Below are 57306 nucleotides of genomic sequence, written 5' to 3'. Positions count from 1 at the left end.
GGGGCTCTACCTTGTTCTGGTGGCCATGACGGCGGTGCTGTTCCGCGCCGTGCCGCCCGGCTTCGTGCCCGGACAGGACAAGCAGTATCTCGTTGGTTTCGCTCAACTTCCCGACGGCGCTACGCTGGACCGGACGGAAGAGGTGATCCGCCACATGAGCGACATCGCCCTCAAGCAGGAGGGCGTGAAGTCAGCCATCGCCTTCCCCGGCCTCTCCATCAACGGGTTCACGAACTCCTCCAACTCCGGCATTGTTTTTGTCGGTTTGGACGAGTTCGAGGCGCGCAAGTCCCCGGCCCTGTCCGGAAACGCCATCGCCTTGGCACTGAACCAGAAATTCGCATCCATCCCGGATGCGATGATCGCCATGTTCCCCCCACCCCCGGTCCAGGGGCTCGGCACCATCGGCGGGTTCAAGTTCCAGATCGAGGATCGCGCCGGCCGCGGCTACGAGGCGCTCGACGCGGCCACCAAGGCCTTCCTCGCCAAGGCCGCCACCGCGCCGGAGCTGGCCGGCCTGTTCTCCTCCTACCAGGTGAACGTGCCGCAGCTTTTCGCCGACATCGACCGGGTGAAGGCGCGCCAGCTGAACGTGGCGGTCACCGACGTGTTCGAGACCATGCAGATCTATCTGGGCTCGGCCTATGTGAACGACTTCAACACCTTCGGCCGCACCTACACGGTGCGGGTGCAGGCCGACGCCCCGTTCCGCGCCCGGCCCGAGGATGTGGGCACCCTGAAGGTGCGCTCGGCCAGCGGCGAGATGATCCCGCTCTCGGCGCTGCTCAAGGTGCGCTCGGCGGCGGGGCCGGAGCGGGCCATGCGCTACAACGGCTTCCTCTCGGCGGATGTGAACGGCGGCGCCGCCCCCGGCTTCTCCTCCGGCGAGGCTCAGGCGGCGGTGGAGCGCATCGCGGCCGAGACGCTGCCCAAGGGCTTCTCCTTCGAATGGACCGAGCTGACCTATCAGGACATCCTGGCCGGCAATTCGGCGGTGTGGGTGTTTCCGCTGGCCATCTTCCTCGTGTTCCTGGTGCTGGCGGCCCAGTATGAAAGCCTGGTGCTGCCGCTCGCCATCATCATGATCGTGCCCACGGGGCTGTTCGCGGCCATGACCGGGGTGTGGCTCGCCGGCGGGGACAACAACGTCTTCACCCAGATCGGCCTCGTGGTGCTGGTGGGACTGTCCGCCAAGAACGCCATCCTGATCGTGGAGTTCGCCCGCGAGCTGGAATTCGCCGGCCGCACCCCGGTTCAGGCGGCACTGGAGGCGAGCCGGCTCAGGCTGCGGCCGATCCTGATGACCTCGCTGGCCTTCATCATGGGCGTGGTGCCGCTGGTCACCTCCATCGGCGCCGGGGCGGAGATGCGCAATGCCATGGGCACGGCGGTGTTCGCCGGCATGATCGGCGTGACCGCCTTCGGCATCTTCCTGACGCCGGTGTTCTACGTGATGCTGCGGGCGCTTGCGGGCAACCGCCCCCTCACCCAGCACGGCCACGGCACGTTGGCGCCGGACGCGCATCACGGAGCACCCCAAGGTGCGGGCCACGGAACCGCGACTCCTCCGGCACTTCAGCCGGGGGAGTGAGCGGGCCGCTGGTCCGTTCCCGGAACGATGGCCCCTCGCAACGTCATGCCCGGCCTCGTGCCGGGCATCCACGCCCGGGGGGCCGGACGCGATGTTGGACGTATTGCGCCGGCGGAGCACCGTCATGGCCGGGACAAGCCCGGCCATGACGGTGGTGAAACTGGCAAGTCGGCCAAGCAATCCGAAGGGCATGTACCCCGGCGCGGACAGCCCCCCTCCCTCACCCCGAGTTGCGCAGGCCCGCCGAGATGCCGTTGATGGACAGCTGGATGCCGTGCAGCACCTTGTCGTCGCCGGAATTGGCGCGGTGCTGGCGCAACAGCTCGATCTGCAGATGGTTCAGCGGATCGAGATAGGGGAAGCGGTTGCGGATGGAGCGGTCGAGCAGCGGGTTGTCCTCGAGCAGCTTCTGCTGGCCCATGATGGCGAGGACGTACTTGATGGTACGCTCGTATTCGGCACGGATGCGGCCGAAGATCTGGGTGCGCAGCTCCACGTCCGGCACCAGTTCCGCATAGCGCGAGGCGATGGCGAGCGAGGACTTCGACAGCACCATGTCCATGTTGGAGAGCTGGGTGCGGAAGAAGGGCCATTCGCGATACATGGCCTGCAGGAACGACAGGCCATAGTCCGGCCGCCGCTCGGCGAAGGCTTCCACCGCCGAGCCGAAGCCGTACCAGGCCGGCAGCATCAGCCGGCACTGGGCCCAGGAGAACACCCACGGAATGGCCCGCAGCTTCTCGATGGAGCGCGTCTTCGCCCGCGAGGCCGGGCGCGAGCCGATGTTGAGTGTGGCGATCTCGCTGATGACGGTGGAGGACCAGAAATAATCCTCGAAGCCCTCGGTCTCGTAGACGAGGTTGCGGTAGGCGCCGAAGGCGGTATCCGAGATTTCCTCCATGGCGGTGAGGAATTCTGTGCGCGGGGCATTGAACTGGGGCTGGAGCAGGGAGGCTTCCAGCGTTGCCGAGACCAGGATCTCCAGGTTGCGCCGGCCCATGTCCGGGTTGGAATATTTGGAGGCGATGATCTCGCCCTGCTCGGTGATGCGGATCTGCCCGTTCACCGCCCCGCCCGGCTGGGCGAGGATGGCGTCATAGCTCGGCCCGCCGCCGCGGCCCACCGAGCCGCCACGGCCATGGAACAGGCGCAGGCGCACGTTGTGGGCGCGGAACACCTCGATGAGCCCGATCTCGGCCTTGTACAATTCCCAGCCGGAGGTGACGAAGCCGCCATCCTTGTTGCTGTCGGAATAGCCGAGCATCACTTCCTGCTCGTCGCCGCGGCTCGACACCAGCTTGCGATAGGCCGGGATGGACAGCACCCGGTCCATCACCTTGGCGCAGACCTGAAGGTCGCCGATGGTCTCGAACAGGGGGATGATGTTGAGCGCCGTGGTGCCGTCGGCGGTGACGAGGCCCACCTCCTTCAAGAGCAGCGCCACCTCCAGCAGGTCGGAGACGCCCTCGGCCTTGGAGATGATGCAGTTGGGGATGACCTCGCGCCCGAGCGCCCGATGCGCCTCGGCGGCCATGCGCAGGATGGCGAGTTCCGACTGGGTCTCGTCCTCGTAGGCGAGGAAGGGCGAGGCCAGCGGCCGGGCGGTGGCCAGTTCCTGCAGCAGGAGGGCGATGCGCGCCTCCTCGTCGAGGCCCACGTAATTGGTGCCGGGGGCCACCTTCTCGAACAGGTCCGCCACCACGCGCTCATGCACGTCGGAATTTTGCCTGAGGTCGATGCAGGCGAGGTGGAAGCCGAAGCAGTCCACCGCGCGCCGCAGCAGACGGAGCCGCCCGCGGGCCAGCACCTTCGATCCGTTGTCGCAGAGCGAAGCGTAGATGATGTCGAGGTCGGCCTTCAGCGCCGCCGCGTTCACGTAAGGCGCGAGGCTGCCGGCGTCCTCGGCTTCCGTGCCCTCCGGCGCCTCGCCCTTCAGGTGGCGGGCGGTGAGCCTGAGCCGCCCGAGCACATAGGCGAGCGCCAGGCGATAGGGCTCCTCGCGGTGCTCCTGGGAGCGGTCGGGGGAGCGGGCGGCCAGTTCCGCCAGCTCCGGCGAAACCTTGATGAGCCGCGCGCCGAGGGACAGTTCGGCGCCCAGCTCGGTCAGCTCCTGCTCATAATGGGCGAGGATGCGGTCGCGGTGGACGCGCACGGTCTCCTTCAGCACGTCGGCGGTGACGAAGGGATTGCCGTCGCGGTCGCCGCCGATCCAGCTGCCGATGCGCAGGAACGAAGGTAGCGCTACCTCGGAGCCGCCCTGCGAGACATGGTCCTCGATGGAGCAATAGAGGCGCGGCAGCTCGCTGAGGAAAGTGTAGTCGTAATAGGACAGGCCGTTGGCGACCTCGTCCAGCACGGTGAGCTTGATCCGGCGGAGCAGCGCGGTCTGCCACAGGGTCAGCACGGCGCGGCGCAGGGTTTCCTCGTCCTGCTCCTGCTCCGCCGGGGTCGGCACCACGCGCTCGCGGCGGTCCAGCAGGGCGGCGATTTCCATCTCCCGGTTGAGGGTGCTCTTGCGGCGCACCTCGGTGGGATGGGCGGTGAGCACCGGACTCATGTGCGCGCCGGAGAAGAACTCCGTGAGCTGCTGCGGCCCGATGCCCAGCGCCTCGGCGCGGGCGAGGGAATAGGCCAGGCTCCCGGCCCGCGGCGCCGAGCCGGCGATGGCATGGGCGCGGTTGCGGCGGATGTGGTGCTCGTCCTCGGCGATGTTGGCGAGGTGGGAGAAATAGCTGAAGGCGCGGATGATATCGACGGCGCGCTGGGAGGAGAGCTGCTCCAAAAGCGCGCCCAGCTCCTCGCGGGCCGTCTCGTCGTCGTCGCGGTGGAAGCGGATGGAGGTCTGGCGGATGCGCTCCACCAGCTCGAACACCTCCTCGCCCTCCTGCTCGCGCACCGTATCGCCGAGGATGCGCCCCAGCAGGCGAATATCCTCGCGCAGGGGCCGATCCTTCACTTCCTCGTCGCCCGGCGCCTCAATGGACCAAACCGCACTCGTCATCTGGCAACCCTTCCCCCGGAGCGGATCGCAGCCGCTTTTCGACGTTAGTCTTACGGAATTTGTGCAGGAGCGAAAGAGCAACGCGACGGCACAACACTGTTGCTTCTGCACGCTTGAGAGGCAGGCCCGGGTGCTGCCCTTGCGCCAGCGCGGCCGCTCCGGCATGGCTGGCCCGCGGCTCCCGCGCTTGCGCGCCATGGCACGGCGGCGGTACAGCCGGGGACCGGCCGGCGGCATGGCCCTGCGATACCGCCTGACGGATCGCGCGCCCGCGATTCGCGCGGGCGGCGCAGGTGACCCCTCCTCCCACGCCAGACAGCCCCGATGCCACTGACCCCCGACGCGCTCCTCGACCTGCTTGCCGCAAACGGCATCGCCGCCACCACCCATGCCCATCCGCCGGTGCACACGGTGGCCGAATCCCAGGCCCTGCGCGGCGACATTCCCGGCGCCCACACCAAGAACCTGTTCCTGCGCGACGGGAAGAAGACCTATTTCCTGGTGGCCATCGCCGAGGACACGCCGGTGAACCTCAAGGCGCTGAAGGGGCCGCTGGGGGCCAAGGGCTCGCTGTCCTTCGGCTCGGCGGAGGCGCTCTACGAGCTTCTGGGCGTGCTGCCGGGATCGGTGACCCTGCTCGCCGCCGCCAATGATGCGGCCGGCCTCGTGACCATCGCCATCGACGCCGCGCTGCTGAAGGCGGAGGCGGTGTGCTGCCACCCCCTCACCAACGAGCGCACCACCTCGCTCACCCCGCAGGCCCTCGACGCCTTCTTCCGCCTCACCGGCCATGAGCCGCTGGTGATCGAGATCCCGCCGGCGCTCGAGGCGTAAGGCTCCTCAGCCGGCACAGGCCTTCATTGCGGTTTCGTCGGAGCCGGCCTGGGCCAGGAGGCTGCGCAGATCCACGTCCCGGATCAGCGGCACGAAGTTTCCGCCCGGCTTCAGCCGCAGGTAGGTGCTGAGCAGCAGCGGGCCCGCGGGCAGCGCACCCCGGACGCAGCCCTCCGCGGACACGGCGAGGGAGCCGTGGAGGCGGCGCCCCTTGGCCAGCTCGTCGGACTTGAGCGCCAGCATCTCGCTGCGGGCGGCCTCAAGCTTGCGGCGCCCCTCGTCGGTCAGCCGGAACACGGTGATGCGCTGCCCCTCGCGCTCCTCCTCCTTCAGGGCGGCGAGCGCCCTCGGGTCGGCCTCCACCTCCAGCGACGCCTGGACGGTGGTCTTGCGACCCTCCTCGCCCTGGCGCCAATAGGACATGCTCACGAATGCGCCGCCGGGCACCGGCGCGATCTCCTTCGGCGCCCGCACGGCGGCGCGCAGCACCGAGAGATCCGCCGTATCAAGATCGAGGCTCGCCAGCTGCGGCAGGCTGCTGACGGGAACATGCGAGCAGGCGCCGACGGACAGGGCCAGCGACAGCAGGAGCAGGGAGCGGCGGACAAAGGCACGGCCGAGACGCATGTCATTTCTCATTAGCGATTGCATTATTATTGCTTTACGATAAATTTTGATTGCGTCAAGAAAAGGCTCCCCATGTCTTCCACGCCTCTCGACCCCCGCCTTCGTCGCCTCGTGCGGCTTGGCCGCACGCTCTCCCTGGTCACCCTCGTGGTGCTGTTGCTGCTGGTGGCATCGGGCCTCGGCATCTGGCTGCGCCCGGCCCTCGTGGAGCAGATGGTGGTGCCGCGCCTCGGCCTCGCCGGGCACCGGGTCTCGCTTGACGGCGCGAGCCTGTGCGCCGGCCTCGTCATCTCCGCGGTGCCGCTCGGCATCCTGGCCTATGGATTGCTGCAGGTCCGCCAGATCTTCCGCGACTTCGGACGCGGCGAACTCATCTCGCAGATGCTGGCGCACCGCCTCGAACGCTTCGGAGCGGCGGTTGCCGTTCAGGGACTGATCAGCCCGTTCGTCGGCGCTGCGCTGAGCGTCGCGCTCACCCTGGGCAATCCCCCTGGCGAACGCGCCCTCGCCGTGTCGCTGTCGAGCCACGACGTGGTGGCGGTGATCGTCGGGCTGTTGATCATCGGCGTCGGCGCGGTCATGCGCGAGGCGGCGCGAATCGCCGAAGAAAATGCAAGCTTCGTCTAGAGCACGATCCGATCAGATTCGTCACGCGAACCGGTATCCACCCCGCTCGAAAACGCTCTGATGCGAAGGGCTATGGGAGCAACATGCCCATCATCGTCAATCTCGACGTGATGCTGGCGCGCCGCAAGATGCGATCGCGCGAGCTTGCCGAGCGCATCGGCATCACCGAACAGAACGTCTCGCTGCTGAAGTCGGGCAAGGTGAAGGGCGTGCGCTTCGACACGCTGGCGCGCATCTGCGAGATCCTCGGCTGCCAGCCGGGGGACATCCTGGAATATGTGCCGGGGCCGGAAGAGGAGGCGGACTAGCGCCGTCCCGCTGTCCCCTCACCGCACGATGGAATCATAGGCCTTCTGGGCTGCGAGCACGGCATCCATGTTGGCCTCGGCCCAGTGGGCGAGCGCTGCGACGGTGTCGGTGAGGGTGCGGCCGAGGCCGGTGAGGGCGTATTCCACCGTCACCGGCACGGTGGGGAACACCTGCCGCGAGATGAGGCCGTCCCGCTCCAGCTTCTTCAAGGTCTGCGACAGCACCTTCTGCGAGATGCCGGCAATGTCGCGCCGCAGATGGTTGAACCGCACCGGGCCATCCCGCAGCCGGTCGAGGATCAGCAGCGCCCATTTGTCCGCCAGCCGGTCCAGAACCATGCGGGTGGGGCAGCGATCCTGATAGACATCATAGAGCTGATCCATGGTCCCTCCCACCCGGTGGCCGGTTTCCCGGCGGTGACCATGTGAGCTTCAGGTGCTCTCTTCCGGGCCGCCGGCAAGGCTTGTATGTATCTCCCCGACACATGGTTTCCAATAGAAACCTATCCGGCAGCATTTCGGGAGCAGGACATGAGCGACGCGATTCTGGTGATCGGGGCCACGGGCAATGTGGGCCGCCCTCTGGTTGAGGCGCTCAAGGCGCGGGGCGCCCGGGTCAGGGCCGCCTCGCGCTCCGGCAAGGCGGTGGACGGGGCCGAGGGAGTCGCCTTCGATATCGCCGATCCTGCTACCTTCGGCCCGGCCCTTGCCGGGGTAAAGAGCGCCTTCGTGATGCTGCCCACCGGCTCCATGGACCCCAAGGGCCAGCTTCTGCCGCTGATCGCGGCCGCTGCCGCCCGCAAGGTGAAGGTGGTGTTCCAGAGCGTGCTTGGCGCCGATGCGGATGAAGCCATCCCCTACCGGCAGGTGGAGCGGTCGCTAGAGGCGTCAGGCACGCCCTATGTGATCCTGCGGCCCAACTGGTTCGCGGACAATTTCCACACCTTCTGGAAGCCAAGCCTCGACCACGGCGTCATAGCCGTGCCGGCGGGCGCGGGCAAGTCCAGCTTCATCGACACCCGCGACATCGCCGAGAGCGCCGCGGCGGCGCTGACCTCCGACCGTTTCGACGGCCGCGCCTTCAACCTCACCGGCCCCGAGGCGCTGGGCTATGGGGACGCGGCGGCGATCCTCGCCACGGTCATCGGCAGGCCGGTCGCCTACACCCCCATCGACGACGACACCTTCGTCGGCATCCTCACCGGCGCCGGCGTGCCGCAGGACTATGCCCGCTTCCTCGCCTCCATCTTCGTGCCGGTGCGCGAGGGCTGGACCGCCGCCGTCACCACGGACGTGGAGACCTTGACCGGCCACGCTCCGAGGTCGCTGGAGACCTATGCGAAAGACAATGCCGACCGCCTGAAATAGGCGCCGGAAGCGCCGCCCGAGCCGTCACAGCTCCATGCGGTACCTGACGAAATCGTCGGCCTCGACAAAGCGGTCGTAGAGCGCGCGCGCCGGGTTATCCCGGCGGGTGTGCCAATAGAGGCGCGACCAGCCCCGCGCCTTGCCGAGGCTGACGAGATCGGCGATCAGGCTGCGGCCGATGCCGAGGCCACGGCAGGCGGGGTCCACGAACAGGTCTTCCAGATAGCAGACCGGGGCCACCACCCAGGTGCCCTCATGCAGGACGCTGATTGAAAATCCCGCCAGCCCCCCGCCGCGCCGGGCCACGCGGCCCAGCAGGGGAGAGGCGGGATCGAGCATGCGCTGCCACGTACGGTCGGTGACCTGCGGGGCGACGCTCGCCTCATAGAAGGCGTTGTAGCCCGCCCAGAGCCGGCGCCACTCGGCCTCGTCCGCCGGCCGGGCATCCTCGATCAGCACGGCCTCGCTCATGGTCCGCGTCCCGGCGACGGAACAGGCCTCAGTTGCCGCCGTCGAGCAGGCGGCGGGCAATCACCTGCGCCTGGATCTCGGCCGCGCCCTCGAAGATGTTGAGGATGCGCGCGTCGCACAGGATGCGCGACACCGGATATTCCAGCGCGAAGCCGTTGCCGCCGTGGATCTGCAGCGCATTGTCCGCCGCCGCCCAGGCGACGCGGGCGCCCAAGAGCTTGGCCATGCCGGCCTCAAGGTCGGTGCGGCGCCCCTCGTCCTTGGCGCGGGCGGCGAAGTAGGTGATCTGGCGGGCGATCATGGTCTCCACCGCCATCATCACGATCTTATCGGCGACGCGGGGGAAGTGAATGAGGGCCTTGCCGAACTGGATGCGCTCCTCGGCATACTTCAGGCCCACCTCCATGGCCGCCTGGGCCACGCCCACGGCGCGGGCGGCGGTCTGGATGCGGGCGCTCTCGAAGGTGGTCATGAGCTGCTTGAAGCCCTGCCCCTCCTCGCCGCCCAGCAGGTTGGCCGCCGGCACGGTGAAACCGTCGAAGCCGATCTCGTATTCCTTCATGCCGCGATAGCCGAGCACCTCGATCTCGCCGCCGGTCATGCCCTCGGCGGGGAACGGATTCTCATCCGAGCCGCGCGGCTTCTCGGCCAGCAGGATGGACAGGCCCTTGTAGCCCGGCTCGGCCGGATTGGTGCGCACCAGCAGCGTCATCACGTCGGCGCGGACGGGATGGGTGATCCAGGTCTTGTTGCCGGACACCTTGTAGACATCTCCCTCCTTCACCGCGCGGGTGCGGAGCGAAGCCAGGTCCGAGCCGGTGTTGGGCTCGGTGAACACCGCCGTGGGCAGGATCTCGCCGGCCGCGAGCTTGGGCAGGTAATGGGCCTTCTGGTCGTCGGTGCCGCCGGCGAGGATCAATTCCGCCGCGATTTCCGAGCGGGTACCCAGCGAGCCGACGCCGATATAGCCGCGCGACAGCTCCTCGGTGACCACGCACATGGCCTCCTTGGGCAGGCCGAGGCCCCCGAATTCCTCGGGAATCGTGAGGCCGAACACGCCCATCTCGGAGAGGTGGGTGATGATCTCCAGCGGGATATAGTCGTTCTTCAGGTGCCATTCGTGGGCGTGGGGAGCCACCTCCGCCTCCACGAAGCGGTGCATCTCGGTGCGCATGGCCTCGGTGGTCTCGTCGAGGCCGGCTTCGCCGATGGTGCCGGTGGGGTGGGCGCCGCGGATGATGTCCGCCAGCGCCGCGCGGCTCGCCGCCGTATTGCCCTTGGCGGCGAGGGTCGCGATGGCCGGGTCGGTGCGCAGGGCGGCCTCGGTGTCGTCCGAGACGTAGAGGTCGCCGAGGCGGACGATCTCGCCCTGGCTCATGGGAATGCCGCCGAGAATCTGGGCGACGTATTCGCCAAGGCCGATCTGCACGATCAGCTTTTCGGTGGCGCCGAACTTGCCCATCTCGGTGAGGCGATCGGCATAATGCACCAGCTCGCGCACCGAGAAGACATAAGTTGCGAGCCACGCAAGGCCATGGGTCGAGCGCTGCTCGCGCTCCAGCAGCGCCGGGGAGATGCGGCCACCCTCGGTCACCTGCGCCTTGACCAGGGAGGTGGCTTCCGCCAGCAGGGCTTCCAGCCGCGCCGTGGCCGTGCGGCCGAGCGCGACGGCATCCAGGGTGTCGGTGGCGACGGTCTGAAGGGCGGCGCTGGCGCTCATGAAGGCTTTCTCCCGGATTGTGCGTTGCAGAATTGGCTTATCCTTGCCTTGGAACCGGCCCAAAGCAACGCCTGATTACGGCGGCCGCGTGCGCCGCCACAGGCGACGCGGTGCCGGCGACTTAGAGAGGAATTCGCAGGACCGGTCGATCCGACCTTCTTCCCATGCGCTGTGCTGCGTGCGTGGCTTATTTTCCACTGGAAAATAAATTGTTTCCAGCCAGAAGAATCATGACTGCGGATCTTGCTACCGCTCCGCCTCGACCTCGTCGAAGCGGGCGGCGAGATCGTCCAGGTTCTCGCGCACATGGTTGCAGGCGGAGACCGCCGCAAACAGCGCGGTGAGCGTGTCGGCGCCCGCCGTCTCCAGCACACCCTCGCCGTTGAGGCGCTCGGCCTCGGCCTCCAGCGCCGCCACCGCCGCCCGCGCAGCCTGCGCCTTCTGCTCCAGGCCTTCCACCTTCTGGCCATCCAGGCGATCTGCGAGGGCGAGCATATGGCCGTTCAGCCCGGCCACCGCGGCATCGAGGCTCGGGGCGACGCGAGTGGCGACCTCCGTGTCCATGGGCCGGTCGGCGCCGCGCAGCAGGATGATCACCGAGTGCCAAAGCCGGCGGCAACACCGCACCACCGGCGCCGGATCCACCTGCCCGGTCCATCCACCCACCTGCTCGCGCAGCGCCTCGGCGATGCGCGCATCGGCAGCGCGCAGGGCCTGGCGCGCGCCGGAATTCAGCCGGTCGAGGGCGCTGGGGTCGAGGCCACGGCCCAGCAGACCATCGCGGCCCAGCTCCAGCAGCCCGGCATTGAGGCGCAGGGCCTTGGCGCAGAACGGAAACAGCCGCAGCAGCGCGCGCTCGGGCAGGATCAGGATGGACGAGGCCATGCCCACCACCCCGCCCACCGCGATCTCGAACACCCGGTGCAGGCCGGAAAGCCACGGCTCCAGATGGCTGGGGTCCGCCAGCAGCACGATCACCACCGTCACCGGCGCCAGCTTGAAGCTGGCGGAGCGGGCCGACAAGGTGGCGGTGAAGAACACGGCGATGCCCAGCGCCACATAGGTCAGCGTCGCCGAATTGCCCGCCAGCATGGCCGCCGCCACGCCCACCACGCCACCCACCACCGTGCCCAGCGCCCGGTCGATGGCGACCGTCAGGCTCGCACCGATGGTGGCCTGCACTACCAGTACCGCGGTGAGCACCGCCCAATAGCCGTTGGGCAGGGCAAGGCCGGTGGCCAGCCCGTAGGCCACGAGCCCGGCGACGGCCGCCCGCAGCCCGAGCTTGAAATGGCTGGGGCCCAAGAGGCTGGAGAGACGCTCCATGAGGCTGGAGAGACGCTCCATGAGGCTGGGCAAGGCGGGTCCCGGCTCGGGGCTCGGCATGGTCCTATCCGCAAACGCTCGGGCGCGGCAGCGCAGGTGCCGCCTGACCCCGTTCCTATCCCATGGCCCCAGCCTCCGCCAGCCGGCGCGGCGGGCGGGAGGCGCACGGCAGGTGTGCCTGCGCGCGCTTGCCAATCACCGAGGAAAGCCCGATGTGGGAGGAAACGGGAGTCCCCATGCTGCGGCGCATCATCCATATTCCGCTGGATGCGTTCTGGACCTTCGCCGCCGACGACGGCTGGGCGATCGCCAGCCATATCGCCCTCTCGGCGCTGATGTCGCTGTTCCCGTTCCTGATCTTCGTGACCGCGCTGGCTGGCTTCCTCAACCTCCAGCCTTTGGCCAACGAGACCATCCAGCTGATCCTGGAGACCTGGCCCCAGCAGGTGGCTGGCCCCATCTCCCGCGAGATCTACAATGTGGTGAACCAGGTGCGCACCGACGTGCTCACCTATGGCGTGGTGCTCGCCATCTACTTCTCCTCCAACGGCATCGAGAGCCTGCGCATCGGCCTCAACCGCGCCTATGGGGTGAAGGAGATGCGCTCCTGGTACTGGCTCAGGCTGGAATCCATCGGCTACGTGCTGCTCGCCGCCGTCTCCATGCTCGCCCTGTCGTTCCTGGTGGTGCTGGGGCCGCTGCTGTGGCAGGCGGCGGTGGCGCAGGTGCCGGCGCTGGCCCCCTTCTCGGGGGCCATCACCCTGATCCGCTTCGGCGCCACCGCCATCATCCTGGTGGTGTCGCTGGTGGTCGCCCATCTGTGGCTGCCGGCGGGGCGGCGCTCGCTCGCCGAGGTGGCGCCGGGGATCTTGGTGACATTGGTGCTGTGGCTGGTGGCGGCCACCGCCTTCGGCTTCTACCTCGCCGAATTTCCCGCCAATTACGTCAGCACCTATGCCGGCCTCGCCTCGGTGATGATCGCCCTCGTGTTCCTCTATCTGACCGCGTCCATCTTCGTGTTCGGCGGCGAGCTCAACGCCGCCATCAAGCGCGGCTTCGCCGCCACCCCCGCCGAGGCGGAAGCTGGCGTGACCCCGGTGGAAGCCAAGCGGTGAGGGAGCTTTTGCCCGAACTGCGGCCGGACGGGCGCCAGTCGGAGACGGCGCGGGCGGTGCAGCGCGGCGTGCTGCGGCATCTGGCGCTGGCAGGTCTGGCGGGTATTCCGGAATTCGCGCTGGTGTCGGGCCGCCGGGCGGACATTCTGGCGCTGGGGCCGAAGGGCGAGATCACCATCATCGAGATCAAGTCGTCGGTGACGGATTTCCGCACCGACGCCAAGTGGCCGGAGTATCGCGCCTTCTGCGACCGGCTCATGTTCGCCGTGCCGCTGGATTTCCCCGTGGAGATCCTGCCGCAGGAGACCGGGCTGCTGGTGGCGGACGCCTTCGGGGCGGAATGCCTGCGGGAACCGCCGGTGCATCCCCTGCCGCCGGCCACCCGCAAGGCCCTGACCCTGCGCTTCGCCCGCGCCGCGGCCACGCGGCTGGCCGTGCTCTACGACCCGGACCTGCTCCGGGGCTGATGTAGGGCGGCGGAGGGCATCTCGCGGCCTGAGGGAGCGCAGCGCTCCTCGCTCTCCACCCCCTCGCTCTCCGCCCTCTCCCGCACCAGTCAGCCCCCTCGCCCGCGTGCGGGGAGGGTTGGGGAGGGGGCAGAGCGCCGGGGCATGAACACCAGCGCCGGTTTAGCGGAGGGGTCGTCCCAGCCCCCACCCTGCCCTAACGCGGCGCGCGCTTGGCCAGGATGCGCTGGAGGGTGCGGCGGTGCATGGAGAGGCGGCGGGCGGTCTCGGAGACGTTGCGGCCGCACAATTCGTAGACGCGCTGGATATGCTCCCACCGCACCCGGTCGGCGGACATGGGATTTTCCGGCGGAATCGGCTTGTGGTCGGCGTTTGCGAGCAGCGCGGCCACCACGTCGTCGGCATCGGCGGGCTTGGCCAGATAGTCCACCGCCCCGAGCTTCACCGCCGTCACGGCGGTGGCGATGTTGCCGTAGCCGGTGAGCACGATGGCCCGCGCGCCGGGCCGGTGCCGCTTGAGCGCCGAGATCACGTCGAGCCCGGTGCCGTCGCCGAGGCGCATGTCCACCACCGCATAGGCGGGAGCCGAGGCCTCCACGCGGGCGAGGCCGTCGGCCACCGTCTCCGCCGTGGCAACCTCGAAGCCGCGCGCTTCCATGGCCCGCGCGAGGCGCTGCAGGAAGGAACGGTCGTCGTCCACGATCAGAACCGACCGGTCTTCCCCTACGTCGGGCGGCGTCGTCTCATTCATAACGTCTTCCTCAAATCCAGTTCCGGCAGGGCCGGTTACGAACAGAACTGGCTGCGGCTTTCTACGCCGCCTGCCCGGTAGATTAATCTGATCCGCGTCCCTTTGTCGCGTATTCATCCGTCTCTATGGCCAGCGCCTTGCGCGGCCAATGCATGCGGATGACGGCGCCGGTCTCGGGCGGGAAGCGGTTCTGGAAGCTCAGGGTCGCCCCGGTCCGCTCCAGCAGGGTCTTGGCAATGAAGAAGCCGAGACCGAGCCCGCTTTCGCCGTCCTCTTCCAAGCGGTCGCGGGCGCGGGATGTCACGTAGGGCTGGCCGATGCGCCCGCTCACCTCCGGCGAAAAGCCCGGCCCGTCGTCCGCCACCACGATGTCGAGGCCGGCGAAACTCCACTGGGCGCTGATATCCACCCGCGTGGCGGCGAAATCCACCGCATTCTCCACCAGGTTGCCCAGGCCGTAGAGCAGGCCGGGATTGCGGGCGATCACCGGGGCGTCCGGATCGTCCTTGACCTGGACGTTGATGGCGATGCCGAAATTGCGGTGTGGTTCCACCACCTCCTCCAGCAGATGCGCAAGCGGCATGCGGTCGAACGGCGCGTCGCCCGAGCTCAAGGAGGTGAGCTTCTGCAGGATGTCGCGGCAGCGGTTGGCCTGATCGCGCAGCAGCGCCACGTCCTCCGCGAGGGGATCATTCGCGGTCATGGCGCGCTGCATCTCCTTCACCACCAGGGCGATGGTGGACAGCGGCGTGCCCAGTTCGTGGGCGGCGGCGGCGGCAAGGCCGTCGATGGCGGACAGGTGCTGCTCGCGCGCCAGCACCAGCTCGGTGGCGGCGAGCGCGTCGGCCAGCTCCCGCGCCTCCTCGGCCACTCGCCAGGCGTGCAGGCCGATGAAGCCCACCGCCACCGACAGGGACACCCAGATGCCGGCGAGATAAAGGTCCGGCAGCACCGGCAGGTTGCCGCCCGCCCACGGCAGCGGCCGCGCCCACAGGCCCACCGTCCCGGCGCAGGTTACCGCGAGCACCCCCAGGAGCACCGTGGTGCTCCACGACAGGGCGGTGGAGGAGATCATGACCGGAGCGAGGTACAACAGTACGAACGGGTTCTTCAGTCCGCCCGTCAGATAGAGCAAAGCGGTGAGCTGGAGCACGTCGTAGGCCAGCAGGGGCCCTGCGGCGGCATCCCCGAGCCGGCGGGCCACCGGATATTTCACCCGCAGCAGCACGTTCACCAGTGCCGACAGGCCCACGACGGCGAGGCACGGGGTCAGCGGCAGCGGAAAGCCGAGCCCGAGGTTCACCACCACAAGGGCCAGGATCTGTCCGGACACCGCCAGCCAGCGCAGGCGAATCAGCGTGTCGAGGCGCAGCCCGAAGGAGCGGCCGTGGGGCGGCGTGACGAAGGCGGTGCTCATGAGAGAGCGCCTTTCCGATCAGCGGCTTGAAGGCAGTCCGCGCAGCATGGAACCCGCCCGCCCGCCAAAGTGACGTTAGGGAATAGTGGCCCAGATACCATAAGCTTGCGCGAAGCGGACTCTATGTCTTTTGTCGGCATTGACCAAACCTGCAAGTGCGCTCACGTTTTGGGGAAGGCGCCACCCGTAACGGAGCGCACTAATCGTGAGGAGCGCAGATGGCAATCGGTGAGTTCGCGAGCGCGCTGCGTTTACCCCGCCAGGGTGACGTCGGCCTGTCGACCCCGCTCTACTGGATGTATGAGATGGGTTACGCTGCGCTCAACCCGTCGCGGGCGGTGGCGGATGCCAGCCGGGCGGTCCTCAACAACCCCATCAATCCGGTTTCCCACACCACCCTCGGCAAGTCCATGGCTGCCGCCTGCGAGCTGTTCGAGCGCACCACGCGGCGCTATGGCAAGCCGGACTGGGGCATCACCCACACCACCGTGGGCGGGCAGAAGGTGCCGGTGCATATCAACACCGTGTGGCAGCGTCCGTTCTGCAACCTGCTGCATTTCGAGCGCGCGTTCGAATATCCGCCGCGCGGGCCGCAGCCGCGCCTGCTCATCGTGGCCCCGGTGTCCGGCCACCACGCCACCCTGCTGCGCGGCACGGTGGAAGCCATGCTGCCCACCCACGATGTCTATGTGACCGACTGGGTCGATGCCAAGCTCGTGCCCCTCACCGAGGGCCGCTTCAGCCTGTCGGATTATGTCGACTACCTCATCTCCATCTTCCATCGCATGGGCGGCGACTGCCATGTGATGGCGGTGTGCCAGCCGGCGGTGCCGGTGATGATGGCGGTGGCGCGCATGGAGGCGGAGGAAGACCCCTTCGTGCCCAAGTCCATGATTCTCATGGGCGGCCCCATCGACACCCGCGAGGCGCCGACGGCGGTGAACGCCCTGGCCAAGGATCGCGGCATCGACTGGTTCAAGCGCCACGTGCTCACCACCGTGCCGTGGCCCCATGCCGGTGCCATGCGGGAGGTCTATCCCGGCTTCCTGCAGCTCAACGGCTTCATGTCCATGAATCTGGACCGCCACCTGCAGGCCCATTGGGACCTGTTCCACCATCTGGTGCAGGGCGACGGCGATTCGGCCGAGAAGCACCGTGACTTCTACGACGAATACCTGGCGGTGATGGACCTGACGGCCGAGTTCTATATTGAAACGGTTGAGAACGTGTTCATCACCCACGCCCTTCCCAAGGGTGAGATCCTGCACCATTCCCAGCCGGTGAAGCCCGACGCCATCCACCGCGTCGCGCTGATGACGGTGGAGGGCGAGAAGGACGACATTTCGGGCATCGGCCAGACCAAGGCGGCGCACAAGATCTGCCCGCGCATTCCCGAGGACAAGCGCGCCCACTACGAGCAGCCGGGCGTCGGCCATTACGGCGTGTTCAACGGCTCGCGCTTCCGCTCGGAGATCGCCCCGCGCATCGCCGACTTCATCCTGTCCCAGGAACTGCCCCGCGGTGCCACCGACCATGTGACCAGCGCACGGCCGGCGCCCGAGGCGGTTGAGGACGGCCCGGACATGTTTGCCCTCAACAAGAATGTGACCGCCTTTTATCCCCGGGTTGCTCCGACTTAGCACTGGCAGGGAGAGCCATTTGAGGGGAAGATGCGGTGGTAACGTCGCCACGGTTGCCGCCATGCTGTTTCGCCGTCAGGACCCAAAGCCGCCCGCGCAGCGGGCGGCTGAATGGATTGAGCTGTTGCTCGATGACGGACCCCTGCGCGTGGCGGTACGTCGAAACCCCCAGGCGCGCCGGCTCACCCTCAGGGTCCGGGCCGCCGCGCGGGACGTGACACTCACCGCCCCGCCCCACGTGCCCCTCGCCTTCGCCCGCGATTTCGTGCAGCGCCATCGCGAATGGGTGCGCGTGCGCCTCGTGCGCCTGCCGGAGAAGGTGCTGTTCGAGCCCGGCGCGCTGATCCCGCTCCACGGCACACCCCATCGCATCGTCCATTGCCCCCAGGCGCGTGGCACGGTCTGGGTGGCGCCGGATGGCGATGGCCAGCCCGCCCTGCATGTGGCGGGAGAAGCTCCCCATCTCGCCCGGCGGGTGCAGGACTACCTCAAGCGGGAAGCACGACAGGCGCTGGCCACAGCGGTCAGGCATTATGCAGGCGCGCTGAAGGTGGAGGTGGGCCGCATCACCCTGCGCGATACCGCGAGCCGCTGGGGCTCATGCTCGGCGCAGGGCGACCTGTCGTTCTCGTGGCGGCTCGTGATGGCGCCGCGCTTCGTTCTCGACTACCTCGCGGCCCACGAAGTCGCCCACCGGCTGGAGATGAACCACGGCCCGCGCTTCTGGCGGCTGGTGGAGCAGGTGTGCCCGAACCGCCGGGAGGCCGAGGCCTGGCTGCGCCGCCACGGCTCCGACCTCCATCGCTACGGTGGGGACTAGGGCGTTTTCGAGCGAAGCGGACACCGGTTCGCGGGAGGAAAACGCTTCAACGCAAGGCATTAGAGCGGCTTCCGTAAGCCGGGGCGCGCGGAAATCCCTCTAGGTCCTGATCAAGCCCCGCTGGCCCTCAGTTCCATTCCTTGCGGCCGAGGGCGAAGCGGCCCGGGCCGGCGGCGAAGTAAACCAGCAGGCCGCCGATGATGGCCGCATTCTTGAAGAAATGGATCTGCTGGCCGGCGGCTGCGGCCGGGTCCGGGATCAGCCAGAAAATGTGCGAGGTGGCGGTGGCGATCACCACGAAGCCGGCCAGCACCACCGCCACGATGCGCGGGATGAAGCCGAGGATCAGCAGCAGCCCGCCGCCCACTTCCACCGCGATGGTCAGATAGGTCATCAGGGTCGGCATGGGCACGCCCTTGGCCGCCAGGCTCGCCGCGAAGCCAGCGACGTTGCCGATCTTGCCGATACCCGCAGGCAGGAACAGGGAGGCCATCAGCAGCCGGCCCGCCAGCAGCGCCAGATCATCCAGAATACGCAAACCCGTTCTCCTTACTTACCGCCATGATGGCAAAAGGTAAGTCCTGTTAGGAGCGGACGGCGCGCACGGGCAAGCGCCGGACTGACGCAGCGGAACACTATTTCGTGTGCTCACCCTCCGGCGGACCGGCGTGGTGCGTTACCTCCTCCACCTCCTCCACCGCCGCGAACAGCAGCCGCGCCGCCACCGGCAGGGCCACTGAAAGTCCGGCGAAGCGGAACAAATGGTGGGCGCTCATGAAGGCCGGGTCGTAGCCCAGCGCGAAGCCCAGCGCCGTCATGGCCTCCAGCGCGCCGGGGGCGAAGGCGGTCACGAGCTTGCCGAGGTCATCCCCCGTCAGCCAGGCCGCCAGCAGCGCAAACAGGGTGGAGATGCTCACCGCCACCAGGAAGGCCCCCAGCGAGGCGAAGAAATAGGCGCGGATGGTGCCGAGTGTGGTGCCCAGGAAGCGCACCCCCACGCTCGCCCCCAGCACCACGAAGGCGGGCACGATGAAGGCCTGCGGCAGCACGGCGCTGGAGAGGCTGGTGGCGTGCAGCGCCGCGCTGCCGGCAAGGGCCCCGAGGATGAGCCCGCCCGGCACCTTCAGCCAGGCCGCGCCGAGCCCGGTGGTGACGCACACGCCGAGAAGGATCGCCACCTCCACCGCCGTCGAGACATGGGGCGGCGGCGGCAGGCCGCCGGCCGTGAGCCCGGTGGCGCCCAGCACATTGGGCAGCGCCGCCACCAGCAGGAACAGGCGCAGGGCCTGGGCGAAGGCCACCTTGCGCAGGTCGGCGCTGGTGTCGGCAGCCATGGCCACCACGGTGCCGAAGGCGCCGGGGGCGGAGGCCCAGAACGCGGTCTCCCGGCTCCAGCCGGCGACGCGATTGAGGAACAGGGCGCCCCCCGCCATGGTGGCGAGCACGCTGGCCCCGAGGCACGCCATGCTGATGGGCCAGGTGGCGGCGCGGGCGAAGGTCTCGGGCGTCAGCGCCGTGCCCATGGAGGTGCCGAGCACGATGAAGGCGAGGAAGCGGATCCATTCGGGCACGGCGATCCGCACCCCGGCCACGGCGAGGGCGATGGACACCACCAGCGCGCCGGAGATCCAGGCTGCGGGCAGGCCGAGGGCGGCGAACACGCCGCCACCAAGCGCGCCCGCCCCCAAAGTTATTGCCGCCGCGACGGCCGACCGCAGGTGGGAGGCAAGAGGCCTCACGCCGCGCCTGCTCCCGTCTGCCCGTCTCCTGTGAGCCAGGCCACGAGGCGGCGGCTCGCCTCGGCGAGCTGGGCATCGCCGCGGGCAAAGCACAGGCGCATGAAGCCCTCCCCTCCGGGACCGAATGCGGTACCGGGGGCAAGGCCCACATTGGCCTCGTCCACCAGGGTCAGGCCGAGGCTGCGCACGTCGCTCCGGCCCGCGATGCCGAAGAACAGGTAGAAGGCCCCCGGCGGCTTCACCAGATCCACCTTTCCGGTGGCGATGAGCGCGTCAGCGACGAGGTCGCGGCCCTTGCGGGCGCGGGCGATCTGCTGGGCGACGAAATCCTCGCCCTGATCGAGCGCCGCCACCGCGCCGCGCTGCATGAAGGCGGCGACGCCGGAGGTGGAATACTGGATCAGGTTCTCGATCACCTGCCCCAGCCGCGGGTCGGCCTCGATCCAGCCCACGCGCCAGCCGGTCATGGCCCAGTTCTTGGAGAAGGTCTGCACAAACAGGATGTGGTCGCCCTCGTCCATCACGTCGTGGAAGGAGGGGGCGCGGGGCTCATCCCCATAATAGAAGCGGCCGTAGATCTCGTCGGCGATGATCCACAGGCCGTGCCGGCGGGCCAGCGCCAGCACCGCCCTGAGGTCGTCGTGTGTGGCCACGAATCCGGTGGGATTGGCCGGGGTGTTGAGGAAGATGGCGCGGGTGCGCGGCGTTATGGCCTGCGCCAGCCGCTCATGGTCGAGGCTGAAGCCGTCCTTGCCATAGGCGAAGGGCACGTACACCGGCCGCGCCCCGGCCTTCTGCGCCGCCGCGGCGGCATTGGGCCAGGACGGCGAGGGAATGATCACCTCGTCCCCCGCCCCCGCCGTCATGGCCAGTGCGATATGGATCGCCTGCATGCCCGAGCCGGTGACGAAATAGCGGTCCGGATTTTCCGGAATGCCATAGGTGCGCGCCATGTATCGGGCGATGGCGCCACGCAGCTCCGGCAGGCCGCGCTGCCAGGTGTAGAAGGTCTCGCCCGCGTGCAGCGCGGTGGCGGCGGCCTCGCAGATGAAGGGGGGTGTGGCCACATCCCCCTCCCCGGCCCACAGCGGGATCATGCCGGGCCGGTCGCGGCCGTAATTCATCACCTCGACGATGCCGCTCTCGGGCAGGGTACGGATATGGTCGCGCACCCGCTCCAGATAGGGGTCTTCCCCCGCGCCGACGGGCGTCAGCGGCAGGTGGGAAGACTCAGGGGTGGCGGACGGATTTTCAGGCGCAGGGAACGCACGCGAATTCATGGCAGGCTCGCGGAACGGGGCGATCGGGACAGGCCGCGACTTATAGAGGCTTCGGCGGCGGAGCACCCATCAATTGCAGTGGAGAACCGATCAGCAGCGCTGATGCCAGCCCGCGTGCACCACTGCAAGGACGTACTTGCAAGCCGGGCCATTGTACCCCCGCCCGCGCCGTCCTACGTCCAGGACGACACTCCCCGACCCGGGACGCGCGGCATCAGGTTCTCGGCGCGCCACGGCTGCCCCAAGGACATTTCAGCATGACCACCAAGATCGATCAGGCCGCCATCGACCGCCTGTTCCTCGAAGCCCGCTCGCAGAACGGCTGGACCGACCAGCCAGTGAGCGAGGCGGAGATCCGCGCGCTCTATGATCTGGTCAAATATGGCCCCACCTCGGCCAACACCCAGCCTGCCCGCTTCGTCTTCGTCACCAGCCCAGAGGCCAAGGAGCGCCTGCGCCCGGCCCTGTCGCCCGGCAATGTGAAGGCGCTGGCGGCGCCGGTGATCGTCCTCATCGGCTACGCCCTCGATTTTCACGACAAGATTCCCGAAGTGTTCCCGCACAATCCGGGCTTCCGCGACATGTTCGTGAACAATCCGGCGGCCATCGAGCCCCACGCCTTCCGCAATTCCTCGCTGCAGGGCGCCTATCTCATCCTCGCGGCGCGGGCGCTGGGGCTGGATGTGGGTCCCATGTCCGGCTTCGACGCGGCCAAGGTGGATGCTGAATTCTTCCCCGGCGGCACGGTGAAGACCAATTTCATCGCCGCCATCGGCCACGGCGATCCGGAGAAGGTGATGCCCCGCCTGCCGCGCCTCGCCTTCGCCGACGCCGCGCAGATCGTCTGATACCCACGCCGCCGAGATTGACCCATCAGCATGGGTATAAGCCCGCACGGCGTTTGAGCGACATCCTCTCGGCGCCGGTCAAGGACCGGGACCGTTGGTATGAATGAAAAGGCCCGGCGCATCATCGCGCCGGGCCTTTTTTTCCGTCCTCAGTTCTGGCTGGTCAGTCCTGGCCGGGGTCGCCCACGAGGCCGGCGGCGGTGATGCCGGCGAGGGCGCTCGCCTCGTCATTGTCCGAGGTATCGCCGGAAATCCCCACCACGCCGATGATGCTGCCCGCCGCCGAGCGGATCAGCACGCCGCCCGGCACCGGGACCAGCGAGCCGCCGATGGCCGAGGTGGCGGCAGAGATGAAGAAGGGCTGGTCCTTGGCCCGCTTGAACAGGGACCGCGAGCCCATGCCGAGGGCCAGCGCGCCATTGGCCTTGCCGCGGGCGATCTCGCCGCGGTTGAGGCTGGTGCCGTCCTCCGCCGCATAGGCCTTGAGCGCGCCGCGGGCGTCAAGCACGCACACCGCGAGCGGGTTCATGGCGCCGGCGCGGGCGTGGGCAAGCGCTGCGGTGACGATGGTCTGCGCCGCCTCCAGGCTGAGGTCGGTGGCTGTGCTGGTCGCCGTGTTGGTCATGGGCCTCTCCTTGCCGGCATGCCGGCCGCGCGGCCGGCGGTCTTGCGGGAACCGAGGGCCCGTCTTTAGAGCAGATTCGCACCGGGTTGAATCGCGAAGCGCCGCCGTGACGGGCAATGCAGTCTTGCCGCGCCGCTTTGCCGTGCCCCGGTGCCGCGCGCCGTTACGATCGGCCACGCCCGACATTTTCCTCCCCCTCCGCCATCCCGGCGTGGCACCATGGGCGGGTCTGCCGGTTCCTCGCGCCCAACGGCGCCCCATCTGGGCCTTATGAATGCGCCGTCCTTCCCATCCCCCGGTCCGCCCGGCGCCGCGCCGGCCCCTGCCATGACCACGAGCGCAACGCCGCGCCGCAGCCGGGAACCCGGCCACCGCCGCAAGTTCCTGGTGGTGGTGGACGACACCCCCGAATGCGACCGCGCCATCTATTTCGCCGCCCGCCGCGCCGCCGGCACGCAGGGCGGCATGGTCCTGCTCGGCGTGCTGGAGCTGGAGGGCGTGGCCCAGCAATGGCTCGGCGTCGCCGACCTCATGCGCGCGGAAGCCCATGAGGATATGGAGGCGCGGCTGCAGAAATTCGCTGCCCGCGCCCGCCAGGTGGCCGGCATCTCGCCCGAGCTGGTGATCAAGGAAGGGTCCCCGGCCGAGGCCATCGCCCGGACGATCGCGGAGGATCACGACATCGCCATCCTGGTGCTGGCGGCCGGTGTCGGCAAGGACGGCCCCGGCCCGCTGGTCACCGTGCTGGCGGCCGGGCACGCGGCGCGGTTTCCGGTGCCCATCACCATCGTGCCCGGCGCGCTCACCGACGCCGAGCTGGACGCCATCGCCTGAGCCCGGGGAGCCGGCGCCGCCCCGAACCTGGCTGGGAAACCTGAGCGCAACCGCGCGCAGGGAAACCCTGACGCTGCGCTTGCGCCTTTGGCATTTCCGTCTATATTAGCGCCGTCCCTGATGAGGGATGCCTCAGCGCCATCGCAGTCGAAGGTGATGAGAGTGGGTCCCCACCGGGACCCGCTCCGTTTCTGCTTATCCGGCCTCGTCGGAAAGTTCGCTGCCGGGCCGCAGGGGGAGAACTGAGAGACGGATCCGCCGGCCAGGTCCATTCCACCGGGTCGGCTTCGCCTCTCGCGCACTATCCGGGCGCCGGTGCCGAACCGCCGCGTGCCCACCGGCCGAGACCGGCCGCAGTTCAGCTGTCCTGGAGGGACATGACCGAGATCCAAGCCGTGCTCGACGATCCCAACGAGCCGCGCCTCATCACCGAAACCGGGGTGGCCGCCCGCGTGGCCGCCATCGCCTCCGGCGTGCTCGGCGCGCTCGGCTACCGGCTTGTCCGCGTGAAGGTGACGAACCGCGACGGCGGCACGCTGCAGATCATGGCCGAGCGTCCCGACGGCACCATGAGCATCGACGATTGCGAGGCCGCCTCGCGCGCCCTGTCTCCGGTGCTCGACGTGGAAGACCCCATCTCCAGCGCCTACCGCCTTGAGATGTCCTCCCCCGGCATCGACCGCCCGCTGGTGCGCCAGTCGGACTTCGTCCGCTGGGCCGGCCATGAGGTGAAGGTGGAGATGGCCCGTCCCGTGGACGGCCGCAAGCGCTTCCGCGGCATCCTGATCGGCGCCGAGGACGGCATCGCCGTGGTCCGCCGCCTCGATGCGCCGGCGACCGAGGAGCCCACCGTGCGCCTGCCGGTGGCCGACATCCACGACGCCAAGCTCATGCTCACCGACGCCCTCATCCGCGAGGCCCTGCGCGCCGCCAAGGCTGCCGGCCAGGCCATCGACGAGGAGGCGGAAGCCTTCCTCGACGGCGAGGACGGGGACGCCACCGGCGTGGACGCCGGTGATCCGGACCAGGATGACGCCGACGACGCCCTCGCCGAGGCCACCGCCCAGCCGGCGGCGCCCTACAAGGGCCCCTCGCGCAAGGACGGCGGCAACAAGCTCGTGGGCCGCAAGGCCAAGGGCAAGAAGGCTTCGCCCAAGAAATCCAACGCCAAGAAGAAGGCCGGCCTGGAAACGGCCGCGTCCTCGGCCAACGCCAGCACCGTGAAGGAGACGCACTGATGGTTGCCGTCAGCGCAAACCGGCTGGAACTGCTGCAGATCGCCGATGCGGTCGCGCGGGAAAAGTCCATCGACCGCAGCATCGTGATTGCCGCCATGGAGGACGCCATCGCCAAGGCCGCGCGCTCGCGCTACGGCCAGGAGACGGACATCCACGCCGACATCAACGCCAAGACCGGCGAGCTGCGTCTGGCCCGCCATCTGCTGGTGGTGGACGAGGTGGAGAACACGGCCACCGAGATCACCCTGGACGGCGCCCGGCGCCACAACCCGGCGGCGCAGGTGGGCGACACCATCGCCGACACCCTGCCCCCGTTCGATTTCGGCCGCATCGCGGCCCAGTCGGCCAAGCAGGTCATCGTGCAGAAGGTGCGCGAGGCCGAGCGCGACCGGCAGTATGACGAATACAAGGACCGCATCGGCGACGTGGTGAACGGCCTCGTCAAGCGGGTCGAATACGGCAACGTGGTGGTGGACCTCGGCCGTGGCGAAGGCATCCTGCGCCGCGACGAGCTTTTGCCGCGCGAGACGGTGAAGACCGGCGACCGCATCCGCGCCTATGTCTACGACGTGCGCCGCGAGCCGCGCGGGCCGCAGATCTTCCTGTCGCGCACCCATCCCCAGTTCATGGCCAAGCTGTTCGCGCAGGAAGTGCCCGAGATCTACGACGGCATCGTCGAGATCAAGGCGGTGGCGCGCGATCCCGGCTCCCGCGCCAAGATCGCGGTCATCTCCCGCGACCAGTCGGTGGACCCCGTCGGCGCCTGCGTCGGCATGCGCGGCTCGCGCGTGCAGGCGGTGGTGAACGAGCTGCAGGGCGAGAAGATCGACATCATCCCCTGGAACCCGGACATCGCCACCTTCATCGTCAACGCCCTCGCCCCCGCCGAGGTGGTGAAGGTGGTGCTCGACGAGGATCGCGAGCGCATCGAGGTGGTGGTGCCCGACGCCCAGCTGTCGCTGGCCATCGGCCGCCGCGGCCAGAACGTGCGCCTCGCCACCCAGCTCACCGGCTGGGACATCGACATCATGACCGAGCAGGAGGAAAGCGAGCGGCGCCAGAAGGAATTCGCCGAGCGCACCAAGATGTTCGCCGAGGCCCTCGATCTCGACGAGATGATGGGCCAGCTGCTGACCTCCGAGGGCTTCACCTCGGTGGAGGAGATCGCCTACGTCCAGCTCCAGGAGCTTGCCTCCATCGAGGGCTTCGACGAGGACACCGCCGCCGAGCTGCAGGCCCGTGCCCTGAAGCACCTCGCCGAGGTCGAAGAGGCGCTCGACGCCCGCCGCATCGAGCTGGGCGTGGACGACGACCTGAAGAGCGTGCCCGGCGTCACCTCCAAGATGCTGGTCGCGTTCGGCGAGAACGACATCAAGAGCGTCGAGGACCTGGCCGGCTGCGCCACCGATGACCTCATCGGCTGGACCGAGCGCAAGGACGGCGAGACCGTCCGCCACGCCGGCGCCCTCGATGGCTTCGAACTGTCCCGCGAGGACGCGGAGGCCCTGGTCATGCAGGCCCGCGTCGCCGCCGGCTGGATCGAGGCAGACGAACCCGCTGCGGATGGCGATGACGCCGCCGCCGGCGAAGCCTGAGACTGGGAGATGACACACGGTGCCCGCTATGGTGGACGAGGACGAGACGGACGAGGGACTGCGCAGCCTTGCGGCGGCGCGGGCGCCCCTGTCGCGCCTGTGCCTTGCCACCCGGCGGGTCACCCCGGTCGCGGACATGCTGCGCTTCGTGATGGGGCCGGACGGCGCGATCGTCCCGGACATCACCCGTAGGCTGCCCGGCCGTGGCGCCTGGATCAGCGCCACCCGCGCGGACCTCGAGACCGCGCTGAAGCGCAAGGTCTTCGGCCGCGCCTTCAAGGGCAAGGGCACCACGTCGCCCGACCTTGCCGATCTCGTGGATACATTGCTGGAAAAGGACGCTCGCAGCGCCCTCTCCCTGGCCAACAAGGCCGGGAAGGTGGTGACGGGCACGACGAAGGTGGAGGCGGCTCTCGCCTCCGGTGACGTGCGGGTCCTCCTGCACGCCCAGGACGCACGCCCGGACGGGGTGCGCAAGCTCAAGGCCCTCACGCGCCAGGTCGAAAATGCCGGCGCCCGCCAGGTGTCCAGTGTCGATTGCTTTACCGGCATCGAATTGGACTTGGCGTTGGGGCGGTCAAATGTGGTACATGCGGCGCTGCTCGCGCATCCGACGACGGAAGGGTTTCTCGAGCGCTGCCACAAGCTCCTGCGCTGGCGGACGGGTACGTCCGGCACCGAGGAGCATGGGCAGGGCGAGGGTCACGCGCATGTAACCGGTCGGATGCAAGGAACGGATACGGAATGAACGATACGAAGACCCCAGGCGACAAGACGCTGCATCCCGCCACCGGCAAGACGCTCACGCTGAAGCGCCCGGTGGAACAGGGCATGGTGCGCCAGAGCTTCAGCCACGGCCGCTCCAAGGCGGTTGTGGTGGAGAAGGTGAAGCGCCGCGTCATCGCCCCCGGCGAAGCAGCCGGCCAGGGTACCGGGCAGGCGGCACCGGCCGCTCCGGCAGCGGCACCGGCCGCGCCGCGCCCGGCTGCGCCCGCCGCTGCTCCGTCCGCAGCGTCTGCTCCCGCGCCTGTCGCGCCCGCCCCGGCCCCGGTTGAGGCGAAGGCCCCGGTCGCCCCGGCTCCGGTGAGCGCCCCCGTGGCCCCGGCCCCGGTTGCGGAAGCCCCCGCGCCCCAGGTTGCCGCGCCCGTCGAGGCGAAGGCCCCGGCCGCTCCGGTGGTCGAGGCGCCTGCGGCGTCCGCCCCCGTTGTCGCGACGCCCACTCCGGCGGCTGCCGAGCCTGCTCCGCCCGCCCCCACGGCGGCGGCGCCCGAGGCCGCTGCGCCCCAGGCGCCTGCACCCCAGACTCCTGCGCCTCAGGCTGCCGCGCCCAAGCCGGCTGCCCCCAGGGCTGCCGCTCCGGCTGCGTCCGAGACGAAGCCGGCTTCGGCGCGTCCCGGCCAGTCCACGGGCGGCCGCTCCGACGGTCCGCGGACCGCCGCCGGCGCCTCCAGCCGTCCCGGGTCCCATTCCAGCGCGCAGGGCTCCCAGCGCCCCGGCGCCGGTGGCCCTCCCGGCCGTCCCGGCCAGCCGCCGCGCTCCGGCGGCCCCGGTGCCGATCGCCGTCCCGGTGCCGGTGGCCCTCCCGGCCGTCCCGGCGCCCAGCAGCGTCCCGGCGGTTCCGGCGTGGTGCTGCGCACCCTGACCGAGGAAGAGCGCAACGCCCGCGCCAGCGCCCTCGCCGACGCCCGCGTCCGCGAAGTGGAAGAGCGGCGCATGGCGGAAGAGCGCCGCGCCGCCGAGGAAGAGGCCCGTCGCCGCGCCGAGCGCGAGCGTGTCGAGCGCGCCGAGCGCGAGGCCGCCGAAGCCCGCAAGCGCGAGGAAGAATCCCGCCGCGCCCAGGAAGACGAGAGCAAGCGCCGCGCCGAGCAGGAAGCGCGCAAGCGCTTTGGCGGCGAGGAGCAGGGCAACCGTCCGGCCGGCGCCGGCGCGAGCACCGGCGGCACCGCCGGAGCGGGCGCTGCCGCCACCACCGCGCGGCCGCTGACCCCGCGTCCGGCCGGCACCGCCGAATCTGAGGACGAGGAGCGCCGTGCCGCCCGTCGCGGCCCCGGCGCGCGCGTCGCCCCCCCGGTGAAGGTGCCTCGCGCCCCCGCCGGCCAGGAAAAGCAGCGTGGCCGCCTGACCCTCGTCACCGCTTTGTCCGGCGACGACGAGCGCCAGCGCTCGCTCGCCTCGTTCCGTCGCCGCACCCAGCGCATGACCGGACACCGGGCGCAGGAGAGCAAGGAAAAGATCCTCCGCGAGGTGATCCTGCCCGAGACCATCACCATCCAGGAGCTCGCCAACCGCATGTCGGAGCGGGCCGTGGACGTGATCCGCATGCTCATGAAGCAGGGCCAGATGGTGAAGATCACCGACGTGATCGACGCCGACACCGCCGAGCTGATCGCCGAGGAACTGGGCCACACCGTGCGCCGCGTCTCGGAATCCGACGTGGAAGAGGGCCTGTTCGACACGCCCGACGCCCCGGAAAGCCTGGTGCCGCGTCCGGCCGTCGTGACCATCATGGGCCACGTCGACCACGGCAAGACCTCGCTGCTGGATGCCATCCGCAAGGCCAACGTGGTCTCCGGCGAGGCCGGCGGCATCACCCAGCATATCGGCGCCTACCAGGTGACTTCACCCTCGGGCAGCAAGATCACCTTCATCGACACCCCCGGCCACGCCGCCTTCACCGCCATGCGCGCCCGCGGCGCCAAGGTGACGGACATCGTGGTGCTGGTGGTGGCGGCCGACGACGGCGTGATGCCCCAGACGGTGGAAGCCATCAATCACGCGCGCGCCGCCAAGGTGCCGCTGATCGTGGCCATCAACAAGATCGACAAGCCCGGCGCCAAGCCTGAGCGCGTGCGCTCCGAGCTGCTTCAGCATGAAGTGCAGGTGGAATCCATGGGCGGCGACACGCTCGAGGTGGAGGTCTCCGCCAAGGAGCAGCTCAACCTCGACAAGCTGCTCGAGGCCATCGCGCTCCAGTCGGAACTGCTCGACCTGCGCGCCAATCCGGACCGTGCGGCCGAAGGCACCGTGGTGGAAGCCAAGCTCGACCGCGGTCGCGGCCCGGTGGCCACCGTGCTGGTGCAGCGCGGCACCCTGAAGGTCGGCGACATCGTGGTGGCCGGCGCCGAATGGGGCCGCGTGCGCGCCCTCATCTCCGACACCGGGGCCAACGTGGAAACGGCCGGCCCGTCCCTGCCGGTGGAAGTGCTGGGCTTCAACGGCACCCCGGAGGCGGGCGACCGCCTCGCCGTGGTGGAGAACGAAGCCCGCGCCCGCGAGATCACCGACTACCGCCAGCGCCAGAAGCGCGAGAAGGCGGCGGCGCGGTCCGCCACCGTGCGCGGCTCGCTCGAGCAGATGATGAGCCAGGTGAAGGCCACGGGGCGGAAGGAATTCCCCCTCATCATCAAGGGTGACGTGTCCGGCTCCGTGGAAGCCATCATCGGCGCCCTGGAGAAGGTCGGCAACGACGAGGTGCAGGCCCGCATCATCCATTCGGGCGCGGGCGGCATCAACGAGAGTGACGTGACGCTGGCGGAAACCTCCGGCGCCGCGATCATCGCCTTCAACGTGCGCGCCAACAAGGAAGCGCGCGACGCGGCCGAGCGGGCGGGCATCGAGATCCGCTACTACAACATCATCTACGACCTCGTGGATGACGTGAAGAAGGCCATGAGCGGCCTGCTCGCGCCCATCAATCGCGAGACCATGCTGGGCAACGCCCTCATCAAGGAGATCTTCGCGGTCTCCAAGGTGGGCAAGGTGGCCGGCTGCACCGTCACCGACGGCAACGTGGAACGCGGCCAGCATGTCCGCCTCATCCGCGACAACGTGGTGATCCACGAAGGCAAGCTTGCAACGCTCAACCGCTTCAAGGATGCGGTGAGCGTGGTGCATGCGGGCCAGGATTGCGGCATGTCCTTCGAGAACTACCAGGACATGCGCGCCGGCGACGTGATCGAGTGCTATCGCGTCGAGGTGATCCAGCGCTCGCTGTGAGGCGGGCGACAGGTCGCCAAATCCCTCTCCCGTCAAGGGGTTGAGCCCTCTCCTGCCTGCGGGGGAGGGTTGGGAGGGGGAAGGCGCTTTCGCCGGCAGGACCGTCTGACGACGGTGCCGGCGGCACCACCGCAGCCCGCTCCCTTCTTCCGCGCGCGGGCTCCGCAAGCGAAAGAAGGCGCAAGGCGTCGAGGGTGAAGAGAACCAACCGGAGCGGCACGGTCCAAACCCGTCCGCTCCCTTTTGAAGGAGAAGGTGCCCCGGCCACGGTCCAGCCAAAGCCCGGCACCCGCAAAGGCATTCTAGACCCATGAAACCTGATACCCGCACGGGGGGCGGCCCCTCCCAGCGCATGCTGCGCGTGGGCGAGCTTGTCCGCCACGCGCTGGCCGACGTGCTCCAGCGCGGCTCCATCACCGATCCGGTGCTCGCCGCCCACATCATCACGGTGCCTGAGGTCCGCATGTCGCCGGACCTCAAGATCGCCACCTGCTACGTCATGCCCCTCGGCGGCAAGGACATCACCCCGGTGATCAAGGCGCTGGCGGCCAATGCCCGCTACCTGCGCCTGGAGGTCGGCCGCCGCATGGAGCTGAAATCCGTGCCCGAGCTGCGCTTCCGCGCGGACACCTCGTTCGACGAGGGTGCCCGCATGGACGCCCTGCTGCGCTCGCCCAAGGTGGTGCGCGACCTCGATGACACCTCCTCGGATGACACGTCCCCGGACGCCAACACCGACACCGACAAAGAGACCGACGCCGAATGACCGCCCCCTTTGCTGCCGACGCCGCCGCCCCGATCCTCGCCGCCGAGGCTGACGCCCCCGTCGCGGCCGATGCGACCGCCGCTCAGGCCCTGCCGGACGGTGCCGAAGCCCCCCGCGCTTCCCGCGAGCAGGACAACCGCCCGCGCGCGCCCAAGCGCGACCTGGACGGCTGGGTGCTGCTGGACAAGCCCACGGGCATGACCTCCACCCAGGCGGTGGCGGTGGTGAAGCGCATCTTCGGCGCCCGCAAGGCCGGCCACGCCGGCACCCTGGACCCGCTGGCCTCCGGCTGCCTGCCCATCGCCTTCGGCGAGGCCACCAAGACCGTCCCTTACGTGATGGACGGCCGCAAGACCTACCGCTTCACGGTGCGCTTCGGCGTCGAGACCGACACCGACGACAGCGAGGGCAAGGCCGTGGTCACCTCCGACCATCGCCCCACCGACGCGGACATCGTCGCCGCGCTCGCCGCCTTCCGGGGCGAGATCATGCAGGTGCCGCCGGCCTATTCGGCCCTCAAGATCGGCGGCGAGCGCGCCTATGACCTCGCCCGCGAGGGCGAGGAGGTGGTGCTCCAGCCCCGCCCGGTCACCATCTTCCGCATCGAGCTGGTGGAGCGGCCCGACGCCGACCATGCGGTGCTGGAAGCCGAATGCGGCAAGGGCACCTATGTGCGCGCCATCGCCCGCGACCTCGGCCGCATGCTGGACGCGCGCGGCCACGTCTCGGCCCTGCGCCGGGCCTGCGTTGGCCCGTTCTTGGAAGAGGACCTGGTGCCCCTCGACGAGATGCGCGAGCGCGCCGAGGCCGGCGAGGAAGCCCTGATGGACGCCCTCGACCCGGTGGCGCTGGCGCTGGAGGAGATCCCCCAGATCGCCGTCACCCCACCCGACGCCCATCGCCTGCGCTGCGGCCAGAGCGTGATCCTGCGCGGGCGCGACGCGCCCATCGTGCAGGGCCATGCGGCCATTACCTGCCAGGGCGCCCTCATCGCCATCGGCGACGTGGACGCAGGCGAGATCTTCCCCCACCGCGTCTTCAACTGGGGCCAGAAGGACAAGAAGCCCCCGCGCCGCGGCAAGCGCTGAAGCCTGTTTGGCAATTCAAAAAGGGGCATCCCTCACCCCTGTCATGCCCGGCCTTGTGCCGGGCATCCACGCCATGCCGCTGGTCGCTCCGTTCGGAGCCTTCCGCGCGGCCCAACCACATGGATGGCCGGGTCAAGCCCGGCCATGACGACCCGTAAACGTCGGACCGGACTGCGCGCACCAAAAGGGCGAACCTTGCTGAGCTGAGCGTATCTGGCGCATTGCATACAATGCGGCATGCGTCTTGCGTTGCTTCCGTGGGGGCACTCCACGGAAGGACGTTTTCATGGCGTTTAGACATTCCCTAGCCGCTGCTTTTTTCGCCGCCGTTGCACTGGCGGCCCCGGCCCGGGCTGAAAGCGTGGTCCGCTACGGCATCTCCATGGCTGACATTCCCCAGACCACGGGACAGCCTGATCGTGGGGCAGGTGCCTATCAATTCACCGGCTACACCCTCTACGACCCGCTGGTGGCGTGGGAGATGAACGTGGCCGACCGCCCCGGCAAGCTGGTGCCGGGCCTCGCCACCGAATGGAAAGTGGACCCCGCCGACCAGAAGAAGTGGATCTTCACCCTGCGCAAGGGCGTGAAATTCCACGACGGCAGCGATTTCAACGCCGATGCGGTGGTGTGGAACCTCGACAAGGTGCTGGACGAGAAGGCGCCCCACTACGACAAGCGCCAGGCCGCCCAGGTGAAGACCCGCCTGCCCGGCATCGCCTCCTGGAAGAAGATCGACGATAATACCGTCGAGATCACCACCAAGGACGTGGACTCGTTCTTCCCCTACCAGATGCTGTGGTTCCTGGTGTCCAGCCCCGCCCAGTATGAGAAGCTCGGCCGCGACTGGGACAAGTTCGCCCAGAGCCCGTCCGGCACCGGGCCGTTCAAGCAGGACAAGCTGGTGCCCCGCGAGCGGCTGGAGCTGGTCAAGAACCCCGACTATTGGGACAAGACCCGCCTGCCCAAGACCGACCGCATGATCCTCATCCCCATGCCGGAGGCGCTGACCCGCACCAATGCGCTGCTCGCCGGCCAGGTGGACCTGATCGAGACTCCGGCGCCGGACGCCGTGCCTCAGCTGAAGTCGGCGGGCATGAAGATCGTCACCAACGTCACCCCGCACGTCTGGAACTACCACCTCTCGGTGCTGCCCGGCTCGCCCTGGACCGACGTGCGCCTGCGCAAGGCGCTCAACCTTGCCGTGGATCGCGACGGCGTGGTGGAGCTGATGAACGGCCTCGCCAAGCCGGCCAAGGGTCAGGTCGACGTGTCCAGCCCCTGGTTCGGCAAGCCGGAGTTCGACCTCAAGTATGATCCCGAGGCCGCCAAGAAGCTGGTGAAGGAAGCCGGCTATTCCCCCGAGAAGCCGCTGAAGGCTACCTTCATCATCGCCGCGGGCGGTACCGGCCAGATGCTCTCCCTGCCCATGAACGAGTTCCTGCAGGCGAGCTTCAAGGAAATCGGCGTGGACGTGGAGTTCAAGGTGGTGGAGCTGGAGGCGCTCTATACCGCCTGGCGCAAGGGGGCGAAGGACCCCTCGAACGCGGGCATCACCGCCAACAACATCGCCTATGTGACCTCGGACCCGCTCTACGCCCTCATCCGCTTCTTCGACAGTCGGCAGGTGGCGCCGGTGGGCGTCAACTGGGGCTTTTATGCCAACCCCAAGGTGGACGCGCTGATCGACGAGGCCAAGCACACCTTCGACACCCAGAAGCAGGACGCGCTGCTGGCCCAGGTGCACCAGACGGTGGTGGATGACGCGGTGCTGGTGTGGGTGGTGCATGACACCAACCCGCATGCGCTCTCGCCCAAGGTGAAGAGCTTCGTGCAGGCCCAGCACTGGTTCCAGGACCTGACCACCATCGGGATGCAGTAGCACCTTCTCCCGTCGGACCCGGCAGCACGGCAAACGCCGAGGTCGCAGCATCTGCGTTCAGGTCTGCGGCCTCGACCGGCCCACCGTGGACCCCTCTCCCGCGCTGAAGCCGGATGTTTCCGGCTTCAGCTCCGGGGAACGATCTCGGCAACAGCCGAGTTCGGGCGGGGGGAGTTGGCCGGCGCTGGTGCCAAACCACCCCCACCAGCCAGCGTGAACATTCCTCTGGTTTCACGGGGAAAACTGGATATAGTCCGCCGCGCGGACGGTGCCGAAAGGCGCCGCCGTCCGCGTTTTGCCTCGACCGTGCTGGACGACATCCCGGCCCGGCCGAGCGGAAGCCTGAACGGCCATCCGGCAACCCGGTGGCTCATCCCAAGGGCTTCCACCCCACTCTCGTTGAAAGGATGGACCGATGTCGATCACAGCAGAGCGCAAGCAGGCGCTGATCAAGGATTTTGGCGCGAAGGACGGCGACACGGGTTCGCCGGAAGTGCAGGTGGCGATCCTCACCGAGCGGATCACCAACCTCACCGGTCACTTCAAGTCCCATCACAAGGACAACCATTCGCGCCGCGGGCTGCTGAAGCTCGTGTCCCAGCGCCGCAGCCTTCTCGACTATCTGAAGAAGAAGGACGAAGGGCGCTACAAGTCCCTCATCGAGCGTCTCGGCATCCGCCGCTGACGCGGTGAGAATGACCCGCCCGGCACCGGTCGAAGACCCGCGCCGGCGGGTTCAGCAGCGGCCCGGCCCATGGAGGGCCGGCGCCGTGCGCGCCTTGAAGAGGCGTGCTTTACGCAGCGGGCATGGGGCCGGCTGCGGGTCCGCGCACGAAGGACAGGTCATGGCAGGATCGCCGGACGCAACCGTCGGAGCCTCCTCTTGAGGGAGCAGCTTCGCGCGGCGCGTCCGGCCGTCTTGCTCATGGCTTGCCTGCGTCGCGCCTGAATCAAGAAAGAACACTCATGTTCGACATCCATCGCGAAGAGCTGGACTGGGGTGGCCGCACCCTCACCCTCGAGACCGGCAAGATGGCCCGCCAGGCCGACGGCTCGGTGCTCGCCACCTACGGCGACACCAAGGTGCTCGCCACCGTGGTTTCCGCCCGCGAGCCCAAGCCCGGCCAGGACTTCTTCCCCCTGACCGTGAACTACCAGGAAAAGACCTACGCCGCCGGCCGCATCCCCGGCGGCTATTTCAAGCGCGAGGGCCGTCCCTCCGAGAAGGAGACCCTGGTCTCCCGCCTCATCGACCGCCCGATCCGCCCGCTGTTCCCCGAAGGCTACAAGTGCGACACCCAGGTGGTCATCACCGTGCTGGCGCATGACCTGGAGAACGACCCCGACGTGGTCGCCATGGTCGCCGCCTCGGCCGCGCTCACCCTCTCCGGCGTGCCCTTCATGGGCCCGGTGGGCGCTGCGCGCGTGGGCTTCATCGACAACGAGTACGTGCTCAACCCCACCGTCGACGAGGTGAAGGAAAGCGCGCTTGAGCTCGTGGTCGCCGGCACGGGCGACGCCGTGCTCATGGTGGAATCGGAAGCCAAGGAGCTGCCCGAGGAAATCATGCTCGGCGCCGTGATGTTCGGCCACCGCCACTTCCAGCCGGTGATCGAGGCCATCATCAAGCTGGCCGAGAAGGCCGCCAAGGAGCCGCGCAACTTCCAGCCGGCCGATGTCTCCGAAGTGGAGTCCAAGGTCCGCGAGATCGCCGAGGCCGACCTGCGCGCTGCCTACAAGATCAAGCAGAAGCAGGACCGCTACGCCGCCGTCGGCGCCGCCAAGTCCAAGGTGAAGAAGTATTACGAGGAACTGGCGCTCGACGGCACCAAGGTGCCCGCCGCCCAGGTCGTCTCCGACGTGCTCAAGGCGCTCGAAGCCAAGATCGTGCGCTGGAACATCCTCGACGACGGCATCCGCATCGACGGCCGCGACGTCTACACCGTGCGTCCCATCGTGTCGGAAGTGGGCATCCTGCCCCGCGCCCATGGCTCCGCTTTGTTCACCCGCGGCGAGACCCAGGCCCTGGTCGTCGCCACGCTGGGCACCGGCGAGGACGAGCAGTTCATCGACAGCCTGGAAGGCACCTACAAGGAGCACTTCCTGCTGCATTACAACTTCCCGCCCTTCTCCGTGGGCGAGACCGGCCGCATGGGCTCCCCCGGCCGCCGCGAGATCGGCCACGGCAAGCTCGCCTGGCGCGCCATCCACCCCATGCTGCCGGCCAAGCACGAGTTCCCCTACACCCTGCGCGTGGTGTCGGAGATCCTCGAGTCCAACGGCTCGTCCTCCATGGCCACCGTCTGCGGCACCTCGCTGGCGCTGATGGATGCGGGCGTGCCGCTGCGCCGTCCGGTGGCGGGCATCGCCATGGGCCTCATCCTCGAGGGTGAGAAGTTCGCCGTGCTCTCCGACATCCTCGGCGACGAGGATCACCTCGGCGACATGGACTTCAAGGTGGCCGGCACCGAGCAGGGCGTGACCTCGCTCCAGATGGACATCAAGATCGCCGGCATCACCGAGGAGATCATGAAGGTCGCCCTCACCCAGGCGAAGGACGGTCGCGTCCACATCCTCGGCGAGATGGCCAAGGCCCTCACCACCGCCCGCGCGGAACTCGGCGAGCACGCCCCGCGCATCGAGGTGATGAAGATCGCCGTGGACAAGATCCGCGAAGTGATCGGCTCCGGCGGCAAGGTGATCCGCGAGATCGTCGAGAAGACCGGCGCCAAGATCAACATCGAGGACGACGGCACCATCAAGATCGCCTCGGCCTCGGGCGACGCCATCAAGGCCGCCATCAACTGGATCAAGTCCATCGCTTCCGAGCCGGAAGTGGGCCAGATCTATGAAGGCACCGTGGTGAAGGTGGTGGACTTCGGCGCCTTCGTGAACTTCTTCGGCTCCAAGGACGGCCTCGTCCACGTGTCGCAGATGGCCAACGAGCGCGTGGCCAAGCCCTCCGACGTGGTCAAGGAAGGCGACAAGGTCAAGGTCAAGCTCATGGGCTTCGACGAGCGCGGCAAGACCCGCCTGTCCATGAAGGTGGTGGACCAGACCACCGGCGAGGACCTGGAAGCCAAGGCCAAGGCCGAGCGCGACGCCGCCCGTGCCGCCGCCCCGGCGGCCACCGGCGACGAGGCCGGCGCTGCCGAGTGATCCGGCACTGATCTGAAGCAAGCTGAAGGGCGGCCGAGAGGCCGCCCTTTTTGCTGGGTGCAGCCATGGCCGCGAGAATCGGAACGTCCCGGCCAAGGGTCATATCCCTGGTCACGTTCGGGGTCCCTCGCGGGGTCCCTCGCGGGGTCTCGCGCCGCTCGCGCTCAGGCCAAGCCCAAGTTGGAAGCCACAAGGTCGGGGCGCCCAAATATTTCCCATCGAAATGACATAAATCAAGAACCTAAAGCTATTCTAGATTTATGTTGGAAAGGTTCGCCTGACGCATCCGCAAAATATATCAGTTTGATGTCATCCCATAATATTGCGTGTGCGAAGTTTTTTTAAATTCTAGATCACCGGAATACCATCATGCCCATTATCACTTTCCGCTCGACCACCACCAAGGACAAGCGCGCCTACGCTACGGCCGGCGATACGGGCACCATCCTCACCGTCGCCCGCGCCAACGGGGTGAAGATTCCCTTCGAATGCCAGGAAGGCGAGTGCGGCTCCTGCCTCATCCGTGTGGAATATGTCGAGGGCAAGCCGCGCATGGCGATTGCGCTGACGGAGCGGGAAAAGACCAAGCTCAAGGAGCTGGGCAAGATTACCGAAGAGCAGATCACGGATGCGGAAGTCAACGATGTGGCGCCGCCCTATCGTCTGGCCTGCCAGTTCATCGCCCGTGAGGAAGAAGTCATCATCCATTACGAGCACTGCCCCGCCGAGGCGTGAAAAACGGGCTACGCCGGGCGTCTCAATCGCCGGCATGCCTGACACCACGTTTGATTGCTTTGGATTTCTGGAGGGTGCCACTTTGGACAGCGTCGGTGAATTCCTGGCTTATGCCGTAAAGCTTGAGGAGGAGGCGGCTCTTCGGTTCGGCGAACTTGCCGACGTCATGGAGAGCTGCGGCAACAAGGACGTCGCCAAGCTCTTCCGGCGGCTGTCGGATTATTCGAGGATGCATCTCGCGGATGCCCGCGCACGCGCGACGTTCCGCGAGATGCCCGATCTGAAGGCTGGTGAATACAATTGGCCCGATCTCGAAAGCCCGGAAACGGCGGGGATCTGGGCCGCAGACCCCTTCATCGGTCATGGCGAGGCACTCGAGATCGCCCGCGACGCGGAAGAAGCAAGCTTCCGCTATTACAAGAAGATCTTCGAGACGACCACTGACCCTGAGATCAAGGTGCTCGCCAAGGAGTTCTTCGAGGAGGAGTCCGAGCACGTCACGGAGATCCACAAGTGGATCGACGCCTACAAGGAAGGGCGGCGCGTTTCGGCCGGCTGACCCGGCGCCAGTCGCCGGTGGTGGTCCTCAGCCCCGCCGCGCCAGAAATCTCTCCGCCAGCCCCAGCGTACCCTCGGTGTAGGCCACTCCCATGGCCTGCGCCGTCGGCGTTTCAGCGTGGGAGGCGACCCAGGCGGTGAGCAGCATTCGCCGCAGCATCACGAACACGTCGAGGGCATCTTCGGCAGCGTCCGGCAGCGGCGCGCGGGTGCGGTAGCCCTCAAGCCACGCCGCCTTCAATTCCGGCACCACGGGCGAATGCTCGATGAAGGAGACGGCGGCGGCGAAGTCGTAGAGGAACCACGAGAAGCCGCAATCGTCGAAGTCGATCAGCGTCAGCTTCTCGCCTTCCACCAGAAGGTTGGCGAGGCGCAGGTCGGCATGGATCAGGCCGAAGCTGCCGGGCTGGGACAAGGGGCCGAGCCGGTCCTTCAGCACCCCGGCGGTTCGCTCCAGCAACGCGCGACCCGGCGCGTCGAGGCCCAGCGCCGCGCGAAAGTCGCCCCACAGCGGGCGCTGCCCCAGCATGCTCTCGAAATCCCACACCTTGCGGGTAAAGCCTTGCGGCCGGGTCCAGCGCCGTGCATGGGCGTGGAGGCGCGCATGGATGGCGCCGAGATGGCCGAACCATCCCGGCAGGCCCGCCCCCTCCTGCGGCTCGGCGCCGGGCACGAAGGCGAAGGCGGCCATGCGGCGGGGCGTGCCGCCATCGTCGATCTCGACGAGCCTACGCCCGTCCAGGGTCGGGATGATGCGCGGGGTGGGCACCACATCTTCGGCCCGCAGCGCCTCGATCCAGGCCAGCTCGGAGCGGATTTCCGCCGGCGTGTGATAGCCCGGCCGGTAGACCCGCAGCACTAGGTCACCCGCGCCGGCCGTGGCGCGGAAGGTGGCATTCTCGGAAATGGACATGAGGTTCAGTGCCGCGTCGGGCGGCAGGCCCCATTTCGGAAGATGGACGCGGATGATGGCTTCGATCCGCGTCAGATACTCGTCGTCATACAGCACCCGCCCGGCCCCTCGCATTAGCGGGCGGAGCCTATAGCACGGCCGGACGCGGATGGCGCCCGGCGACGCGCCACCCATCAGCGACATGCACCATCAGCCATCCGGCCGATCCAAAATCGCCCTACCCGCGCGCCGCGCGGCGCGGGGCTTCCTCGTCCTCGGCGGGGCCCTCGAACACCGCCACCAGCGCCCGGCGGATGGTGGACTGCCGGGCCGCGCCGGTGATCTTCGCGCCCATGAGGTCGGTGACATAGAACACGTCCACCGCCCGCTCGCCGAAGGTCGCCACATGGGCCGAAGCGATGTTGAGGTTCAGCCGCGACAGGGTGTTGGTCAGCGCGAACAGCAGGCCCGGCCGGTCGAGGCCGGACACCTCCACCACCGTATGGCGGTTGGACCAGGCGTTGTTCACCGTCACCTCGGGCTCCACCGTGAAGGTGCGGCGGCCCTTGGGGATCTTGCGGGCCATCACCTCCGGCAGGCGCACCTCGCCGGTAAGGGCCTGCTCCACCGCCTCCTGGATGCGGCCGGCGCGGCGCAGTTCGTCCTCGTCGCGATCGAAGGCGCGGCGCAGGGCGATGGTGTCCAGCGCCAGCCCGTCAGTGGTGGTGGAGATGTGGGCGTCCACGATGTTCGCCCCCGCCGCCGCGCACGCGCCGGCGATGATGGACAACAGCTTGGGATGATCCGGCGCCACCACGGTGAGGGTGGTGATGCCGCGCCCTGCCTCCAGCGTCGCATGGGTGGCGATGGAGCGGCCGGCGGTCTCCGCCTCGTCGATGAAGCGGGCGTGGCGCAGCTTGGTGTCGAGGTCCACCCGCAGCCAGTAGGGCGGATAGTGGCGGGCCACATAGGCCGCCACCTTCTCGTCCGACCAGTCGGCGAGCTGGGCACGGAACTGGGACTGGGCGGCGGACACGCGCTTGCCCCGGTCCACTTCCGAGAAGCCGCCGGTGAGCACCGGCTCGGTCTCGTAATAGAGCGTCTTCAGCAGCTGCGCCTTCCAGCCGTTCCAGGTGCCCGGCCCCACCGCCTTGATGTCGGCGGTGGTGAGGATGGTGAGCAGCTTCATGCGCTCGAGGTTCTGCACCACGGCGGCGAAGTTCTCGATGGTCTTGCGGTCGGACAGGTCGCGGGACTGGGCCACCTGCGACATGACCAGGTGCTGCTCCACCAGCCACACCACGGTCTCGGTCTCCACCGGGGAGAGGCCGAGGCGCGGGCAGATGCGCCGCGCGATGCGCGCCCCCGCCACCGAATGGTCTTCCGGCCGGCCCTTGGCGATGTCGTGCAGCAGTAGCGCCACATAGAGCAGGTTGCGGTTCTTCACCGTGCCCATGAGGTCGTTGGCGAGCCCGTTCTCCGGATTCACCTTGCGCTCGATCTCCGACAACACGCCGATGCAGCGCAACAGGTGCTCGTCCACCGTATAGTGGTGGTACATGTTGAACTGCATCATGGCGACGATCTTGCCGAACTCCGGCAGGAAGCGGCCGAGCACGCCCACCTCGTTCATGCGCCGCAGCACGGTCTCCGGCGCATTCTTGGAGGTCACGATCTCCAGGAACAGCCGGTTGGCCTCCGGATTCTCGCGCACGCTGGCGTCAATGAGGGCGAGGGAGCGCGCGGCAAGCTGTGTGGCGTCGGGATGGAGCGCCAGGTTGCGCTTGTCCGCCACGTGGAAGATGCGGATGAGGTTGACCGGATCCCGCTTGAAGGCCTGGTCGTCGATGACGTTCAGGCGGTCATGGTCGAGGATGAAGTCCGGCGTCTCCTTCAGGGTGATCCGGCGCGATCCGGCGCGGAACCGCTCCACCATGCCCTTCAGTCCCGGCACCGGCTTGTCGTGGCGCGCCTCCAGCGCGGCGGAGAGGATGGCGGTGAGATCACCCACATCCTTCGCCACGAGGAAATAGTGCTTCATGAAGCGTTCCACGTCCCGCTGGCCGGGATGCTCGGTATAGCCGAGGCGCTGGGCCATCTCCCGCTGCACGTCGAAGGACAGGCGGTCCTCGGCGCGGCCGGTGAGGAAGTGGAGATGGCAGCGCACCGACCACAGGAAGTCTTCGCACTTGGTGAAGAGGCGCGCTTCCTCGCGGGTGAACACGCCCTTCTGCACCAGCTCGTCGGTGGTCTGCACCCGGTAGACGTACTTGGCGATCCAGAACAGCGTGTGCAGGTCCCGCAGGCCGCCCTTGCTCTCCTTCACGTTCGGCTCGACCAGATAGCGCGACTGGCCGGACCGGCGCAGCCGCTCCTCCCGTTCGGCCATCTTGGCGGCGACGAACTCGGCGCCGGTGCCCTCCACCACTTCCTTGTCGAAGCGCTTCTCCAGGTCCTCGAACAGGCCCTTGTCGCCGACGATGTAGCGCGCCTCCAGGATCGAGGTGCGGATGGTGAAGTCGGCCCGCGCCTGCCGCAGGCACTCGTCCACCGAACGGGTGGCGTGGCCCACCTTCAAGCCCAGGTCCCACAGCATGTAGAGCATGGCCTCGGCCACGCTCTCGCCCCAGGCGGTCTGCTTGTAGGGGAGCAGGAACAGGATGTCGGTGTCGGAGCCCGGCGCCATCATGCCCCGGCCGTAGCCGCCCACGGCCGCCACCGCCATGCGCTCGGAGCGCGAGGGATTGTCGGCCGGATAGAGGAAGCTGGTGGCCACCTCGTGGGCGGAGGCGATCACCGCATCCTGAAGGGCGGAGAGCCGCATGGAGCAGCAGCGCCCGCAGCCGTCCTGCCTCAGCTGGCGCTCGGCCTCGGCGCGGCCGTCGTGGAGTGCCATCTTGAGTCGGGCGACGACGGCATTGCGCAGTTCAAGGTCGCGGCCCTTGTGGGCGGCGGCAATCTCGCGGGCCTCGACCCGGAGCTTGGTGCCTTCGAACGGTTCGCCGATGACGCGGCTGGCTTTGGGGGAGCGGACGATGGGCATGCTCGGCGATCTGAAGGCAGCAAGGGGAAGGCAGTCTATACCTTTAGCGCAAACACACCCACCCCGCGAGGGGGGCGTTTGAAATGCGCCGCCGCCCTCCTTCACCCGCATCCCCTGCCCGAAGCGCGGCTGTTACAAAGACCGGTTCAGGACCAGGAGAAGGTTTCCGTCGCGCCCGGTCGCCGCTGGTACTCTCAAGCCGGCACATCACCGCCACAGGTTGCGCGCAGGAGGGGAGCGTTAACCCTCAGATCAGCCGGAGGCGCCGCGAGGGCATCGGCACGGGCGTTCTTTACTTCCCCGCAAGGGCGGCCCCCTAGCGTCGGCCTCACCGCGGCGCATCTGCCGCGCGGCATCGGATTTTCAAGCCATGAAGCTATTGTTCTGGCGCTTCATCAGGGAGGAGGAGGGCTCCACCGCCCTCGAATACGGGCTCATCGCCGCGGGCCTCTCCATCGCCATCGTCACCGTGCTGGTGCAGATCGCCGCCACCTTCGCCCGGCTTCAGGCGTCGTCGGCCGCGGCCGGAAACTGACGGCACGGACAGCGCACCCATGTGGTTGGCTGAACTCCTCCTTCTCGGGCTCTATCCCACCGCCCTGTGCACCTGCATCGGAACGGACATCGCCCGCCGCATCATTCCCAATACCGTCATCGCCGCCCTGCTGATCGGCTTCGCGACTCTCGCCATCCTCACGCCCCTGCCCGACCTGTCCCTGCGCCTGCTGGTGGCGGTGGCGGTCACGGCGCTGGGCTTTTCCCTGTTCGCGGAGAATGTGGTGGGAGCCGGCGACGCCAAGCTCGCGGGGGTGCTGATGCTGTGGACGGACCCGGCGCAACTGCCGCTGTTCGTGCTCGCCTGCGGCCTTATCGGCGGGGTCCTGACCCTTGCCGCCCTTGCCATGCACCGTCAGGCGGACCGGCTGGTCGGCACCATCGCCGTCCCCGGCCAGACCATCCCCTACGGCGTCGCGCTGGCTGGTGCCGGGCTGCTGCTGCATCCCTACTCCAGCCTGCTCGGCGCCGGCTGACCTCGCCCCGCCGCCTGCGGGCACCCATGCCCTCCCCCGCGCACGGGTGATTTTGCCGCCGGGGCGGCAACGAAACCGTTGCCATATTGCCGGATCGCGCTCTACCCATTGGCCTACAGGTCCTTTCGCGCGCCGCGCCGCCGCGTCCACGGCCCCGGCGGTGCGCAGGAGTTCATTCATGCTCGATTGTATTGCGCCCGCCTCTTCCATGAGCCTTCCCGTCTGGTGCGTCACCAAGGAGACCTTCGCGTCTGCCGCCGTGCCGGAGACGGCTCGCCGCTTCGCCGAGGCCGCCGGCTTTGGCGGTGAGGCCGGCAAGCTGCTGCTGGTGCCCGCGCCCGAGGGAGGCCTCGCCGGCGCCCTGTTCGGCGTCGCGGCCGGGGCCCGGGCGGATGCCTTCGCCGCCGGCGCCCTACCCGGCCTGTTGCCGGCCGGCGCGTGGCGGCTGGAGGGCGAGGTGGCGAGCCCGCGCCTTGCCGCGCTGGCGTTCGCGCTGGGCACCTACCGCTTCACCCGCTACAAGGCCGCCCCCGCCCGCGACGTGCGGCTCGTGCTGCCCGAAGGGGTGGATGCCGACGCCTTGGTGCGCACCGTCGAGGCCGTGACCCTCACCCGCGACCTCGTGAACACCCCCGCCAACGACCTCGGCCCGCCGGAGCTGGAAGACGCCGCCCGCGCGCTCGCCGCCCGCCATGGCGCCGCCTTCCGCTCAGTCACCGGCGAGCGGCTGCTGGTGGAGAACTTCCCCATGATCCATGCGGTGGGCCGCGCCGCCGACCGCGCCCCGCGCCTCATCGAGATCCGCGCCGGCGATCCCGCCCACCCCAAGGTGACGCTGGTGGGCAAGGGCGTGGCCTTCGACACCGGCGGCCTCGATCTCAAGCCCTCCTCAGCCATGCTGCTGATGAAGAAGGACATGGGCGGCGCGGCGAACGCGCTGGGCCTTGCCCATCTCCTGCTCTCGCGCGGGGCCAAGGTGAACCTGCGGGTGCTGATTCCCGCCGTGGAGAATTCGGTCTCCGCCGCCGCCTTCCGGCCGGGCGACATCCTCAAGAGCCGCAAGGGTCTCTCCGTGGAAATCGGCAACACGGACGCGGAGGGCCGCCTCGTGCTCGCCGACGCCCTCGCCCTCGCCGACGAGGAGGCGCCCGAGCTGGTGATCGATTTCGCCACCCTCACCGGCGCGGCACGGGTGGCGCTGGGGCCGCAGCTTCCCGCGGCCTTCACCCAGGACGAGGACCTCGCCGCTGACCTGGCCCGTCACGCCATGGTGGAGGCCGACCCCCTGTGGCGCCTGCCGCTGTGGGCGCCCTACCAGGGCATGCTCGAGTCCAAGATCGCCGACACCAACAACGTCTCCTCCGGCGGCCTCGCCGGAGCCATCACCGCCGCCCTGTTCCTGGAGAAGTTCGTGGGCGCGGCCCGCGCCTGGCTGCACCTCGACCTGTTCGCCTGGAATTCCGGCGCCCGTCCCGGACGCCCCGAGGGCGGCGAGGCCCAGACCATCCGCGCCCTCGATGCGCTGCTGGCCGAGCGCTACGGCTAGCGCGCTTTCCGTGCGCATGGGCTCACGGAAAACGCGCTAGATTCTCTGGTTGACGCGTTTTCTTCACGCGAACCGGTGCCCACTTCGCTCGAAAACGCTCTAAGGCCCCGCCATGTCGCTTGATCCTCGCCTCACCCCGGCTCGGCCGGACCTCGCCTCGGCCGCCCTGAAGGGTCAGGTGGAGGCCGCCCGCTATGTCGAGGGCGACGTGCGCCGCGTGGCGGTGCCGGTGGCGCCGCTGCGCCGCCGGCCCGCCGGCGACGCCCCGCTCGAAACCCAGGCCCTGTTCGGCGAGACTGTCCGCGTGTTCGAGGATGATCCCGAGGGCTGGTCCTGGGTCCAGCTCGAGGCCGACCGCTATGTGGGCTACCTGCCCACCGAAGCCCTCGCGGCACCCGGCGCCGCGCCAACCCACACCGTGCGAGCCCTGCGCACCTTCCTGTTCCCCGGCCCCGACATCAAGCTGCCGCCCCGCGAAGCGCTGGTACTCGGCAGCCAGGTGGCGGTGCGGGAGATTCGCGGCGGCTTCGCGGTGACGCCCGACGGCTTCCTGCCCGCCGTGCATCTTGCCGAACGGGACCAGCGGGAGAGTGATTTCGTTGCCGTAGCCGGGCGCTTCCTGGGCGTGCCCTATCTGTGGGGCGGCCGCTCTAGCCTCGGCCTCGACTGCTCCGGCCTGGTCCAGACGGCGCTCGCCGTTACCGGCGTTGCCGCCCCGCGCGACAGCGACATGCAGGAAGCCTCCCTCGGCGAGGCTTTGCCGCTGGACGCGGAGCCCCGGCGCGGCGACCTGCTGTTCTGGCCCGGCCATGTGGGCATCGTGGAGGCGGCGGACACCCTGCTGCATGCCAACGCCTTCCACATGGCGGTGGCGCGTGAGCCCCTCGCCGAGGCGCTGGCGCGGATCTCCGCGGTCGGGCTGGAGTTGCGCAACATCCGCCGGCTCGCCTGAGCCGGACCCGACATGCTCTAACGGAAGGTGCCGTTCGCCCCACTGGCGTACAGGTCGGCGTGGGCGACCACCCGGTCCCGGCCGGAGCGCTTGGCCTCGTAGAGCGCGGCATCAGCCGCCGCCACCAGCGTGTCCGGGCTGCCCTCCTGCGTCGGAATGGTGCTGGCCACACCGAAGCTCGCCGTCAGGCGACGGCGGGGCGAGGCCGGATGGGCGATGGCCACCTCCCCCAGCAGACCGCGGACATCCTCCGCGAACGCCAGGCCCTCGGCCAGGTCCGCCCCGGACATCAGCACGATGAATTCCTCGCCCCCGTAGCGGGCGACCAGATGCTTCGTCCCCGCCGCCGCCGCCGACAGCATGCGCGCAACCCCACGCAGGGCCTCGTCGCCAGACAGGTGGCCGCGCGCATCGTTGAACGCCTTGAAGTAGTCCACATCCAGCATCACCAGGGTCAGCGGCGCGCCATCGCCGCGGGCGCGCACCCAGTCCTGGGAGAATTGCACGTCGAAGGTGCGGCGGTTGGCGAGGCCGGTGAGCCCGTCGGTGCGGGCGAGGGATGCGAGGCGCCCGTTCATGGTGCGCAGCTCGCTGTTGCGCTGGGACAGGCGGCGGGCCATCTCGTTGAAGGCCCGCACCAGCGGGGCGAACTCGGTGACGTCGTTGTCCTTCACATGGTCGGCCTCGCCCCGGCCGACGGCGGCGACGGAGCGCGTCAGCCGAGCGATGGGCGTGATGATGATGCGCTCGGCCGCGAACCACGACACCAGCAGGAAGCAAGCCAGCGCCGCGAAATGCACGAACGCCGTGGTCTGGATCTTGCGGTCGATGGGCGTAAGGACCTTGGCGGTATCCATGCCCACCACCACGCGCAGATTCAGCCCCTCGAAGCGGTTGAAGGCGAAGATCCGTTCCTTCCCGTCATAGCCGATAGTGGTGACGACGCCTTCCTTCGCGGCCATGATCTTGCGCGTCAGCGGATGGTCCGGAAAGCGGTGCTCCACGATCTCGGGCAAAGTCGGATAGCGCACCAGCACCGTCCCGCCCTCGCCCACCACATCCACGATCGCACCCGATTCCACCGCGCTGCCGGCGGCGATCCGCGAGAGCCACTGCAGGTCGAGGATGATGCCGGCCACCGCCAGCGGCTTGCCCCCCGGCGCGCGCTCGGCGCGCAGCATGAAGACGGAGTTGAGCCCGCTGACCGGTGAAAATGACAGCTCGGTCATGAGCATGTCCTCGGCGGCGAGGGCCTCTTGGAAGAACGGCCGATCCGCGATGTTGACGCCCATGGCCAGCGGCGCGTGGGCGCATTTCACGTCGCCGTCCGGGGTGGCGATGAAGACGCCCTGGATGCCGGCCACCTCGTCGGCGAGCCGGGTCACGAAGGGGATGCAGGCCGCCGGATCTTCCAGCAGGTCCTCCGCCTGCCGCGACACCACGTCGAGCACGGTGCGGGCCCGCGTCAGCCCTTCGAGCTGGGCCAGCGTGGCGCGGCGGACCAAGTCGCGCACGTCATCCTCGAGGGACTGGATCTGGTCCCGGCGATCCGCGACGAGGGCCATGAGGCGCTCCACGGAGAGGGGCACGGCAACGAGGCAAATGAGAAAGAGAATGCGCAGGCGCAGGCTGGAAAGCCGTCTCGAAGCGACAGGTGCCTCTTCGCCGCTACGCTCGACCATGCTCGGTCACGCTCCCCACCGGCTTCTTCTCGAAGGTGCCACCAGGAGTGTTGTAAACGCTTCTTGATCGGATGGGGAGATCGGTCCATCTGCTGCCGGACGCACAGGTCTGGCGGGCGGCGGCGCCCCGTCGCCTGTGGCGATCGCATGGACTTCACCTGCAGCGGCATCGGCGCTCCAGGCGTTACAGGCGTTCCAGGACTGCACCTGGGGAGAGGTCAGGGCATCATGAACACACAAGCCGAGGCGCAGGACGCAGCGTCAGGTCTTCACGCCGTGCGCGCGGAGGTCCTGTCCGCCTGCCGCGACGCCGGGCGCGATCCGGCCACCGTGACGCTGGTGGCCGTCTCCAAGACCTTCCCGGCCCCCGAGATTGTGCCGGTCCTGGCCGCCGGCCAGAGGGTGTTCGGCGAGAACCGGGTGCAGGAGGCGCAGGGCAAGTGGCCCGCCTTGCGCGCGGACTATCAAGGCGTCGAGCTGCATCTCATCGGGCCGCTGCAATCCAACAAGGCGCGCGAGGCGGTGGAGCTGTTCGACGTGATCCACACCGTGGACCGGCCGAAGATCGCCGCCGCACTGGCCGGGGAGATGGCCCGCCAGGGCCGGAACCCGCGCCTGTTCGTGCAGGTGAACACCGGAGCCGAGCCGCAGAAGGCCGGCGTCCTGCCGGAAGCCGCGGACGCCTTCATCGCCGAATGCCGGGAGCGCCACGGGCTAAAGATCTTCGGCCTGATGTGCATTCCACCCGCGACGGACGTGCCCGATCCGCATTTCGCGCTGCTGGCCAAGATCGCAGCGCGCAACGGCATTTCGGGCCTTTCCATGGGCATGAGCGCCGACTTTCCGGCCGCCATCCGCCAGGGCGCGACGCACGTGCGCGTGGGCAGCGCCATCTTTGGCCACAGATCCTTGCCCAACGAGGCTTGAAGTCCCCGCAGAACGCCGCTATAGAGCACCCCTCTCGCGAGATGCTCCCATCGTCTAGCGGTCTAGGACGTCGCCCTCTCACGGCGAAAACAGGGGTTCGAGTCCCCTTGGGAGCGCCAATCTTTTCAATACCTTAGCCCCGCCCGATGCGGGGCTTTTGTGTTTCTGGGAAGAATTTGGGGAGTATGCGTCGGCGGACGCGGGCGGATTTTGGCGGGATTTGGCGAGTCGGTGAAGGGGCGAACGTCGCCCCATGGGATTCTCAGTGGGAGCGCTCCGCTCCTCGGGATGCGTAGCCTATTTTGCTATCCGACCTGGAAGCGGACGATTGCGGGGTGCTGAGCGCTTTCGCCGCCTGCCATCGTGTGGCGATGTTGCGGTTGCCAGTGCCTTGGAAATTGGTCGATCGGGCTACTTTCTCCTTGCCTCACAAGACGACATTAACCATCCATGACGGAAAAGTCCGATGGACGGGAAATTCAAGATCGGGGGAGTGCGTCGTGCCACGAGGGAGAAAGCCGGGGAGCAAGAATGGTACAGCAAAGGCCATAAAGCCCGGCCCTTCGATAGCAGCAACGCTGTTCGCATCGGCCGACAAGCTGCGCGGAAACATGGATGCCGCCGAATATAAACACGTCGCACTCGGCCTGATCTTCCTGAAGTATATTTCCGACCGCTTCGATGCCCGTATCGCTGAGGTCAAGGCGAACCCGGAAGAGGCGTGCCTGCTCGACGATCCGGACGCCGCCCGCGACCTTATCATTAGTGAAGGGATCTTCTTCGTGCCGGAGCGGGCGCGCTGGACCTTCCTGAAGGAGAACGCCACCAGCACCAAGCCGACCATCGGCGAATTGGTCGATCAGGCCATGATCGCCATCGAGGATGAGAATCCCACGCTCAAGGGCGTGCTTACCAAGAACTACGCTCGGCAGGAGCTGGATCAGACCAAGCTAGGCGAGGTGCTGAAACTGTTCTCGGACATCAAGTTCGAGGATGCGCATCACGGACAGGACATGCTGGGCCGCGTCTATGAATACTTCCTCGGCGAGTTCGCCAAGTTGGAAGGCAAGCGCGGAGGGCAGTATTACACGGCGGGATGCGTGGTGAAGCTGCTGGTCGCCATGCTAGAGCCGTTCAAGGGCCGCGTTTACGATCCCTGCTGCGGGTCGGGCGGAATGTTCGTGCAGTCGGAGCGCTTCGTGGAGGAGCACGCCGGAAAGCACGTCGACCCAAAAAAGGCGCGAGACCAGATCGCCGTCTATGGGCAGGAGAGCAACGCCACCACTTGGCGGCTCGCCAAGATGAACCTCGCCATTCGAGGCATTGAGGCGAACCTTGGCTCCAAGTGGGCCGACACCTTCCACGAGGATCTGCACAAGGGACTGATGGCGAAGTATGTCCTTGCCAATCCGCCCTTCAACGACAGCGACTGGAGCGGCGACAAGCTGAAGGGTGACGCGCGCTGGCGCTATGGCGTGCCGCCGGCGGGCAACGCCAACTTCGCGTGGCTCCAGCACATCATCTACCACCTCGCGCCGGATGGCTACGCCGGCGTGGTGCTGGCCAACGGCTCGCTCTCCAGCCAGCAGTCCGGCGAGGGTGAGATACGCCGCGCACTGATCGAGGGCATCACGGTTGGCGAGGGCGGGCGGCAAATCCATTACCCCGGCCTCGTCGATTGCATCGTGGCGCTGCCGGGCCAGCTCTTCTCCACCACGCAGATACCCGTCTGCCTCTGGTTCCTGACCCGCGACAAGTCGAACGGCCTCTCGCGCGACAAGAAGCTGCGCGACCGGACGAACAATATCCTGTTCATCGACGCGCGGGGACTCGGCACCATGGTCTCGCGCACCATGAAGGAACTGACCAGCGACGGTGAAGGCAACGACATCGATAGGATCGCCGACACCTATCATGCCTGGCGAGAGGTCGGCGGGCACTATCAGGACGTGCCCGGCTTCGCCAAGTCCGCCACGATCGAGGAGGTGGCGGCGCAGGACTACGTGCTTACGCCGGGGCGTTATGTCGGCACCGAGGCAGCAGAGGAAGACGAAGAGGGCTTTGACGCCAAGATGACCCGGCTCACCAAGGCTCTGCGCGAGCAGATGGCCGAGGGCGCGAAGCTGGACGAGTGCATCCGCAAGGCACTGGCAGGGGTCGGCCATGGCTGGTGAGTGGAGAGCCACCACGCTTGGCGATGTGATCGAGCTAAAAAGAGGATATGACCTCGCCTCAACGCAGAGGACGCCAGGGCCCATTCCGATTGTATCGTCGAGTGGGCCGAGCGGATCACATACAGAATCAATGGTGCGCGGACCGGGTGTCGTGACAGGTCGCTACGGCACCATTGGTCAAGTATTCTACGTCCGGTCTGATTTTTGGCCGTTGAATACGACGCTATATGTGCGTGATTTCAAGGGGGCAAACCCTCGCTTCGTCGCTTACTTCTTGAAGACACTCGACTTTCAAGCCTACACCGACAAGGCAGCCGTACCGGGCATAAACAGGAACGACGTGCACCGTGCCGAGGTGCTTTGGCCGCCAGTCAGCGTCCAAGAACAGATCGCTCACCTGCTCGGCTCCCTCGACGACAAGATCGAGCTGAACCGGCGCATGGCGGCGACGCTGGAGGAGATGGCGCGGGCGTTGTTCAAGAGTTGGTTCGTGGACTTCGACCCTGTCCGCGCCAAGGCTGAGGGCCGTAACCCCTGCCTCCCCGCTGCCACCGCCGCCCTGTTCCCCGACAGGTTCGGAGAGGGCGGCCTACCGGAGGGGTGGAGCAAGGCATCGCTTCTTGACCATGCACGTCTCATATCTGGCGGCACTCCGAAGACCGAGGAGCCGACATACTGGGGCGGTCCTATTTTGTGGGCCAGTGCAAAGGACGTCAGCCAGTGCGCTGACCGGTTTCTCACAGTCACCGAACGCACCATTACGCGTCGCGGGGTAGAAGAAAGCGCCACTCGCATGGTGCCGGCCCTGTCAACAGTTGTTGTGGCGCGCGGTGCAACGACGGGACGGCATTGTCTTTTCGGGCGCGAGATGGCCATGAACCAGACCTGCTATGCACTTCACTCGGAGGCGCAAAGGCCGTTTTGGCTTGCCTGCACATTTTCGGCGCTGGTCGCAGAGTTGGTGCATGGCGCCCATGGCTCTGTGTTCGACACGATCACCACCACGACACTTCAAACAGCAAAGATCGTTCACGGTAGCGACGAGGTTATTTCTGCTTTCGAGCGTTTCGTTCATCCCATCTACGAGCGCATTCTCAGCCTTGTGGAAGAAGCAGTGGCATTGCGCGCCCTCCGTGACACCCTGCTGCCCAAGCTCATCTCCGGCGAACTCCGCATCAAGGACGCCAACAAAGACGTAGAGGCGGCCTGAGGCATGCCCTACACGCTCCAGATGCTGCGCGCGCTTATCGAGGCCCACCCTGACAGGGCAGAGCCCTTGCGCATCCATATCGAGGCGCTGGAGCGCAGCATAGAGAGCCAGCCCGCCTTCTGCCTCCAGAGCGTCCGCACCCTGTTCGAGGCCGCGCACGCCACCATCGGCCTGCATCTTGGTATCACCTTCGGCAAGGATGAACAGTTCCATCAGCGCACGCGCACGCTGTTGAACGCCATGGACTTTTCGGTCGCGGATCACCCCGAGGCCGTGAAGATCAACGAGACCATCACCCGGCTGCTGGGCAGCATCAACGGCGCGGCTCATGCCCTCGCGGAACTAAGCAACATCCCCAACATGCGCCATGGTGGCTCGCTTGATTGGGGCACCCTCCAGCGCCAGCACGCGCTTATGCTTGGCGGCCTTTGCGACAGCCTCGTTGCGTTCCTGTTTGATGTCGCCTGGAGCCGTACCGCCCCGGACGGAGCGGCTGGGGACAAGCCCAGCTACGACGAGCACGGCGCCTTCAACGCCTATCTCGATGACGAGTACGACGCGATCGAGATCGCAGGCGCGACCTTCGACCCTAGCTATGTGCTGTTCCGCCTCGACGAGACCACCTACGATGCGGCGCGTCTCGACTGGGAGGCTGAACGAGACGAAGGCAAAGATGCGGATGAGGAGGCCGCTGCATGACGCGTGTCGCCGTCAGACCAGAATTATTGCGCTGGGCGCGTGAGCGCGCCGGAGTGATGGCGGCTGACGAATTGACGGGGCGCTTCCCCAAGCTCCCGGAGTGGGAAGCGGGAGACATAAGGCCCACGCTGAAGCAGTTGGAGGACTTCGCCCGCGCCGTGCATGTGCCGGTGGGCTACCTGTTTCTCCCCAGCCCCCCGGACGAGCCGCTGCCGATCCCAGACTTCCGCACCCATGACGGGCGAGGCGTGCGCCGCGCCAGCCCGAACCTGATCGACATGCTTTATGCCTGTCAGGAGCGGCAGGGATGGTATCGCGAGTTCTCCCTTGCCAGCCGGATGCCGGAAGCCGACTTCGTGGCCAGCGCCACGCTTGACCAACGCCCCGAGGAGGTCGCGGCGGCGATGGCGCAACGTCTCGGCTTCGACCTTTCCGCCCGGGCTGCTTGTCGGACATGGGAGGAGGCACTGCGCCTCTTCATCGGGCAGGCTGAGAAACTCGGCGTGCTGGTGATGGTCAGCGGCATCGTTCTGTCCAACACCCACCGTGCGCTTGACCCGCAGGAGTTCCGGGGGTTCGCGCTGGCTGACCGTCGCGCGCCACTTATCTTCATCAATGGGGCGGACAGCAAGTCCGGCCAGATGTTCACCCTCGCGCACGAACTGGCCCACCTATGGCTTGGGGCGTCTGCGCTGTCCGATGCGACTGCCGCCACCCTGAATGGACATCGCCGGGAAGAGGTCTGGTGCAACGCGGTCGCAGCCGAACTGCTGGTGCCGCTGGCTGCCTTCCGGTTGGCCGTGCAGCCCGGCGAAGCCATCGATGCCGCAATGCAGCGTCTTGCGCGACAGTTCAAGGTCAGCACGCTAGTGATTTTGCGGCGGCTTCTTGATGCAGGCGTCATCACGCGCGATGCCTTCGGGCAGGTATGGGCCATGGAGCGTGAACGTCTCCGCGCATTGGCCGAAGCCGCAGGGTCCGGTGGCGGCGACTTCTACCGAACAACCCTGTCCCGCGTCGGCAAACGCTTCGCTCGTGCGCTGGTCGAGAGCACGCTGGAGGGCCAGACCCTCTATCGTGACGCCTTCCGCATGTTGGGTGTCGCTAAAACCGAGACCTTCAACACGATCGGTCGTGAGCTGGGGGCGATGCTTTGATGCGCTACCTGCTGGACACCAACATTTTCATCCAAGCACGCAACCTGCACTATGGCTTCGACTTCTGCCCGGCCTTCTGGGAATGGCTCATTGCCCAGAACGCCGCGGGGTTGGTCGGCAGTATCGACAAGGTCTCCGACGAATTGGTTGCAGGTAGCGACGACCTTGCCGACTGGGCGAGGGCACGGGGCGACGCCTTCTTCCTGCCACCTGACGCTTCGGTTGTTCCTGCGCTCGGGCGCGTGAGTGCTTGGGCAACAGCGCAGGCCTACGAGCGCGCAGCCATCGCAACCTTCCTACAGGTTGCTGATTACTGGCTGGTCTCCCACGCTCTCGCGCACCGTTGCACTGTGGTTACCCATGAGGTGCCAGCGGACACAGTGCGCAAGATCAAGATACCCAACGCCTGCATTGGGCTGACTGTGTCCTGCATCAGCCCCTACGAAATGCTCCGGCGCGAGCGCGCCCGCTTCGTGCTCGGTCGACCGGAGGGCACATGAGCGACACCTACCCTACCCCCCCCCACAGCCCACGGATGGAACTGGCCGAGGAAGCCGTCGAGTTGGCGGCGCTCTCGTGGTTCGAGTTGCTTGGTTGGCGGAGCGTGCCGGGTGACTATCTCGCACCGGATGGGTCTATGGGTGCGCGGGCGGACTACCGCGAAGCGATCCTAGAACCTGAACTGCGCAGCGCCATTGCCTCCCTTAATCCCGAGGCAACCGCCGACATGGTCAATTCGGCCGTGCTCAAGATCAAGGCGTCACAGAGCCAGGACCTTATCGAGAATAACCGCCTATTTCACCCGTTCCTCGTCAGCGGCGTGCCGGTCGAGGTGAACGAGAAGGGGACCACGCGCACCATTGGTATCAAGATCATCGATCAGGAGAGCCCAGGGGCCAACCGGCTGCTGGTAGCCAACCAGTTCATCGTGAAGGGCGAGAAGGGCACGGTTCGCGCGGACGTCACTGCGTTCATCAACGGCCTGCCGGTAGCGGTTCTGGAGCTAAAGAGCCCATCGGACGCCTCCGCAACACTGGAGAAGGCTCACAGCCAGTTGACGACTTACAAGACGAGGGCACCGGAGCTGATGCGCACCAACCAGGTGCTTGTAATCAGCGACGGCAGCAACGCACGCATCGGGTCACTGACAGCTCAACTGGACCGCTTCGTTCCATGGAGGACGATTGACGGTGTGGACATTGATGACGCCGGGCGCTCTGAACTTGAAGTTCTGATTCGTGGCGTGTTCGCGCCCGAGCGCTTTATCGAGCTGATTTGCGACTTCATCGCTTTTGAGATCAAGGACGGGACGGTCAAGTCCAAGAAGCTAGCCGCCTATCACCAATTCCATGCGGTGCGGAAGGCACTCGCTTCGACACTAGCCGCGACCCAGTCCGGCAGCCGTAAGGGCGGCGTCGTCTGGCATACGCAGGGCTCGGGGAAGTCGTTGACTATGCTGTTCTTCGTGCGGCAGCTCCAGCTTGCTAAGGCGCTGAGGAACCCCACCATCGTACTCGTCACCGACCGCAACGACCTCGACGACCAACTCTTCGGCACGTTCGCAGATCATGGCGCAGCCCTTCGCATGACGCCAATGCAGGCAGAGACTTCGGAAGAGATGCGCCGCTTGCTTGCAGTCGATATCGGCGGTCTGGTCTTCACGACCATTCAGCGCTTCAGGGGCGAGGACGGCTCGCACCCCCTCCTCACCGATCGCAGCAACGTAATCGTCATCGCCGACGAGGCGCACCGCACACAATACGGCTTCAAGAAGCGCTACGTGGAGCGAGACGGCGGCGTGCGAGAGGCTGTGGGATTTGCTGACTATCTCAGGCAAGCACTCCCTCAAGCCACAGTCGTAGGCTTCACAGGCACGCCAATCGAGGAGCGGGACCGCGATACCTACGGTACGTTCGGGGACGTCATCGATACCTACGACATGACCCGTGCCGTCCAGGACAACGCAACGGTCCCGATCCATTACACCGCTCGACTTGCCCGTCTGCACCTAGCCCTAGATGACGACGAACGCGCGCAGCTTGATGCGCTGGCTGAGGAATTGGCTGAAGGTGATGATGCTGCCGTGGAGCGCATCAAGGGCAAGCTGGCACGTTTCGAGGAGGTGGTGGGCGCACCTGAGCGCGTCGCCCAGATCGCCGCTGATGTGGTGGAGCACTTCGACACGCGGCGCGATGCCATGGCAGGTGGCAAGGGAATGATCGTGACGATCAGCCGCCGTGTCGCTGTGATGCTCTATGACGAGATCGCCAAGCTCCGACCCGCTTGGGTTTCAGCCGACACCAGCGACGACAAGTCGGGCCTCATGAAGGTGGTAATTACAGGCAACCGCGCGGACGATCCCCAACCGCTGCAGCCCCATTTGCGCACCAAGACCCGGCTGGAGGCAATGGCGACCCGGTTCAAGGACCCGTCGTCCGGCTTCAATCTCGTTATCGTTCGTGACATGTGGCTGACCGGGTTCGACGCGCCATCCCTTCACACATTGTACATTGACAAGCCGATGCGTGGGCACGGCCTTATGCAGGCGATTGCGCGTGTCAACAGGGTTTGGGGTGACAAGCCTGGTGGGTTAGTGGTCGACTATCTCGGGATCGGCGCCGAATTGAAGGCGGCTCTTGAAAAATATACCCAAGGCGACCGTGACCAAGTGCGCATGGACCCCGATGAAGCTGCGCGTCAAACACTCACATTGCTTGAAAGTGCCTTGGCGCTGCTGGATGGCGTTGAATGGAAGAATTTTTTCTCTGCACCACCAACCATACGCCTGACGATCCTCAAGCAATGCCTCGAACACTTGCTGGCAACTGGCAGGCGTGACGGGTTTATCGAGACGGGGTTCAAGCTGGAAGTGGCCTATGCGATCAGCGCGGGCGACGACCGGGTCAAGGAGCGCGCGCACGAGATTGCAATGGTCGTGGCGCTGCGGGCAAACTTGGCGAAGTACACAACGGGCGCGGGACGGAGTCGCGCTACGGTGGAGCGCGACATCCGACAGCTGCTGTCGAGGGCAGTGATGGCGGACGGTATCCTTGACGTGTTCAAGTCCGCAGGGCTGGAGCAACCGGACCTCTCCATCTTCTCAGACGAATTTCTTGCCGAGGTGCGCGGTACCAAGCAGAAAAACCTCGCTGTTGAGACGTTGCGCCGCCTGCTCGCCGATGAGATCAAGGCCAACGCTCGGACCAACATCGTCCAGTCTCAGAAATTGAGCGAGCGCCTGGACGAGGCACTCCGCAAATACCACAACCGTGCTGTTGATAGTGTGCAGGTCATTGAGGAGTTGATCGCGCTCGCAAATGATATAAGAGCCCATGTAGTGCGGGCGACTCAATTAGGCTTGTCTCAAGAAGAAGTAGCTTTCTATGAGGCGCTGGCTGAAAATGGATCGGCGCGAGAATTGATGGCTCATGATACGTTGCGCACGCTGGCAAAGCTCTTAGTGGCGACTATCCGTGCATCGGCGACCATAGACTGGACCCGGAAAGAAGGTGTTCGCGCCAAGATGCGAATTGAGGTGCGGAAGCTGCTCGCTCGTTATGGCTATCC

Annotated in this window: 48 protein-coding genes and 1 tRNA gene (2 of these 49 cut by a window edge); 34 read left to right on the top strand and 15 right to left on the bottom strand. The window is 67.6% G+C overall.

The features are described from left to right. Positions 1-1591 carry the 3' portion of an efflux RND transporter permease subunit gene (locus V5F66_RS14960; protein ID WP_394094148.1) on the top strand. Its footprint begins 1649 nt before the window's first position, so the window shows 1591 of its 3240 coding nt (coding positions 1650-3240); its start codon lies off the left edge, out of view; it ends in the stop codon at positions 1589-1591. A 220-nt stretch (positions 1592-1811) separates the two neighbouring features. On the opposite strand, the gene ppc is transcribed toward V5F66_RS14960, so the two are convergent. Next, a complete protein-coding gene (ppc, locus tag V5F66_RS14955; protein ID WP_394094147.1) occupies positions 1812-4592 on the bottom strand; it encodes a phosphoenolpyruvate carboxylase in 2781 nt (926 codons plus the stop codon). Positions 4593-4916: 324 nt separating this feature from the next. Here ppc and V5F66_RS14950 point away from each other — a divergent pair, with 324 nt between their 5' ends. Further along, entirely contained in the window at positions 4917-5426 is a 510-nt protein-coding gene (locus tag V5F66_RS14950; RefSeq protein ID WP_394094146.1) for a prolyl-tRNA synthetase associated domain-containing protein, read from the top strand. Positions 5427-5432: 6 nt separating this feature from the next. Here the strand turns inward: V5F66_RS14950 and V5F66_RS14945 are convergent, their stop codons facing one another. Next, positions 5433-6053 (bottom strand): hypothetical protein, encoded by a 621-nt coding sequence (locus V5F66_RS14945; protein ID WP_393999715.1) that lies wholly within the window; start codon positions 6051-6053, stop codon positions 5433-5435. 72 nt (positions 6054-6125) lie between these two features. Here V5F66_RS14945 and V5F66_RS14940 point away from each other — a divergent pair, with 72 nt between their 5' ends. After that, complete coding sequence (locus V5F66_RS14940) at positions 6126-6680, top strand: DUF2975 domain-containing protein (protein WP_393999716.1); 555 nt, start codon at positions 6126-6128, stop codon at positions 6678-6680. Positions 6681-6763: 83 nt separating this feature from the next. Further along, positions 6764-6988, top strand: a complete 225-nt coding sequence (locus V5F66_RS14935; protein ID WP_011995972.1) for a helix-turn-helix domain-containing protein — start codon at positions 6764-6766, stop codon at positions 6986-6988. 18 nt (positions 6989-7006) lie between these two features. On the opposite strand, the gene V5F66_RS14930 is transcribed toward V5F66_RS14935, so the two are convergent. Beyond that, positions 7007-7372, bottom strand: a complete 366-nt coding sequence (locus V5F66_RS14930; RefSeq protein ID WP_394052780.1) for a winged helix-turn-helix transcriptional regulator — start codon at positions 7370-7372, stop codon at positions 7007-7009. Positions 7373-7519: 147 nt separating this feature from the next. On the opposite strand from V5F66_RS14930, the gene V5F66_RS14925 reads away from it, so the two are divergent. After that, complete coding sequence (locus V5F66_RS14925) at positions 7520-8356, top strand: SDR family oxidoreductase (RefSeq protein WP_394094145.1); 837 nt, start codon at positions 7520-7522, stop codon at positions 8354-8356. 24 nt (positions 8357-8380) lie between these two features. Here V5F66_RS14925 and V5F66_RS14920 read toward each other — a convergent pair whose 3' ends face one another. The 3 genes from V5F66_RS14920 to V5F66_RS14910 all read right to left on the bottom strand — a co-directional run bounded on the left by V5F66_RS14920 (position 8381) and on the right by V5F66_RS14910 (position 11933). Continuing rightward, positions 8381-8827 (bottom strand): GNAT family N-acetyltransferase, encoded by a 447-nt coding sequence (locus V5F66_RS14920; RefSeq protein ID WP_394008318.1) that lies wholly within the window; start codon positions 8825-8827, stop codon positions 8381-8383. A 28-nt stretch (positions 8828-8855) separates the two neighbouring features. Next, entirely contained in the window at positions 8856-10547 is a 1692-nt protein-coding gene (locus tag V5F66_RS14915) for an acyl-CoA dehydrogenase family protein (RefSeq protein WP_394094144.1), read from the bottom strand. 246 nt (positions 10548-10793) lie between these two features. Then, positions 10794-11933: an FUSC family protein gene (locus V5F66_RS14910; RefSeq protein ID WP_394094143.1), complete on the bottom strand. Its 1140-nt coding sequence runs from the start codon at positions 11931-11933 to the stop codon at positions 10794-10796. Between the two features lie 176 nt (positions 11934-12109). Here V5F66_RS14910 and V5F66_RS14905 point away from each other — a divergent pair, with 176 nt between their 5' ends. Further along, positions 12110-12988 (top strand): YihY/virulence factor BrkB family protein, encoded by an 879-nt coding sequence (locus V5F66_RS14905; RefSeq protein ID WP_394094142.1) that lies wholly within the window; start codon positions 12110-12112, stop codon positions 12986-12988. Beyond that, positions 12985-13455, top strand: a complete 471-nt coding sequence (locus V5F66_RS14900; protein ID WP_041575044.1) for an MmcB family DNA repair protein — start codon at positions 12985-12987, stop codon at positions 13453-13455. Before V5F66_RS14905 ends, V5F66_RS14900 begins: the two co-directional genes overlap by 4 nt. Before the next feature lie 196 nt (positions 13456-13651). Here V5F66_RS14900 and V5F66_RS14895 read toward each other — a convergent pair whose 3' ends face one another. Together V5F66_RS14895 and V5F66_RS14890 are read right to left on the bottom strand one after the other, a co-directional pair. Next, the gene (locus V5F66_RS14895) at positions 13652-14206 is read right to left on the bottom strand and encodes an ActR/PrrA/RegA family redox response regulator transcription factor (RefSeq protein ID WP_011995964.1); all 555 of its coding nucleotides are present in this window, start codon (positions 14204-14206) and stop codon (positions 13652-13654) included. Between the two features lie 82 nt (positions 14207-14288). Next, positions 14289-15623 (bottom strand): ActS/PrrB/RegB family redox-sensitive histidine kinase, encoded by a 1335-nt coding sequence (locus V5F66_RS14890; protein WP_011995963.1) that lies wholly within the window; start codon positions 15621-15623, stop codon positions 14289-14291. A gap of 218 nt (positions 15624-15841) precedes the next feature. Here V5F66_RS14890 and V5F66_RS14885 point away from each other — a divergent pair, with 218 nt between their 5' ends. Together V5F66_RS14885 and V5F66_RS14880 are read left to right on the top strand one after the other, a co-directional pair. Continuing rightward, the gene (locus V5F66_RS14885) at positions 15842-17263 is read left to right on the top strand and encodes a polyhydroxyalkanoate depolymerase (protein ID WP_393999722.1); all 1422 of its coding nucleotides are present in this window, start codon (positions 15842-15844) and stop codon (positions 17261-17263) included. 148 nt (positions 17264-17411) lie between these two features. Further along, entirely contained in the window at positions 17412-18083 is a 672-nt protein-coding gene (locus V5F66_RS14880) for a M48 family metallopeptidase (RefSeq protein ID WP_394094141.1), read from the top strand. A gap of 127 nt (positions 18084-18210) precedes the next feature. Here V5F66_RS14880 and V5F66_RS14875 read toward each other — a convergent pair whose 3' ends face one another. The 3 genes from V5F66_RS14875 to V5F66_RS14865 form a co-directional block, all read right to left on the bottom strand. After that, the gene (locus tag V5F66_RS14875) at positions 18211-18621 is read right to left on the bottom strand and encodes a DoxX family protein (protein ID WP_011995960.1); all 411 of its coding nucleotides are present in this window, start codon (positions 18619-18621) and stop codon (positions 18211-18213) included. Positions 18622-18718: 97 nt separating this feature from the next. Continuing rightward, positions 18719-19822: an AbrB family transcriptional regulator gene (locus V5F66_RS14870; RefSeq protein ID WP_394094140.1), complete on the bottom strand. Its 1104-nt coding sequence runs from the start codon at positions 19820-19822 to the stop codon at positions 18719-18721. Further along, positions 19819-21102: a pyridoxal phosphate-dependent aminotransferase gene (locus V5F66_RS14865; RefSeq protein WP_394094139.1), complete on the bottom strand. Its 1284-nt coding sequence runs from the start codon at positions 21100-21102 to the stop codon at positions 19819-19821. The genes V5F66_RS14870 and V5F66_RS14865 overlap by 4 nt, the downstream gene beginning before the upstream one ends. Positions 21103-21359: 257 nt before the next feature. On the opposite strand from V5F66_RS14865, the gene V5F66_RS14860 reads away from it, so the two are divergent. Then, positions 21360-21950, top strand: a complete 591-nt coding sequence (locus tag V5F66_RS14860) for a malonic semialdehyde reductase (protein ID WP_394008310.1) — start codon at positions 21360-21362, stop codon at positions 21948-21950. Positions 21951-22113: 163 nt separating this feature from the next. On the opposite strand, the gene V5F66_RS14855 is transcribed toward V5F66_RS14860, so the two are convergent. Then, positions 22114-22575: a GlcG/HbpS family heme-binding protein gene (locus tag V5F66_RS14855; protein ID WP_011995956.1), complete on the bottom strand. Its 462-nt coding sequence runs from the start codon at positions 22573-22575 to the stop codon at positions 22114-22116. A gap of 327 nt (positions 22576-22902) precedes the next feature. Between V5F66_RS14855 and V5F66_RS14850 the strand changes: the two genes are divergently transcribed. The 12 genes from V5F66_RS14850 to V5F66_RS14795 all read left to right on the top strand — a co-directional run bounded on the left by V5F66_RS14850 (position 22903) and on the right by V5F66_RS14795 (position 38427). After that, positions 22903-23409 carry a universal stress protein gene (locus V5F66_RS14850; protein ID WP_394094138.1) on the top strand — a complete coding sequence of 169 codons (507 nt, stop codon included), beginning with the start codon at positions 22903-22905 and terminating at the stop codon, positions 23407-23409. 377 nt (positions 23410-23786) lie between these two features. Then, complete coding sequence (gene rimP / locus V5F66_RS14845) at positions 23787-24647, top strand: ribosome maturation factor RimP (RefSeq protein ID WP_394094137.1); 861 nt, start codon at positions 23787-23789, stop codon at positions 24645-24647. Beyond that, positions 24647-26242 (top strand): transcription termination factor NusA, encoded by a 1596-nt coding sequence (nusA, locus tag V5F66_RS14840; protein WP_011995953.1) that lies wholly within the window; start codon positions 24647-24649, stop codon positions 26240-26242. The genes rimP and nusA overlap by 1 nt, the downstream gene beginning before the upstream one ends. A gap of 28 nt (positions 26243-26270) precedes the next feature. After that, a complete protein-coding gene (locus tag V5F66_RS14835; protein ID WP_011995952.1) occupies positions 26271-26990 on the top strand; it encodes an RNA-binding protein in 720 nt (239 codons plus the stop codon). After that, positions 26987-30238, top strand: coding sequence for a translation initiation factor IF-2 (gene infB / locus V5F66_RS14830; RefSeq protein ID WP_394094136.1), 3252 nt, complete (start codon positions 26987-26989; stop codon positions 30236-30238). Before V5F66_RS14835 ends, infB begins: the two co-directional genes overlap by 4 nt. A gap of 310 nt (positions 30239-30548) precedes the next feature. Beyond that, entirely contained in the window at positions 30549-31004 is a 456-nt protein-coding gene (gene rbfA / locus V5F66_RS14825) for a 30S ribosome-binding factor RbfA (RefSeq protein WP_394094135.1), read from the top strand. Next, on the top strand, positions 31001-32092 hold the full coding sequence (gene truB, locus V5F66_RS14820; protein WP_011995949.1) for a tRNA pseudouridine(55) synthase TruB: 1092 nt from the start codon (positions 31001-31003) through the stop codon (positions 32090-32092). The genes rbfA and truB overlap by 4 nt, the downstream gene beginning before the upstream one ends. 286 nt (positions 32093-32378) lie before the next feature. Next, complete coding sequence (locus V5F66_RS14815; RefSeq protein ID WP_011995948.1) at positions 32379-33974, top strand: ABC transporter substrate-binding protein; 1596 nt, start codon at positions 32379-32381, stop codon at positions 33972-33974. 415 nt (positions 33975-34389) lie between these two features. After that, on the top strand, positions 34390-34659 hold the full coding sequence (gene rpsO, locus V5F66_RS14810) for a 30S ribosomal protein S15 (RefSeq protein ID WP_011995947.1): 270 nt from the start codon (positions 34390-34392) through the stop codon (positions 34657-34659). Positions 34660-34940: 281 nt separating this feature from the next. Continuing rightward, complete coding sequence (gene pnp, locus V5F66_RS14805; protein ID WP_393999732.1) at positions 34941-37133, top strand: polyribonucleotide nucleotidyltransferase; 2193 nt, start codon at positions 34941-34943, stop codon at positions 37131-37133. A 369-nt stretch (positions 37134-37502) separates the two neighbouring features. Further along, the gene (locus V5F66_RS14800) at positions 37503-37868 is read left to right on the top strand and encodes a 2Fe-2S iron-sulfur cluster-binding protein (protein ID WP_011995945.1); all 366 of its coding nucleotides are present in this window, start codon (positions 37503-37505) and stop codon (positions 37866-37868) included. A gap of 82 nt (positions 37869-37950) precedes the next feature. Then, a complete protein-coding gene (locus tag V5F66_RS14795; protein WP_041575040.1) occupies positions 37951-38427 on the top strand; it encodes a ferritin-like domain-containing protein in 477 nt (158 codons plus the stop codon). A 27-nt stretch (positions 38428-38454) separates the two neighbouring features. Here the strand turns inward: V5F66_RS14795 and V5F66_RS14790 are convergent, their stop codons facing one another. Further along, positions 38455-39435 carry a phosphotransferase enzyme family protein gene (locus tag V5F66_RS14790; protein ID WP_394094134.1) on the bottom strand — a complete coding sequence of 327 codons (981 nt, stop codon included), beginning with the start codon at positions 39433-39435 and terminating at the stop codon, positions 38455-38457. A gap of 121 nt (positions 39436-39556) precedes the next feature. Next, the gene (locus tag V5F66_RS14785) at positions 39557-42361 is read right to left on the bottom strand and encodes a [protein-PII] uridylyltransferase (RefSeq protein WP_394094133.1); all 2805 of its coding nucleotides are present in this window, start codon (positions 42359-42361) and stop codon (positions 39557-39559) included. A gap of 370 nt (positions 42362-42731) precedes the next feature. Between V5F66_RS14785 and V5F66_RS14780 the strand changes: the two genes are divergently transcribed. From V5F66_RS14780 to V5F66_RS14765, 4 genes are all read left to right on the top strand, one after another. Continuing rightward, positions 42732-42896, top strand: a complete 165-nt coding sequence (locus V5F66_RS14780; RefSeq protein ID WP_011995941.1) for a Flp family type IVb pilin — start codon at positions 42732-42734, stop codon at positions 42894-42896. A 19-nt stretch (positions 42897-42915) separates the two neighbouring features. Further along, positions 42916-43392 (top strand): A24 family peptidase, encoded by a 477-nt coding sequence (locus tag V5F66_RS14775; RefSeq protein ID WP_394094132.1) that lies wholly within the window; start codon positions 42916-42918, stop codon positions 43390-43392. Positions 43393-43570: 178 nt separating this feature from the next. Further along, positions 43571-44938, top strand: a complete 1368-nt coding sequence (locus tag V5F66_RS14770; RefSeq protein WP_393999735.1) for a leucyl aminopeptidase family protein — start codon at positions 43571-43573, stop codon at positions 44936-44938. A 112-nt stretch (positions 44939-45050) separates the two neighbouring features. Continuing rightward, on the top strand, positions 45051-45890 hold the full coding sequence (locus tag V5F66_RS14765) for a C40 family peptidase (protein ID WP_394094131.1): 840 nt from the start codon (positions 45051-45053) through the stop codon (positions 45888-45890). A gap of 17 nt (positions 45891-45907) precedes the next feature. Here V5F66_RS14765 and V5F66_RS14760 read toward each other — a convergent pair whose 3' ends face one another. Then, positions 45908-47572, bottom strand: a complete 1665-nt coding sequence (locus tag V5F66_RS14760; RefSeq protein WP_011995937.1) for a sensor domain-containing diguanylate cyclase — start codon at positions 47570-47572, stop codon at positions 45908-45910. Between the two features lie 228 nt (positions 47573-47800). Here V5F66_RS14760 and V5F66_RS14755 point away from each other — a divergent pair, with 228 nt between their 5' ends. The 8 genes from V5F66_RS14755 to V5F66_RS14720 all read left to right on the top strand — a co-directional run. After that, positions 47801-48499 (top strand): YggS family pyridoxal phosphate-dependent enzyme, encoded by a 699-nt coding sequence (locus V5F66_RS14755; protein ID WP_394052810.1) that lies wholly within the window; start codon positions 47801-47803, stop codon positions 48497-48499. A gap of 43 nt (positions 48500-48542) precedes the next feature. Continuing rightward, positions 48543-48618: transfer RNA gene (locus V5F66_RS14750), tRNA-Glu, on the top strand. Positions 48619-48999: 381 nt separating this feature from the next. Beyond that, positions 49000-50673 (top strand): type I restriction-modification system subunit M, encoded by a 1674-nt coding sequence (locus V5F66_RS14745; protein WP_394094130.1) that lies wholly within the window; start codon positions 49000-49002, stop codon positions 50671-50673. Continuing rightward, positions 50663-51883: a restriction endonuclease subunit S gene (locus tag V5F66_RS14740; protein ID WP_394094129.1), complete on the top strand. Its 1221-nt coding sequence runs from the start codon at positions 50663-50665 to the stop codon at positions 51881-51883. Before V5F66_RS14745 ends, V5F66_RS14740 begins: the two co-directional genes overlap by 11 nt. Before the next feature lie 3 nt (positions 51884-51886). Further along, positions 51887-52582: an abortive infection family protein gene (locus tag V5F66_RS14735; RefSeq protein WP_394094128.1), complete on the top strand. Its 696-nt coding sequence runs from the start codon at positions 51887-51889 to the stop codon at positions 52580-52582. Next, positions 52579-53739 carry an ImmA/IrrE family metallo-endopeptidase gene (locus V5F66_RS14730; protein ID WP_394094127.1) on the top strand — a complete coding sequence of 387 codons (1161 nt, stop codon included), beginning with the start codon at positions 52579-52581 and terminating at the stop codon, positions 53737-53739. Before V5F66_RS14735 ends, V5F66_RS14730 begins: the two co-directional genes overlap by 4 nt. Further along, complete coding sequence (locus tag V5F66_RS14725) at positions 53739-54239, top strand: DUF4411 family protein (protein ID WP_394094126.1); 501 nt, start codon at positions 53739-53741, stop codon at positions 54237-54239. Before V5F66_RS14730 ends, V5F66_RS14725 begins: the two co-directional genes overlap by 1 nt. Next, a protein-coding gene (locus V5F66_RS14720; protein WP_394094125.1) for a type I restriction endonuclease subunit R crosses the window boundary here: on the top strand, positions 54236-57306 show its 5' portion. Its footprint extends 73 nt past the window's final position; the window shows 3071 of its 3144 coding nt (coding positions 1-3071); it begins with the start codon at positions 54236-54238; its stop codon lies off the right edge, out of view. Before V5F66_RS14725 ends, V5F66_RS14720 begins: the two co-directional genes overlap by 4 nt.

This window comes from Xanthobacter versatilis, from assembly GCF_043193975.1.
GTDB classification, from domain to species: domain Bacteria; phylum Pseudomonadota; class Alphaproteobacteria; order Rhizobiales; family Xanthobacteraceae; genus Xanthobacter; species Xanthobacter autotrophicus_E.
Note: the sequence above shows the minus strand (reverse complement) of the source record. Positions and strands in the feature narration are given on the sequence as shown.

What these genes read in the sequence shown, in the direction of transcription:
- V5F66_RS14905 (WP_394094142.1), top strand. Translation starts at nt 12,110, where the DNA reads ATGCTGCGGCGCATCATCCATATTCCGCTGGATGCGTTCTGGACCTTC.
- V5F66_RS14835 (WP_011995952.1), top strand. Translation starts at nt 26,271, where the DNA reads ATGGTGGACGAGGACGAGACGGACGAGGGACTGCGCAGCCTTGCGGCG.
- V5F66_RS14765 (WP_394094131.1), top strand. Translation starts at nt 45,051, where the DNA reads ATGTCGCTTGATCCTCGCCTCACCCCGGCTCGGCCGGACCTCGCCTCG.
- rimP (WP_394094137.1), top strand. Translation starts at nt 23,787, where the DNA reads ATGACCGAGATCCAAGCCGTGCTCGACGATCCCAACGAGCCGCGCCTC.
- V5F66_RS14730 (WP_394094127.1), top strand. Translation starts at nt 52,579, where the DNA reads ATGACGCGTGTCGCCGTCAGACCAGAATTATTGCGCTGGGCGCGTGAG.
- V5F66_RS14950 (WP_394094146.1), top strand. Translation starts at nt 4,917, where the DNA reads ATGCCACTGACCCCCGACGCGCTCCTCGACCTGCTTGCCGCAAACGGC.
- truB (WP_011995949.1), top strand. Translation starts at nt 31,001, where the DNA reads ATGACCGCCCCCTTTGCTGCCGACGCCGCCGCCCCGATCCTCGCCGCC.
- V5F66_RS14930 (WP_394052780.1), bottom strand. Translation starts at nt 7,372, where the DNA reads ATGGATCAGCTCTATGATGTCTATCAGGATCGCTGCCCCACCCGCATG.
- V5F66_RS14760 (WP_011995937.1), bottom strand. Translation starts at nt 47,572, where the DNA reads ATGGTCGAGCGTAGCGGCGAAGAGGCACCTGTCGCTTCGAGACGGCTT.
- V5F66_RS14895 (WP_011995964.1), bottom strand. Translation starts at nt 14,206, where the DNA reads ATGAATGAGACGACGCCGCCCGACGTAGGGGAAGACCGGTCGGTTCTG.
- rbfA (WP_394094135.1), top strand. Translation starts at nt 30,549, where the DNA reads ATGAAACCTGATACCCGCACGGGGGGCGGCCCCTCCCAGCGCATGCTG.
- V5F66_RS14850 (WP_394094138.1), top strand. Translation starts at nt 22,903, where the DNA reads ATGACCACGAGCGCAACGCCGCGCCGCAGCCGGGAACCCGGCCACCGC.
- V5F66_RS14815 (WP_011995948.1), top strand. Translation starts at nt 32,379, where the DNA reads ATGGCGTTTAGACATTCCCTAGCCGCTGCTTTTTTCGCCGCCGTTGCA.
- V5F66_RS14885 (WP_393999722.1), top strand. Translation starts at nt 15,842, where the DNA reads ATGGCAATCGGTGAGTTCGCGAGCGCGCTGCGTTTACCCCGCCAGGGT.
- V5F66_RS14865 (WP_394094139.1), bottom strand. Translation starts at nt 21,102, where the DNA reads ATGAATTCGCGTGCGTTCCCTGCGCCTGAAAATCCGTCCGCCACCCCT.
- V5F66_RS14800 (WP_011995945.1), top strand. Translation starts at nt 37,503, where the DNA reads ATGCCCATTATCACTTTCCGCTCGACCACCACCAAGGACAAGCGCGCC.
- V5F66_RS14770 (WP_393999735.1), top strand. Translation starts at nt 43,571, where the DNA reads ATGCTCGATTGTATTGCGCCCGCCTCTTCCATGAGCCTTCCCGTCTGG.
- V5F66_RS14890 (WP_011995963.1), bottom strand. Translation starts at nt 15,623, where the DNA reads ATGAGCACCGCCTTCGTCACGCCGCCCCACGGCCGCTCCTTCGGGCTG.
- V5F66_RS14860 (WP_394008310.1), top strand. Translation starts at nt 21,360, where the DNA reads ATGACCACCAAGATCGATCAGGCCGCCATCGACCGCCTGTTCCTCGAA.
- rpsO (WP_011995947.1), top strand. Translation starts at nt 34,390, where the DNA reads ATGTCGATCACAGCAGAGCGCAAGCAGGCGCTGATCAAGGATTTTGGC.
- V5F66_RS14915 (WP_394094144.1), bottom strand. Translation starts at nt 10,547, where the DNA reads ATGAGCGCCAGCGCCGCCCTTCAGACCGTCGCCACCGACACCCTGGAT.
- V5F66_RS14725 (WP_394094126.1), top strand. Translation starts at nt 53,739, where the DNA reads ATGCGCTACCTGCTGGACACCAACATTTTCATCCAAGCACGCAACCTG.
- V5F66_RS14755 (WP_394052810.1), top strand. Translation starts at nt 47,801, where the DNA reads ATGAACACACAAGCCGAGGCGCAGGACGCAGCGTCAGGTCTTCACGCC.
- V5F66_RS14775 (WP_394094132.1), top strand. Translation starts at nt 42,916, where the DNA reads ATGTGGTTGGCTGAACTCCTCCTTCTCGGGCTCTATCCCACCGCCCTG.
- nusA (WP_011995953.1), top strand. Translation starts at nt 24,647, where the DNA reads ATGGTTGCCGTCAGCGCAAACCGGCTGGAACTGCTGCAGATCGCCGAT.
- ppc (WP_394094147.1), bottom strand. Translation starts at nt 4,592, where the DNA reads ATGACGAGTGCGGTTTGGTCCATTGAGGCGCCGGGCGACGAGGAAGTG.
- V5F66_RS14735 (WP_394094128.1), top strand. Translation starts at nt 51,887, where the DNA reads ATGCCCTACACGCTCCAGATGCTGCGCGCGCTTATCGAGGCCCACCCT.
- V5F66_RS14780 (WP_011995941.1), top strand. Translation starts at nt 42,732, where the DNA reads ATGAAGCTATTGTTCTGGCGCTTCATCAGGGAGGAGGAGGGCTCCACC.
- V5F66_RS14785 (WP_394094133.1), bottom strand. Translation starts at nt 42,361, where the DNA reads ATGCCCATCGTCCGCTCCCCCAAAGCCAGCCGCGTCATCGGCGAACCG.
- V5F66_RS14740 (WP_394094129.1), top strand. Translation starts at nt 50,663, where the DNA reads ATGGCTGGTGAGTGGAGAGCCACCACGCTTGGCGATGTGATCGAGCTA.
- pnp (WP_393999732.1), top strand. Translation starts at nt 34,941, where the DNA reads ATGTTCGACATCCATCGCGAAGAGCTGGACTGGGGTGGCCGCACCCTC.
- V5F66_RS14910 (WP_394094143.1), bottom strand. Translation starts at nt 11,933, where the DNA reads ATGCCGAGCCCCGAGCCGGGACCCGCCTTGCCCAGCCTCATGGAGCGT.
- V5F66_RS14945 (WP_393999715.1), bottom strand. Translation starts at nt 6,053, where the DNA reads ATGCGTCTCGGCCGTGCCTTTGTCCGCCGCTCCCTGCTCCTGCTGTCG.
- V5F66_RS14940 (WP_393999716.1), top strand. Translation starts at nt 6,126, where the DNA reads ATGTCTTCCACGCCTCTCGACCCCCGCCTTCGTCGCCTCGTGCGGCTT.
- V5F66_RS14855 (WP_011995956.1), bottom strand. Translation starts at nt 22,575, where the DNA reads ATGACCAACACGGCGACCAGCACAGCCACCGACCTCAGCCTGGAGGCG.
- V5F66_RS14920 (WP_394008318.1), bottom strand. Translation starts at nt 8,827, where the DNA reads ATGAGCGAGGCCGTGCTGATCGAGGATGCCCGGCCGGCGGACGAGGCC.
- V5F66_RS14925 (WP_394094145.1), top strand. Translation starts at nt 7,520, where the DNA reads ATGAGCGACGCGATTCTGGTGATCGGGGCCACGGGCAATGTGGGCCGC.
- V5F66_RS14935 (WP_011995972.1), top strand. Translation starts at nt 6,764, where the DNA reads ATGCCCATCATCGTCAATCTCGACGTGATGCTGGCGCGCCGCAAGATG.
- infB (WP_394094136.1), top strand. Translation starts at nt 26,987, where the DNA reads ATGAACGATACGAAGACCCCAGGCGACAAGACGCTGCATCCCGCCACC.